Genomic DNA, 57671 nt, shown 5'->3' with positions numbered 1-57671 from the left:
ATGGATGAATTGGAACGCGGTGTCACGTTTTTACAGGGCGAAGGGGCTTACTCAAGAGTATCGAAACAAATCATTTATATGGTGGTCAGCGGACGGGAGATTTCTGAAGTCAAGCGCATTGTTCATGACTTTGATCCGCAAGCGTTTGTTTCTGTCATCAATGTCCATGAAGTCGAAGGCGAAGGCTTTACCTACTTAAGACCTAAGTCACGGTTCTTACAGCGCAAAGCAGCGGTCTCTAAAACAAAATAAAGACTAAAAAAGCAGTCCCGGTTAAAGGACTGCTTTTTTATTTGTCAGCGGCTTTCTTCTTTTTGTTGGAGCAAGTGCCGATTTACTTCATCGGAAAGTTCTAAGAAGGCATCACGATCCCCATTTTCCAATGCTAGATCGATCTGCCGATACAAGGTATCAATTTTGGTTTTTGCTTCTTCTTTTTCAAGGTACTGGGTAACATGTTGGGTCATTTCTTGATCCAAGTGGTCGTTCCAACGTTCATAAGGATTGTCTTCTAAAACTGCTAAATAAAAGGATTGCGACCAAGAATCTGGAAAGAGACATTCAAGATACAAGGGTTGTTTCCAATTCATGCGAATCTCGTGAAAAATCTGATCAATGTCATAAAAGGTCTGTCCTTCGATACTCAAGACAAAGGGTTCGCCTCCAACTTCCGTACTGCGGACACTTAAGCCCCGTTTGGCTGCGGCTGCCCCTTCTACAAAATGAACATTGGCCAAGATCGCTTCATGGTTCGCCAGATAGTTTAACACCCAAGAGACTTCTCGGCGGCTGAAGGAAACGGTCGAAACTAACCAATTAAGAAACTTTTTCTTTTCTTGTACATTGATGTTCATTTCTCTCACCTATCTTTCTAATAAGTCCTCCACGATCGACTGTACTTCTAAATCACCTGGTTCGTGTGCCAAATAATGTTGTAGCAAATGAAGAGCTTCAGGTAAACGCCCTTCTTCACGTAAGAAAATGCCGTATTCCTTCATAAACGCCGGTTCATGGTGCAAATCAGCATTGGCTTCTTCGTAATATTTTGCTGCTTTGTCAAAATCTTCTAACGCATTGAAGGCTTGCGCTAGATTCCATAAAGCGTGAGGCTGTTCATTGTCTTCCATTCGCTCGATCGCCAAGATCGCTTCTTGCCAACGCGCTTCATTCAAGTATAAATTACTTAAAGTCAGTAATGTATCCTCTTCTTTTTCACCAGTTTCCAGTGCTTTAAGTAAAAATGACTCGGCTGCTTCACTGTCATGAAGTCGGTAAGCATTCTCGGCAGCAAAATGATAGAAATCCACTTGATATGGATCTTCATGAATCCCTTCTTCGATCACACGTTGCGCTTCTTCCAGCTGTTCTTCTTCTTGCAATGCTTCAGCCAAATAAAGATACAAGGCCCGGTATTGGGGATTCATGACCCGCAACTGCTGCAAGTAGCGAATCGCTTGTTCATTTTCCTTCAGCTGCAAATAGACTAAAGCCGTTTGAAAGAGACGCTCGTCCGTCTGTTCGTCTTCTAAGCTTGCTTCAAAATATTCCAACGCCTCTTCAAACTTACCTGCCATACTCAATGAAGTTCCGGTCCGTTCAACGATCGAAATCCCCGAAATATCCGTAATATCTTCTTCCAGCAATCCTTGATAAAGGTCAACAGCTTCTTGATAGCGATCCGTTGAAAAAGCTAACTCAGCTAAGGCAAAACGAATCAAGGGTTCCTCTGGCACAAGGCTTTGCGCTTCTTTTAGTTTGGCTTCACTAACTTCAGGGATACCGATCAATTGGTAAAGATCCGCACTCAATAACAAGGCTTGCAGATAAGCTTCACTCGTTGGTGGTATTTGATCGATATAGGTGAAGGCTGTTTCAATCTGGTCTTCTTCCATCGCAATTTCCGCTAAAGGAAGCAGCAAAGCTTCATTTTCAGGATGCCGCTGCTGCAAGGTTTCAAATAACGTTTTCGCCTCTTCTAAAAAACCGATCTGCAGTAATTCATCGCCTAAAGCGCCAAGTGTCTCATCATCATCTTTTTGCAGTGCTTCGTTAAAATTCAATTGTGCTTCAGCCAACTCTTCTGCGGCTAGTGCTTTTAACATTTTTTCACTATAAGTTTCCATTTAGACCCCTCGAATCTCATTGATTAATCGCTGATAAGTCTCCATCGTTTGGACAAGATCTTTCTCCTCGATTTCCGTTCTGCCCCCTATTGTACCAACTTTTGCCAAAAATAACAGTTTTTTTTCTTTTTGCTGCAATTCTAGTACACGGCTGAAATATTCGCTTAAGGAAAAAGACTCGGGCAATTCGATAGGAAAGCCTAATCGTGCAAGCCATTGGCAAAATACTGGCAGATCGACAGTCAACTGCTGCTGCTGGACTGTCCAAATAAAATGAAACAAAAAGCCAAAGAACAATTTCATCGCATCAGACAGCAAGTGACCATTTTCTGTTTGATAAGCAGCATCGGCAAAGAGTTGCCCAAACTCCTCTAATTCGCGTCCCGACTGCTGATACAATTGGATCAGCTGATTGGTATAAGCTGCCAACGAGTGTCTCATCAATGCCTGATGACTGGGGTACGTTCGATAAAGTTCCTTTAAAAAATCGCTATCGGCAAGCACGCCACCACGGATCAGGGTCAAAAAGTCGACAAGTTTCCCATCGATTTGCTTTTCGGCAATCGTCTGATCGAAAATAACAAATTGTGGTGCATTAGGATTTTCCAGCATCGGGATATCTGGCTTTTTCACAACGATCGCTGTTTCTTTGACACTTTTGGCTAAGGCCCGCAAGGAAACAGGAATCAACCAAAGCTGTGTCGATAGGACCGAAGTCGCATGGATAAAACTGCTCAGTGCCAATACACCTTCATTCCCAAACCCGACGATCAACAAGGACTCTTGCTTTGAAAAGCGACCGAAGAAATCCATTGCGGCCTTAAATTCACTAAAGTTGTTGCAATACATTTGGTTGGTACAAATATACCAATTGACCTCGCGCGGCAAAAACAGGCGGGTTACTTTTTCTGAAAAGCGGTCATAATAACGCTGATTCGTCAAAATGATCACCTGCTGCGGCTCGATCGACTGTCCTTTCATGACCGATGCCAATGTTTCCCCGTAAGAAATCTGGGTTTCTTGCTCATTTCTGTAAAAAACAGCTTCCATCGGCTCACTCCTTTGTTGCTACTACTTACTATTATAGCAAGAAGCCGCTGAAACACCTACTAAATCGCTAACCATTAGGAAGTATTTTCGCCGATTTGTCCCATGATTCTATGCCAAAAAGCAAAAAACATGGTTTCCTATATAACAAAGGAAACCATGTTTTTTTTCTAAACCAAAAGCGAGTAAAGTGATTGATTTTGCTGAAGGTTGATGTAGCCTTGATCAAACTGTTCAATTCGTGACAGTAATGCGGGTAGATCGTTTTTTTGTTTCAACAAGATTCCCAGCATTACTGGTCCTGTTCCACGATTGATTTTTTTCGTATATTCAAACCTCGTGATATCATCATCAGGCCCTAATACATGGCTAACAAATTCCTTCAACGCACCGGGACGTTGTGGGAAATTGACGATAAAATAATGTTTCAATCCTTGATAAATCAGTGATTTCTCTTCGATCTCTGCCATGCGGGAACTATCATTGTTACCACCACTCACAATACAGACGACCGTCTTGCCTTTGATTTGCTCTTTGATCTCATCCAGGGCTGCCACGCTCAAGGCACCAGCTGGTTCAGCGACGATCGCTTGTTTGCTGTATAATTCTAGAATCGTTTGGCAGATTGCACCTTCTTCCACCGTTACCAATTGATCCACATAGCGTTTGGCATGGGCATAGGTCTGAGCTCCGACTTGTTTGACTGCCGCACCATCGACAAAGGTTTCAATATGCTCTAAAGCCACCGGTCCTTGGTGATCAAAGGCTGCTTGCATCGAGGCGGCCCCTACAGGTTCTGCTCCAACAACTTTTATATTTGGCTGCTTTTCTTTCAAATAGGCTGCGGTCCCGCTGATCAAACCACCGCCACCAATGGCAGCCACCACCAAATCGATCGATACTTGTTTTTTTTCAGCATCCGCCAACATTTCCACGGCTACTGTTCCTTGTCCTGCGATAATATTGGGATCATCAAAAGGAGCAATGAAAGCCATTTGCTTTTCTTTTGCAAATTGTTTGGCAGCCTGCGCCGCCGCATCAAAGGTATCTCCCACCAATTCGATTTTGACGTAGTCGCCGCCGAAAAAGAGAACTTGCGCGATTTTTTGTTGCGGCGTCGTTGTTGGCATGAAAATGACCGCATGGATCTGCTGTTCTTGGCAGGTATAAGCAACGCCTTGGGCATGATTTCCGGCACTGGCACAGACGACGCCACGACTGGTCTGCACAGGATCTGCCTGGGTGATCGCATAGTAGGCACCTCGTAATTTGAAGGAGCGGACTTTTTGCAAGTCCTCTCGCTTCAACAAAACCGTCGCTTGGTATTTTTCAGATAAAAAGCGATCATACTGCAGCGGTGTATGACTAACTGCTCCCCGCAGTCGTTCATATGCTTGTTCGATTGCAGAAACTGTCACCAACAAACGCGCCACCTCTAATCTTTCGCAACAAACGGCATCATTTTCCGTAACTCGCTGCCGACTTTTTCAATTTGATGGTTGCCGTTTTCTTCACGCATTTTATAGAATTCAGGGAAGCCATTTTGATTGTCTTCAATGAATCCTTTCGCAAATTGACCATTTTGGATATCTGTCAATACGGCTTTCATGTTTTCTTTGGCTTGTGCGGTGATCACCCGAGCACCGGAAACGTAGTCGCCATACTCTGCCGTATTCGAGATCGAATGGCGCATTTTTTTGAATCCTCCTTCATAAATCAAGTCAACGATCAGTTTCAATTCATGACAAACTTCAAAATACGCCAATTCCGGTTGGTACCCGGCTTCTACCAATGTTTCAAAGCCAGCTTCGATCATGCTGGTCAAACCGCCACAAAGTACGGCTTGTTCCCCGAAAAGATCGGTCTCGGTCTCTTCTTTAAAGGTCGTTTCCAAAACGCCGACCCGTGTGGCACCAATGCCTTTTGCATAAGATAAAGCTGTCGCTTGTGCGTTGCCAGTCGCATCTTGATAGACTGCAAATAAGGCTGGCACCGCAAACCCTTCGGTAAAGGTTCGACGCACCAAGTGGCCCGGTCCTTTAGGCGCAACTAGGAACACATCCACCTCTTCTGGCGGCGCGATCACATCAAAATGAATATTAAAACCATGCGCAAATGCTAATGCATTGCCGGCAGAAAGATTCGGTTCGATCTCATTTTTATACAACGATCCTTGGATCTCATCGGGTGCCAAGATCATGACTACGTCCGATTTTTGAGTGGCTTCGGCTACTGGAAAGACTTCAAATCCGTCGTTTCTTGCAGCTTCTGCTGACTTTCCTTCACGAATGCCGATAAAGACTTCATGACCTGTGTCCCGTAAATTTTGCGCATGAGCGTGCCCTTGAGAGCCGTAGCCGACGATCGCAATCTTCTTGTCTCCTAGATTATCTGTAACTTCCTCGTTGTAATATACTTTTACCATACTTGTTTCCTCCGAATTCTTTCTTTATTTTAAGCAATTCAAAATTGCACTTACCCTCTTGTAAAGCCAGTGACACCCGTTCGTGCCAACTGTTTGATCCCGTAGGGACGCAAAACTTCGATGCATGCTTCTACCTTTTTCGTATCACCGGCAACTTGCACAACGATCGTTTTCAGTGCGACATCGACAATGTGCGCTCGAAACGGATCAATCACTGCTTGGATCTCCGAGCGGCTAGTGGTTGGTGCATTGACTTTGATCAGCACCAGCTCTCGTTCGATATGAGGAACTTCTGTAATATCAGAAACCTTCAAGACATCTATTTGTTTATTTAAATGCTTGGTCACTTGTTCTGTTTCTGCCAAATCGTTCACGTTGACAATGATCGTCATTCGTGAAAACTCTGGCCGTTCCGTTGTGCCGACAGAAATACTCTCGATATTGACCTGCCGGCGGTTTAAGACACTCGTGATGCGGCTCAAAACACCTGCTTCATTATGGACGATTGCTGCTAATACCCGTTTCATCCCCTTAGACCCCCATCATTTCATGATTGGCTTTCCCCGGTGGGATCATCGGCAACACATGCTCTGAGGGCGAGACCATTACTTCGATCAGTTGCGGCCCCGTATGTGCAAAAGCTTCCGCTAGCATAGCAGAAAGCTGAGTGGGTTCATCGATCCGACAGCCTTCGATGCCATAAGCTTGTGCTAGTTTAACAAAATCAGGTTGCTGTGCAAAAACAGAGGCAGAGCGTCGTTTGCCATGAAATGTTTCTTGCCATTGGCGGACCATTCCTAACGAACGATTATTCAACAAAACAAATTTGACATTCAAGCCATACTCATTCAAAATAGCAAATTCCTGGTTTGTCATTTGGAACCCGCCATCGCCAACAAACACCACGACCATTTTTTCTGGATGAGCAAATTGGACGCCAATTCCCGCAGGGATACCATAGCCCATCGTGCCTAGTCCGCCACTGGTGATCAACTGCTTAGGAAAGCGAAACGGATAATACTGCGCGACCCACATTTGATGCTGCCCAACATCGGTGATGACGTAAGCCTCTCCTTTGGTCAAACGCCCTACTTCTTCGATGACTTTTTGCGGTTTGATTTCTTGTGCTTGAGTGCGATCATAGCGATAAGGTTTTTCCGTCTTCCGTGTTTGGCATAGATCCGACCAGGCAGACCACGTTCCTCTAGTTGGCGGATACCGTAGCATCTGTTGCAAAGCAGCCTTGGCATCGCCGACGATTGGGATCTTTGTCTCTACAATCTTGCCAATCTCCACCGGGTCGATGTCGATATGAGCAACGATGGCCTGCTTGCCGAACTGACTGCCGGCAGTCGCTAAGCGATCATCGAAGCGAGAGCCGATATTGATAATCAAATCGGCTTCTGATAAAGCCATGTTCGCCGCATACGTTCCATGCATACCGCCCATGCCCAAGAAAAATTGATGATCATTTGGCAGTAAGCCTAAGCCGAGCAACGTTGTGACTGTCGGCAACTTGTACTTGGCAATAAATGCATTTAATTCAGCCGCAGCTTCAGCCGCGATCACGCCTGCACCAGCCAGTACCACTGGTCGCTGTGCTTTTTCTAAAACGTGCATCAATTTTTCAATTTGCAGACGGGAAGGCTCTGCATTCGGTTGATAACTTTTCCTTGTGATCGGCAATGAGCAGGTTTCAGCGGTTTCTTGCAATGTAATATCTTTCGGAAGGTCGATCACAACAGGTCCCTTACGCCCAGTTGAAGCGATGTGAAAGGCTTCAGCGATCACTTTCGGTAAGTCATCCACACAACGGACTTGGTAATTGTGTTTCGTGATCGGCAACGTGATACCTAGAATATCCGCTTCTTGAAAAGCGTCTTTGCCAATTCCTGGTACGGCCACTTGCCCCGTGATAACCACCAACGGTACGGAATCGCTCATAGCATCGGCAATGCCAGTAACGACATTCGTAGCACCTGGACCACTTGTCACTAAAACGACCCCAACATGGCCAGTAGCTTTGGCATAGCCTTCAGCGGCGTGGATCGCGCCTTGCTCGTGACGCGTCAAAATATTCGGAATCGCTGCATCATATAATTGGTCATATAACGGTAAGACGGCGCCACCCGGGTAGCCAAAGATCATTTCGACGCCTTGCTCTTGCAAGCTGTCCACTAACACTTGCGCGCCAGTCCTTAGATGCGATGCTTGATAGTCGATGTTTTCCATTGCTACTCCTCCTCATCAGGTACTCGCATAATCCCGCCCGTATTCGCAGAGGTCACTAAAGCGGTATAACGTGCAAGCCATCCTTTTTTTACTTTTGAACGAAACTTCGGTCGTTCTTGCGCACGCTTGGCAAGCTCTTCTTCTGAAACTTGCAGATTTAGCGTTCGATTTGGCAAATCAATAATGATCTCATCGCCATCGTTGACTAGTCCTAATGGACCACCGGCTGCAGCTTCCGGAGAAATATGGCCAACTGCGATCCCCCGCGTCGCTCCTGAAAAGCGGCCGTCTGTAATCAAGGCGACATCTTTGCCTAACCCACGACCAACGATACTTGAGGTAGGCGCCAGCATTTCCGGCATTCCCGGCCCCCCTTTCGGGCCTTCATAGCGGATCACTACAACATGTCCTTTTTGTACGGTATGATTGTCGATTGCTGCGACTGCTTCATCATGAGAATCAAAACAGATCGCTTTCCCTTTGAACACTTGGACACTTGGATCGACCCCGCCAACTTTGATGACACTGCCTTCTGGGGCGATGTTTCCGTACAAGATCGATAGACCGCCAACTGGACTATACGGGTTTTCTTTCGGATGGATGACTTCTTCGTTGTGGATCTTCGCTTCAGCGACATTTTCTCGTAACGTCTTACCGGTAACAGTCGGTCGATCGGGATGAATCGCTCCTTCGATATCACATAGCTCCCGAATGATTGCTGAAACCCCACCGGCTTCATGGACATCATGCATCGAATAGGCTGATGATGGCGCGATTTTTGAGAGATAAGGCACTCTTTTAGCGATTTCATTGACCCGTCTTAAGTCATAATCGATCTCTGCTTCATTGGCGATCGCTAAGGTATGCAGCACTGTGTTGGTGGAACCCCCCATCGCCATGTCTAAAGCGAAGGCATCATCGATAGCTTCTTTGGTCACGATGTCTCGAGGTTTCACTTGTTTTTCAACAAGATCCATCAACTTAAAGGCGGCTTGTCTAACTAGTTCTCGTCGTTCTTCAGACACGGCGAGGATCGTACCATTGCCTGGCATTGCCAATCCTAAGATTTCTAAGAGGCAATTCATCGAATTGGCAGTAAACATCCCTGCGCAGGAGCCGCAAGTCGGACAGGCATTTTGTTCCATAAACTCAAAATCTTCTTTTGTCATATTACCCGTCTTGTACGTCCCAACGGCTTCAAACATGGAAGATAAGGTTATTTGATGTCCCCGAGGATCAATGCCGGCTTTCATAGGACCGCCGGAACAAAAAATTCCTGGTACGTTGGTCCGCATGGCTGCTAAGATCATGCCAGGAGTGATCTTGTCACAATTTGGGATATAAAATACGCCGTCAAACCAGTGGGCATTGATGACGGTTTCTGCAGAATCAGCGATCAATTCTCGGCTAGGTAGCGAATATCGCATACCGATATGTCCCATCGCAATGCCATCATCTACGCCGATTGTATTGAACTCGAAAGGGATGCCGCCAGCTTCACGAATCGCTTCTTTTGCGATATCTGCTAACTCCCGTAAATGCACATGCCCAGGCACGATATCGATATAGGAATTACATATCGCAATAAATGGCTTGTTCATATCATGGATATTTTTAACTTGTCCTGTGGCATAGAGCAGACTCCTAGCTGGCGCTGCATCGATCCCTTTTTTAATTTGATCACTTCTCACACTCATCATCTCCTGCATTTTGGAATAAAAAAAAGCATCCCGGTTATAAAAAACTGGGATGCTTTGCCAGAATCCCATTTTACTTACGCAAATAGGACTCAAACAAACGGATAATTTTTGCTTCCGTGTTCTAAGTCCTGGTATCAATAATAATGACTAATAAATATTGATTAAAATTACGCATAGAAAATGGCTCCTTCATTAGAAATAGTAACGTTCTTGTAATTGTTTACCAATATACCCTTTGCAAAATCACTTGTCAACGAATTTTCTGAATTTTTTTTTCAATAATGACAATTCCAAGGAACCCTTTCTCACATCAGATGTCATTTAATCGCTTGCTTCTTTTGATAAGAATGACTTTTAAATCACCTTTATTCTTGCTTGAGAATTAAAGTGTGCCAGCAACCCTTGTTTTTTTTAGACCAAAAGAAAAACAAAAAATATTTTTGAATTTTCTGACAATAATAACCGTTTCTTTTCCCATTCGATCCGCCTGCATAGTGGCAGTTCCTAGTTAGACAAAAGAAAAAACCCTTGATTACTCAAGGGTTTCTACAAGACTCAATTATTTCACTGCGTCTTTAAGAGCTTTACCTGGTTTGAATGCAGGTACTTTGCTAGCAGGGATCTTGATTTCTTCACCAGTTTGTGGGTTGCGTCCTTTGCGTTCTGCACGAGAACGAACTTCAAAGTTACCAAAGCCGATCAATTGAACTTTTTCACCGTTAGCTAAAGCGTCTTGAATTGTTGAGAATACAGCGTCTACTGCTGCAGTTGCGTCTTTCTTAGTTAAGTCAGTAGCTGCTGCAACTTTTTCGATTAATTCTGCTTTATTTGCCATGGATGGTTTCACCTCCTGATATTTTTTTTGATGTCATGCATCAACAAAAATCTTGAGTGGTCCAAGGTTTTTGTCAAATATTGATTACCATCAATATTCTGATATAACGTTATCATAAGAACCTTGTAATATCAAGGATTTTAACGTTTTTAGGGGGTTTTTTTTTGGTTTTTTCCCATTTTTCTAGAAAAGGACAGATTTCTTTGTAAAAAGAAACAAAGTATGATAAAATCTCTATTTTCTTCTGCGTGGAATGATCCGAATCGGCGTTCCTTCAAAAGTGAATGCCTTGCGGATTTGATTTTCTAAGAAACGCGCATAAGAGAAATGCATCAGTTCTTCTTCGTTGACAAAAATAACAAAAGTTGGCGGTTTGACAGCCACTTGCGTCGCATAAAAAATCTTCAAACGTTTGCCTTTGTCTGTTGGTGTTGGGTTGATCGCCACCGCATCCATAATGACGTCATTCAACAACGCAGATGGAATACGCATGTTTTGATTCATGCTGACTTCTTCGATCAACTGCGGCAACTTATTCAAGCGCTGTTTCGTCACTGCGGAAACGAAAATGATTGGTGCATAATCCAAATATTGGAATTCATCTCTGATTTCTTCTTCAAAATCACGCATCGTATTCGTTTCTTTTTTCAATGTATCCCATTTATTGACAACGATAATGATTCCACGGCCTGCTTCATGGGCATAGCCAGCGATCCGTTTGTCTTGCTCGCGAATTCCTTCTTCGGCGTTCAAGACCATCAAGACGACGTCTGAACGTTCAATGGCCCGCATTGCTCGCATGACACTGTATTTTTCAGTAGATTCGTAGACCTTCCCTTTTTTACGCATGCCGGCGGTATCGATCATGGTAAATTCTTGACCGCTTTCGCTAGTAAAATGGGTATCGATCGCATCACGAGTCGTTCCTTCGATATCTGAAACAATTACTCGCTCTTCTCCAAGAATCGCATTGATCAAGGAGGATTTCCCGACGTTTGGTCGACCGATCAAACTAAACTTGATAATGGAATCGTCTTCTTCTTCCGCTTCATTGGTAAAGTGTTTGACTGCTTCATCTAGGACATCACCGATCCCTAATCCATGACTTCCTGAGATTGGGTATGGATCGCCCAGACCTAAACCATAAAATTCATAGATATCGTTGCGCATCTCGGGATTATCAACTTTGTTGACCGCTAAAATCACGGGTTTGTTGCTTTTGTATAACAAACGAGCCACAAGCTCGTCAGCATCTGTTACTCCTTCACGAGCACTCGTAATAAAAACAATGACATCTGCTTCATCGATGGCGATTTCTGCTTGATGCTTGATTTGATCCATAAACGGCTCATCACTTAAATCGATCCCACCAGTATCGATTACGCTAAACTCACGGCCTAGCCATTCACCAGTGGCATAAATACGATCTCTGGTCACTCCTGGAGTATCCTCAACGATCGAAATTCGTTCTCCAGCTATCCGGTTGAAAATGGTCGATTTCCCCACATTCGGACGTCCAACGATCGCTATTGTTGGATTTGACATTTTTTACCCTCCATTTAAAAAAGCAGTCCTTGTACGCTGCTTCTTGTATTCAATCTTACTTAGTTTACCTAAAGCCATGGAAAGTTGCAAGCTTTCTCGGCAAACAAAAAATCAGCTTATAACAAATTCAAACATCGAATCGTTATAAGCTGATGGCATACAATTACTCTTCGTCGCTGTCTTTTAAGGCATTGCCTAAGATATCACCCATGGTAAACCCAGTTGATTCTTCTGGCAATTGATAATCATCCTCTGAAACTTCTTGTGTTTCATTGGTGTTTTCGGCTTTTTCTAATGCTTTAATACTTAATGCGATTCGGTGTTCTGAAGGGTTCACTTCGAGCACTTTCACTTGCACTTCATCGCCTTCTTGTAAGACTTCATGTGGTGTCGCAATGTGTTTATGGGAGATTTGTGAAATATGGATCAGCCCTTCAACACCTGGGAAGACTTCCACAAACGCACCGAAGCTTGTCAAACGTTTAACAGTCCCAGTTAAGACACTGCCAACAGCCGCTTGTTCTTCAATATTGGTCCAAGGTCCAGGCAATGTGTCTTTGATTGAAAGAGACACACGTTCTTTGTCTGCATCAACAGATAAGATACGGACGTTGACGGTATCTCCAACAGACAAAACGTCACTCGGTTTGCCAACATGCCCATGTGAAATTTCAGAGACATGGACAAGTCCATCGATGCCGCCTAGGTCCACGAAGGCACCAAAGTCAGTCAAACGAGCTACTTTCCCTTCTACTTCTTGTCCTTCATATAAATCAGCTAGTAAAGCTTCTTTTTGTTTTGCTTTTTCTGCTTCAACAACAGCTTTATGAGAAAGGATCAAGCGGTTTTCAGAAGGCTCGATCTCAACGATTTTAAAGGTCAATGTTTTCCCTTTGTAATCTTCAAAATCCGCAACAAAATGATCTTCGACCATTGATGCTGGAACAAACCCACGAACCCCTACGTCAACCACTAATCCGCCTTTAACGACGTTGGTGACTGGTGCTTCGATGATTTTTCCTTCTTGGAAATCTTTTTCGATATCTTCCCAAACTTTTTTCGCATCTAAGCGACGTTTAGAAAGGAGATAGCTGCCATTTTCTTTGTCTTTCCCAATTGCTGAAATCACAACTAATTCTAAGACATCCCCTACTTTGACTGCTTCGTTGATGTCTTCAACAGGTAAAGTCGATAATTCTTTTGCAGGAACAACGCCTTCGACACCGGCGCCTTCGATCCCTACGATCGCTTGTTTATCCTCAATGGCCAATACCTCGCCTTTAACGATATCTCCAACTTTTACTTCTTGGAAATTGTCTAAAGCGGCTTCCATTGATTCATTTCCACTCTCAACCTGATTATTTTCAAATTCTGTCATCTCTCATGTCCTCCTAACCAACAATTCTGCAATAATTGCACTACATCTTTTAGTTTAAAATAGAATGAAAAAAAAATAAAGCGATTTCTCTTATTTTCCTAAAAAACTACGGTTTTTTCGTTGAAAAAGTCTTTTCACGTCTGTTTTCTTGCTTGCTTTCATCTTTTTCGTAGGAAAAATAAAAAAACAATGGGGAACACCCATTGTTTTCGCTAGTCGATCTTTTCTTGGATCGTTTTTTTGATCGCTTCTACGACTTGCTCGATTGTTAAACCGGAGGTGTCAATTCGAACGGCATCTGTTGCTTGTTTCAAAGGGGAGACTTCCCGATGAGAATCCAAGTAATCTCTTTGCTGAATCTCTTCTTTTAAAGTTTCATAATCGGTACCGATCCCTTTTTGCTGATTTTCTTTGAAACGGCGCTGCGCCCGTTCTTCCACACTTGCTACCAGAAAAATCTTGACTTCTGCTTGTGGTAAAACCGCCGTACCAATATCGCGGCCATCCATCACGACACCGCCATCTTTAGCGATCATCTGCTGTTGTTGGACTAGTTTTTCGCGGATCGCAGGGTATGCCGATACCTTCGAAACTGCGTTGGTTACTTCTGGCTGACGGATCGCTTCTGTGACTTGCTCTCCTCCTGCAAAGACCTCTTGACCGTGTTCAGTCGGTTCAAAAGTGATGGGGTATTGATCGATCAAAGCAGCGATCGCCGCTTCATCCTCTAATGAACAGCCGCTTTTTAAGGCCAAATACGTGATGCTGCGGTACATGGCCCCGGTATCTGTATAAATAAACCCTAAATCATTGGCGATGATTTTTGCCACGGTACTTTTCCCAGATGACGCCGGACCATCAATAGCGATGTTGATTTTTTTCATTTTTCTTACTCCTCGTTTCCCAACGATGTGTATTCCTTCATCGTTTCTGCTTATCGTTCACCTTGGCTTCTTCCTACCAAGAAAAAAAACCGCCAAAGCGGTTTTTTATTTAATTCGTAATGTGTCGCCAGGGTATAGCATGTAGTTGTTTGGATCAATCCCATTTAATTGATATAGGGTTTCAACTGAGATGCCTGTACGGGCTGCCACTTGTTCAGGACCTTCACCTGCTTGCACCGTCGTGTATTCCTCGGTACCAGTCGCTCCTTGCCCTTGATTATTTTGCGTAGTGTCTTGCCCTGCATTGTTTTCTTGTTGAGCCGGCTCACTACTACTTGATGGCGTCGTTGAAGCTGGTGCAGAACTGCTACTGCTTGATGAAGAACTTGATTCACTTGTTGACGAACTCGTTTCACTTGTCGATTCAGCAGTTGATGATTCCGTTGTTGATGACTCGGTTGTCGAAGATTCTGTCGTACTTTCTACTGTACTGCTTGAACTTGCTGCGGTCGGGGCATCACTGTTATGATTCAATACCCAAATACCGGCACCAACCGGAATTGCCACGATCAAGAAAAGCAAAACTAAAACGATCGTCAAAAAGAGTGAATTCCCACGCTTTTGTTTTCTTTGTTGGGATCTTGATGCAGAATCATCGTATTCTGTATCATAGATTGGTTGTTCCCACGGTTCTTGATTTTCTGAATTGTAGTCATTGTCTTTCTTGCTCACTCGTATTCCCTCCTAGTTTCCTTCCGATGTATTATACCATAGGTAAATAAAAACTGTCCTGCAAAATACGATTCAATTTATATCTTTAAAAATTTTTATTAAACGTTCTTGCCAATGAAGGATGACTTTTTTTTCTAAAAGCTCTTCTTCCACTGCCAATTCGATCCCGTCATTGTCGCAACAATAAGGATTTGCTGATGCTTCTTCCCCAAAGTGCGCCAATAAAAACTGGCGACGACAGCCGGTAAAATGAATATAAGCCAACATTTTTTGTAATTGTTCTTGCTTTTGCTGTTCGTTTTGTTTTAGCGTTTCCAGCCAAAACGCAGCCCCCAACTCCTTCATCTTCTTCTGCCATTTTTCTTGCAGCGGTGTCAAAGGTCCTTTCATCTTTTCCTGAGCCATTCGTTCTAAAGCACGGCGTTCTTCTTTGTTTTCTCGCTGAAAGAAGTAGTGAATCTGCTCATCGTGTTCCTGATAAAGCAAGATCGCACTGCTTTGTTTGCCATCGCGGCCTGCTCGACCGATTTCCTGACTGTAGTTTTCCAGCGAATCAGGCAAGTCATAATGGATTACAAAACGAATATCTTCTTTATTGATCCCCATCCCAAACGCATTGGTTGCGACGAGCAATTTTAGTTTATTCTGAGAAAACTGCTGCTGCAACGTTTTTCTTTGATCGCTCGCTAGACCACCATGATAATAGCCTACCGAATAGCGCTGACGCAGTTTGTTATAGACTTCTTCGACTTTGCTTCTTGTGGAACAATAGATGATCCCAGCCCCGCCTAAGCGGCTGAGATAGTCTGCCAATGCCGCATCTTTGTCTGACGTTTTCTCTACGAACAAGCCGATATTGCTGCGGTTCATCGAATAACGGTAGACATTGGCGTTCTTTGCTAACAACACTTGCCGAATATCTGCTTCGACTTGCGCCGTGGCAGTAGCCGTCAATGCTAATGTGACGGGTGCCTTCAACCGTTTTTTTACTTCACCAAGCTGCAAGTACTCTGGTCGAAAATCAATGCCCCATTGGGAAACACAATGAGCTTCATCCACCACGAGCATAGCGATCTTAGCTCGTTCGAGTTGTTGCAAAATGGCTTCTTGCACGATCATTTCTGGACTTAAAAACAAAAATTTGTACTGCGATAAATGCTGCATCACATAGTGACGATCGGCAAGGTCCAGTTGACTATTAAACGCAATCGCGCGTTTTTCCCCTTGCTTTTGTAGGCCATAGACTTGATCTTCCATTAAAGAAACAAGCGGTGAGATAATGATTACGATGCCATCTATGAGGTACCCTGGCAGCTGATAACAGAGACTTTTGCCATTCCCGGTAGGCAAAATCGCCAACGTATCTTGCTGCGCTAAAACACTTTCGATGACTTCTTTTTGTCCTTGACGAAATGTTTTGAAGCCAAAGTACTGATTCAGTGCGTTTTCTAACATCGAATCCCCCGTTTCTGAGCAATCTGTAACAAACGGATCGTCAAAAAATCAGTCGTAAGAAGCTCCTGTAATTCTTGATAGCTGTTTTTCCAAGAAGTTTCTGGCAGCTTATTCAGCAATGATGTATCAAAGCGCTGATACGGAAATGTCGGATCAAGCAGTGCCCACTCAATCAAATGATCATTAACAGTTCCTCGTTTGATCCTTCTTTTTTCCATAATCTGCTCGACAGAATCGCCTCGCAAAAACAATGCTCGGCTTTCCACCATGCTTTGGTTTAAATTTCTCTTCAGAAAAGGCGACAATCCTCGAAACAGGATCGTCTGGGGCGTTTTTTCGATCAAGGTTAAAAATTGATGGATCGAAGCTCCTACATAAAGAGTGGCCCAAGGCTTACTTTGAACATTTTCTGGTAAAAGCTGAAAAAACGCCTGCCCTAGAATATCTGGACCCGATAAGGTGCCCGCTAAAAAATCTGCCATTTCTGCGGGAAGCTGGTCAAAAATTGCTGATAGCTCTTGATACAGGCACTTTTTGATGTCAGGATTGTGACGGATCAGCTGACGGACAGGTTCTGTATAGAGTGGCGTGTTTTCAACGGGAATATACTGATTGGTCACGCCTTGATACGCAGCTGCTTGAACCAGCAGCCGAACAAAACGCCAAGCCTCCTCCGTCGTTCGTCCATAACGAAAGTAATTCGCATAACGCAACAATCGTTCACCTGGCTGCTGGCTGTTTCTAGCGGTCGTTTTGAGCAGCAGACCATCTGAATCTCGACTTAGAGCCCCTCGTTGGATCAAGTTAGCGAGCGTCTGTTGATACGCTTTCTCATTCAACTGGGGCAACGATTGAAAGAGACCTAAGCGATCATAAAATAAGGCATAACTCAAGACAGAGCTAGTACGCTTACCAATGAGAATTTGATAAAGTGTTGATGGGCGCAGCTTGTCAGTATCAGAAAACAGCGCTAAAATAAAAGAATCCATATCTTCCTCCCAGAAAGGACTAAAAAATGTCACAACGCTGTAAAATTGTTCCTGAGCGCTGCATTGCTTGTGGACTATGTGCGATCTATGCTCCCGAGATCTTCGATTATGATGAAGATGGGATCGTTTTATTTGCCCAAGAACCGAGTGCACGGCAACAGTTTATCATAGAAGAACAACAAGAAAAAGTCAAAACTGCTTATCGCAAATGCCCCACCAGAGCGATCCTTATAGAAAAATAAAAAAGTCGACCTGCCATTAACAGACCTTTCGTCTGCCACAGCAAGTCGGCTCATTTTTTATTTTCCTATAGCAGAATGATGGGGCTGCTTACGAGCCAACCATGGGAGCAGTTTGGCATGTAGTGCTAAAAAGACGGCACTGACGATCGCTCCTTTAACCAAATTGAAGGGTAAAATCCCGATCGCCACATATTGCGGCAAAGACATCCCTAAAAATTGATCGGCTGTGACCCCGAAAAAGCGTAGATAAAGCGGTGTGATCACAAATAGGTTCGCCACACTCATAAAAATCGTTACCGACAAGATACCGCTGATGACACCAACCATTTTGTTTTTGGTGTGGATACCTTTGCGGAAAAAGTAGTACATTGGCAAAGTAAAGGCACATGATGCTAAAAAGCTTGCCGTATCTCCCACCATATCAGCAGGTGAAAAACCAGATAAGAACAAATGCAGGACCGAACGAATGAAGGCAGTCACTACCCCACTCCAAGGACCAAATAAAAACATCATGATCATCACGGGAATATCACTAAAATCGATCTTTAAAAAGCTGAATGCCGGAAAAATTGGAAAAGCGATAAATTGCAAAATTGTTCCCATAGCAGCACACATGGCGATCGTCACCATTTTTCTTGTTTTGTTGTTCATCAGTATAAATCCTCCTAAGTTCAGGATTCCTCTTCAAACGAACCTATTAAATTTCCTCGGCTTTCTTGTCGGCGCCAGACAAAAAATGCCCTCTTTTTTCCACAGGGAAAAAAGAGGGCATTCGAAATAGCCATAAGCAAATCAAATACGCTCTATCTTCTTTATCCAGACTGTACTGTCGGTATCGGAATTTCACCGATTCAGCTATTTCCGAAGAAATAGGTCGTGGACTATAACCACCGGTCGGGAATTGCACCCTGCCCCTGAAGACGAACCTTTATTCTATTTATTACATGTTCTATTATACACAAAATCTAAAAATTAACAATAGTTACGTTTTCAGATACTTTTCAACTATTTTGCACTGTTTTTCAGCTGGCTGACTTCTTTCTTCGACAACTCTCGGTATTCCCCTGGACGAAGACCTTTTAAATCTAACGGACCATAGTTTTCCCGTTTTAGTTTTTGCACAGGCAAACCAACTGCTTTTAGCATGTTTTTGACTTGATGATTGCGACCTTCGTGGATTGTCAATTGCACAATACTAGATTGTGCCGTTTGGTCTGTCGATAAGATTTCAAAGCGAGCAGGCGCGGTCTTACGCCCTTCGATCCGAATTCCTTTGGTCAATGGGAGCAGTTGCTTTTTATCCGCAATGCCTTTGACCTTGGCAACATACACTTTTTCGACTTCGTGTTTTGGATGCATCAGTGTCTGTGATAATTCCCCATCATTTGTCAGTAGCAGCAAACCGGAGGTATCATAGTCCAAGCGGCCGACTGGATACACCCGTTCAGGGACTTCAGCAAAATAATCCAAAACGACTTTGCGTTTTTTATCATCTGTTACAGCTGAGATCACGCCACGAGGTTTATAGAACAGATAATAGACATGTTGTTCTTGTTCGATCGGAACGCCGTCCACTTCAACGACGTCTTTTGAACCGACTTGGACCCCTAATTCTTTGATTACTTGTCCATTGACTCGCACACGGCCTTCGGTTATCAATCCTTCAGCTTTTCTTCTTGAGGTGATGCCGGCATGGGCAATCACTTTTTGCAAACGTTCCATCTTCATTCTCCTTCTGTTTCTGCTTGTTTGTAGCGGTCGTAAAAAAGATCAAACGGTGCATCTTCTTCAAGTTCATCTTCCATTGATTGGATGTCAGGCAATTCAGCCAAACTTTTTAAGCCAAAATAATCCATAAAGTATTCCGTCGTACCGTATAGGATCGCTCGTCCTGGTCCGTCCACGCGTCCCTTTTCTTCAATCAGCCGCTTTGCCACCAGTTTTTGGACCGAACCGCTGGATTGAACGCCGCGAATCTCTTCTACTTCCATCCGAGTGATCGGTTGCTTATAAGCAATGATCGACAAAGTTTCCAAAGCGGCTTGCGACAATGAACTCCCCATCGGTGATTCGGCGTATTTCTTCAATAAAGGGGCAAATTGCTTTTTAGTGGTTAAAATAAAATGATTGCCAACTTCTAGAATATGCAACGCGGTATGTTCATTTTCTTCATATTGCTGATTTAGTTCCTGCAAATGCTGATAGACACTGGCAGTATTACTTTTGACTAAATAACTCAGTTCTTCAAGTCCGATCCCCTCATCACCGACGACGAATAAGATCGCTTCTAATTCACTATATTTACTCATCTTCTTTACCTGTTGGATAGAGCAGAATCGACGCATAATTGTCTGATTGCTCTACTCGAATCGTTCCTTTTTTCATTAATTCTAACAATGCCATAAAGGTTACCACAACTTCTGTTTTATTGTAAGAAGTAAAAAACGAATCAAAGCTGCGGCCTTTTTTAGCACTCACATGTTGCATCTCCAACTGAATCGCCGCCATCTTTTCATCGATGGTGCTTTCATCAGGAGAAATCTTGGTTTCTAGTACTTGGCGATTTTTCTTTTTCTCGATCATTTTTTGAAAAGCCAAAAAGAGATCGATCGTGTTGAATTGATTGGCTCTTAATTGATCTTCTTCCTCTTTGTATTCATCGACATCCATCGGATCTTTCGTGTAATACAAACTGCGCTCTTCCGCTTTTTCTGAAAGCTGTTCGGCTGCGTACTTAAATTTTCGGTATTCTAGCAGTTGTGCCACCAGCATATCCCGCGGATCTTCTTCGTACTCTTCGACTTCAGCAATCAACTCTTGTTTAGGCAACAGCATCTGGCTTTTGATCGCCATCAAAGTCGCCGCCATGACTAAATACTCTCCAGCGACTTCTAATTCTAAATTTTTCATGGCATGGATGTACTGCATGTATTGTTCGGTGATGGTAGCAACTGGAATATCATAAACATCGATCTCCAGTTTTTTGATCAAATGAAGCAGCAAATCCAACGGTCCTTCAAAGACAGCTAATTTTATTTTGATTTCTTCCATTCCATCCTCGATTTCTAGGCGCGCGGAAAGTGCTGCTTGTACACTTCCGTCATCCGTTTCTTCGTTATATGCGTGTAAATCTGAGTGGTCGAGATGTCTGCGTGCCCTAGCAACTCTTGAACCGTTCGTAGATCTGCCCCGTTTTCTAATAGATGGGTCGCAAAACTATGGCGCAGCGTATGGGGAGTCACATTCTTGGTGATCCCAGCTTGTCGAACCAAGGCTTTTAAATTTTTCCAGATCCCTTGACGAGACAGTTGCGTACCATGGTTGTTTACAAACAGATGGCTTTCATCCGGCGTTTTTCTCGTCAAATACGGACGCGCATCGCTGAGATAGGTTTCGATCCATTGAATCGCTAAGTCCCCTAATGGAACGATCCGTTCTTTGTCGCCTTTTCCGGTTGTTTGCAACAATCCCATACTTAAATGCAGATCGTTTAATTTTAACCCGATCAACTCACTGACGCGCAAGCCCGTCGCATACATCACTTCCAAAATCGCTCGGTCACGGATGCCCAAAACTGCTCGCGTATCCGGTGTTTCGATCAACCGCTCCACTTCTTGTAAACTCAAGGTATCAGGCAGCTTCTGCTGTTTTTTTGGTGAATCAATATGCTGCATTGGATCATGATCGGTAAACCGTTCTTGACGCAAAAATTGATGGAACCTTCGCAAACTGGAAACCATCCGAATCACGGTTGCCGAGGATTTTCCCGCTTCTTGCAGACTTTGCAAAAAAGACAAAACGATCACTCGGTCGATCTGCTGCCACTGAGTGACTTGTTTTTTTTGTAAAAACGCAAGATACTGTTGCAGATCTCGCTGGTAGCTGGCACGGGTATTTTGGGATAGCCCGCGCTCAATGGTCAAATAATGAAGATAATCAATGATTTGTTCGTTCATGGGCTTCCTCTACTTTCAGCTTTTTTATCATATCAAATTCTGGCTCGTTAAGATAGTAGCTTGCCAATAAAAAAGAGGCATCTACCCGTATCTTTTGCCCAAGGAAACACCCGAATCATAGCAGATTTTTCGGTTTCTTTCAAATCGGAAAAAAGAGCACTCTTCCTATTGGAAACCATCTGACTATCATTCGGGTGATAACAAACGTTTATTTAAGATCGCCAAAGTACAATCACTCGGCTTTGCTTTGGCACTTTTGACAGACACCATGAAAGGTCAACCGATGATCCTTTACTAAAAAATGGTACTTTTGTTCAACGATCTCTTCGACACTGCCCAGCAGATCCTCTTCGACTTCTTCAATATTGCCGCATTCCAAACACAACAAGTGATGATGAAAGTGTTTGGCACCTTCTTTACGTAGATCATAGCGAGCGACACCGTCATTAAAGCTGACTTTATCGACAATTTTCAGATCCGTTAAGATCTCCAATGTTCGATAGACGGTTGCCAAGCCAATCTCAGAATTTTTTTTTCGCACAAAAAAGAAAATCTCTTCTGCGGATAAATGGTCTTTCTCATTTTCTAATAAGACCAACAACGTCGCTTCTCGCTGAGGAGTTAATTTAAACCCCGACTCGTGCAATTGTTTCTTGGTCTTTTTTAACGCTGCTGTTGTGTTCATAGTTGCCTCCGTATGCCGTTAATTTATAACGATTCTAATCTGAGTGAAAATCACTCAAGACAAACATTGTAATCATTATAAATTAGAACGATAAAAGAAACAAGTATTCTCAATTAGGTTTTTTGATAAGAATCGTAAAGCCGTCTTTTTGCTCAATCAAACGCTGTTTCATCAAGGTTCCTAATGCCCGTTTAAATTGGCCTTTACTAATACCAAATGTTTGCAAAATCTCTTCTGGGGCTGATTTGTCCGTGAAAGGAATTTTGTTCTCAGGCGCTCGTTCTAAAAAGGTTAGAACCATGGCGGCATCATTTGAGATCGCCTCGTGGGCTCTTGGTTTCAATGAAAGGTTCAAGACACCATCTGGACGAATCCCAATCACTCGCCCTTTGACCACTTCCCCAAGGCGCGGCTCTTGATACCGTTCTGATGGATGGACGAAGCCAATATAAAAATCATCCGTCAGCAAGTAAGTACCCGCTAACTTCAAACGGTACACGCTACCTGTAACATCTAGATTCTTCATTTGCTCCGTACCATTTTTGCTCAATGCCTTAAAAATTTTCTCATCTGCTAATGAAGCCCAAATACGCTCTTTGTCATCGACCCGCAAGCTGACCATCAAACGGTCGCCTTTTTTGGGCCAAAGTTCCCGCATTGTTGGCAATTCATCTAATGAAACCACCATATCTTTGTCTTTCAAACCGATATCGACGAAAACGCCTAAGTCGCGACGGCTTCCTGTGACTGTACCAAAGGCATAATGCCCTTTGCGGCTTTTCGGAATATTCGTAGTGAGCACATTTTCTTGCTTTTGATTTTGATAGCCAAACCCTTCGACGGCTTCACCTAAATGATGTTCGCCTTCTTCCTTGGCTAGTCGGAAGGTAACCCCGCCTTTTTGAACAAAATAATTCTGTTCGTTTTCATCAATGATCAATCCGCTGAATACGGATGCTAATAAGTCTTTCATCTATTCTCTCCTTTTTCTTTAAAACTGCTCGTTCCTATAAAAAGAAACGCAACAGCGCCATAGCAATAACGCCTGTGATAACGATTTTCATCAAATCTTTGGTATAATACCCCACCAATAATGCCGGGATACAGGCAATGGTTTCTTTAACTTTCAAAATGGGGAATTGGCCTTCTCGAAAGATCAGCAAATTTTGCACCAACAATGCCGCCAAAATACACAACGGTAAATAACTCAAAAAAAAGGTGAAAGTTTCCGGGAAGACGAGCTTCTTAGAAAATAAAAAAGGAACGATCCGCGGAAGCCAAGTAACCAATCCACATACTAGCATCAGTATAACAAAATTAGTCATGGTGTGTCACCGTCCCAACCAAACATCCTGCCAGTGTCGCCGCAATTACCGCAATCTCTGCGGTCGAAAAACGCATAAATAAAATCAAGGTCACCACAACTGTCCCTAGTATCAAGAGCGTTTGCTGGGTTTTCTTCTTAAGCGGTCGCTCTACTTGAAATAAAAAAAGACCAACAAACATAGCTACTAAGGCAAAATCTAAGCCTAACGCTTCTGGATCTGGAATAAATGAACCCAATAAACCACCCAAAAACGTCGCAAAAATCCAACTCAAATAAGCCATTACGTTCAACCCGTGGGTCCATTTCGCTGTGACTGGTTTGTCTTGTTGCAGTGCCGTCGTCAAAACGCCATAGGATTCATCAGTCAAAAGTGTCCCGATACCAATGGCAGAAAGCAACGGTGTCTTTTTAAAATAGGAAGCTACTGACAAACTCATTAAAAAGTGTCGTAAATTCACTAAAAAAACTGTTGCGACGATTGTCATGAAAGGTGCTTGAATCGCTAGTAAGGCGCAAATGATAAATTGAGCACTGCCAGCATAGACAATAATAGACATTAAAATAATTTCTAGAATAGACAACCCAACGCCTTTTCCCACAACCCCCATTGCAAAACCAATGCCCAGGTACCCAAGAATCGTTGGTACACAAGCAATGACCCCGTCTTCAAACCGATCATATCTCTCAATTTTCTGCACAAAAACCCCTCCTTGTTTGAACGATTATCTCTCATCATATCGAAAACAAGGAGGGGAAACAAGTATTTTTCACATGTGCATGTAATAACTCTGAAAATTTTCTAGTGACTCAGGAGACTTAGCGAACGGTGTGATCGTTCCCATTGCCTCTGAAATAGCCAGTTTTGGCGTTTACCGTAAATAAGTATAGCGGGAACGCTGAATCATCCGTTCCTTTAAGCAAGCTGCCTTGGGCATTTGTCGCATAAAAATTGTAATAGCCTTCACCATTGACGATTCGTACACGTTCAAAAGTATAGCCGCCTTCTACCACATAACCGCGAGCAATCGCTGTGGCGATGATTTTTTCTTGGACACCATCTGCCCACACCCAGGCGCTATTGTTTACATCATTCAAATCACTTTGGCGGGCTGGAATAATTGGCTGATTGTTGGTATTTGTTGGTGTATTCGGCGAAAGCACATACTCTTCTTCAGAAGTACTTTGCGCGGGCGTCGCAGCGCTTGTAGATCCGCTGCTCGAAGCGGAAGCGTTGTTCTCGGAAGCCGCCGCTTGTGCTGCTTCTTGGGCAGCTTGTTGTTGCGCCGCTGCTTGTTGGGTAGCTGTTTCACGCTTCGTCAAGGCAGTATCGACTTTACGTAGTTCCGTCGTAAGACTTTCAACCAGTGAATCGATTGGCAAAGCTTGGATTTTTTTCATCAAGGCATTGTAGTTCTCACGAGTGACACTCGCCGGTGCTTCACCGTCACCACTTAAAGCCACCATGCTCTTCACTGCATTTTGAACTTCCTCGATCGCGCTGAACTCTTTTTGTCCCATGTCGATGGCTTGATTGATCAACTCATCAAAGGCATCCCCGTTCTCACGCTTCGCCATTGTGACAGCAGCAGCTTCTTTCAACGAGACTTCTTCCAACTGATCCTCCACAACTGCAGGACTGCTGAAATAGCTATTGATCTCTGTCAAAGCTGCTAATTTGTCAGCAATTGTCTCTGCTTCTTGTGACAAGATCTCGTATCGTTCGTGGTCTTGAAAATCTGCCAACTGATTCGTCACAGCCGTCAGCTGTTCTGCTGTTTTGTCGCTTTTAATGAACACTCGCTCATCATTTGTATAAAAATCATTCAACTCATTTTCGATCTGATCTAACGTACGGTTCTCTTGCGCCAGTTGCGTTTGTCGGGCAGTTTCTTGTTGCTGCTGTTGATAGTAATAAGCCCAACCACCACCCGCTGCCACTAACAAACAAGCCGCTGTAATATAGAGTGCTTTGCGAGGGCTCTTCTTGCTTTCACTGGAAGAAGACGTTTCTTCTTCAGCAGTCGCCTTTTGTGGCGTTTCATCCGCTGCGGTGATTGGTTCAGGAATTGGATCGATGACTGGTTCTGGCTGCTTCTCAGCTTCTTCAATAACTGGCTCCGTCACCACTTCCTCCTCGCTTGACGGCAGAGGTTCCTCGCTGGCTTGCATCTGACTTTCCTCTTCAGCAGAGGAAAGATCAATGGCGGTTTCTTCTGCTTCTAGAGCAGCTGCTGCCTTTGCTTCTTCATCAAGTTTGTGCTGTCGGATATAAGCGGCCAAAATCTCAGAGTCATGCTGTTCATCCGTACTCAGTGCATCGGTCTCATTAACTTCTTCACTGGCTGAAATTGTGTGTTCTTCTGTAGACTCAGAGTTTTCCACTGTTTTTGGTTCTTGTTTAGACTCTGATTCAAGTGGTGTTTTTTGCTCATCAGAAAAAGCCTCTTGCTGTGCAAGGTCGATCGTTTCTTCATTCGAGGATGGCCGATCGCCTAAGTGCTCCTCCATTTTTCCAATCGGAACATTTTTAAAGTCAGACCAGCGAATATCATCGTTTTTGTTTTGTAGCTCTTCTGGCGTAACGGAAGAGTCAGATGATGGTTCCTGTTCATTCTCCTTTGCTTGGTTCCATTGAAACCCGCAATTGGGACAAACGGGTGTTTCTTCTATTGCTTGAAATCCACATTCAGGACATGTCTTCTTCATTGATTCAAACTGACTCCTTTTGTTTTTTGCATTTCCTTCTATGAAGCAGTACCCTACCAGATCAAACGCTTGACGCGCCCACTGCTTCCTATTTCAAAGACCGACAAATAATGGGTCTTTTTTCGCATTTCTTTTTTATTACTCAATTGTGCAGATGCACAAAATTAAATTTATCACATTCTAGGCAATTAGCCAACACTTGCTTGGTTACGTTTTTATTAAGTTCTTTACTTATCCTATGGAGAGATGACAAAACCTGAACAAAAAAGACTTTCCAAAGGGGACCTTTGGAAAGTCAATAAACCTTAATTATTCTAAGAAATCTTTCAATTGTTTTGAACGAGATGGGTGGCGTAGTTTCCGTAACGCTTTTGCTTCAATCTGACGAATCCGTTCTCTGGTTACCCCAAAGACTTTGCCGACTTCTTCTAAGGTCCGAGTACGGCCATCATCGATTCCGAAACGCAAGCGTAGCACATTTTCTTCACGGTCAGTTAACGTATCCAATACATCTTCTAATTGCTCTTTCAAAAGCTCATAAGCCGCATGCTCTGCCGGACTTGTAGCATCTTGGTCCTCAATAAAATCACCTAGATGAGAATCATCTTCTTCACCGATTGGTGTTTCTAATGAAACGGGCTCTTGAGCGATCTTCAAGATTTCACGAACTTTTTCCGTTGGCAAATCCATTTCTGCGCCGATTTCTTCTGGTGTCGGTTCGCGTCCTAAGTCTTGCAATAATTGCCGTTGGATACGAATCAATTTGTTGATGGTTTCCACCATATGCACTGGGATCCGAATGGTTCGAGCTTGGTCAGCGATGGCACGAGTGATCGCTTGACGGATCCACCAGGTCGCATAGGTCGAGAATTTAAACCCTTTGCGATAATCAAATTTCTCAACGGCTTTCATCAAGCCCATGTTTCCTTCTTGGATCAAATCAAGAAATTGCATTCCCCGACCCACATAACGTTTGGCGATGCTGACTACCAAACGTAAGTTGGCTTCTGCCAAACGCTGTTTCGCTTCTTGGTCGCCTTCTTCGATTTTCAGAGCGAGAGCCACTTCTTCTTCTGCGGTCAAAAGCGGTACCCGACCGATCTCTTTCAAGTACATCCGCACAGGGTCATTGATTTTCACACCAGTCGGTGCAGACAAATCTTCTTGAGGTTGGGTTTCTTGTCGTTTTTCATTACTCTTTAAACTATGGACTGAAGGCTCTCCATTTTCATCCACGACACTGATGCCGGAATCCTCCAGTTTTTGAATTAGTTTGTCCATTGCATCAGCATCCAAAGTATAAGGCGTTGCTAAACGATTGGTAATGTCATCGTAAACAACTTGCCCCTTTGTTTTGTTTTCTCGGATGTATTCGGCAACTGCTTTGTCATACGTTTTTTTTGTTTCTTCTGCCATGAAAGAAAGCCCCTTTCAGTTCGCTATTTAGCTTGTTTCAACCGTTTGGTCAAATCAATGATTTCGATTGCAAGTTCAAGTTCTAATTGCTGGTTTCCTATTTGTCTTGCTTCTTGCTGCTGGATTCGTTTTTGATTGATTTCTTCAGCAATGCCCGACTTTTGAAAGACCTGCAGAATGTCCTGAAATTCTTGTTCAGTCCCTTCCTCAGAAGCTTTAAGATCTGCAATATCGATCACCATTTTTTTCATTGAATCTTCTTTTAAAAAATCTAAGAACTTTGCTAAAACAAAGTGTTCTTCTGTTTCCATATACGCATCAAACAGCAGATACAGTTGTTGATAACGATCATGGATAAAGGATATACCACTCGCTCGGAAGCGATGGTTTAACGTACTGTCATGAAACAAACGGTACAATAATAATTCTTGCGCTTTTTCCACCTGTGTTTTGGGCTGCTGCCGTGTAGGCGGCGTAAAGACCACAGGGGTGTCTGTTGGCGGCGGTGGCGCTACATCTTGCATCGTCCGTTGCTCTTGCCGGTTTTGCTTAAGCTGCTGCTGCAAGGTCTCACGACTCAAATTGAACTCTGTAGACAACTGAGTCAAATAGCGGTCTTGCTCCAACAAAGAATCCACACGCTGCAATTCATTTAAAACAACTTGGACATAGTCCAGTTGCTCCTTCTCATTGGCTAAATTGCGATTCATCCGATGATAATCCATCTTGAAGGCAAAAACGGTTTCTTTGCCGTGGACAGCTAGTTTATAAAAAGCTTCTGTCCCATATTTGCGCAAATACTCATCTGGGTCCATCCGTTCCGGCACTCGCACCACAGATAATTTCAAACGGCTATTGTTTTGCAGAAGCTCGATCCCGCGGTTTGTCGCTTCAACCCCTGCACTATCTCCATCGTAACAAAGAATCACTTCTTGTGCCACTCGCTCGATATGGGCGATCTGCTGATTGGTCAAACTGGTCCCCATTGAGGCGATCCCATTTTCGATTCCTGCCTGCCAAGCGGCAATCACGTCCATAAATCCTTCAAATAAATACACTTGGCCATCTTTGCGCATCGCACGGCGTGCTTTGTCAAAGTTGAACAGAACCTCGCGCTTGTTGAAAAGGATCGTTTCTGGACTATTTAAATATTTCGGCTGGTCTTGATCACCAACTTTTTCGCTTGCTAGCCAACGACCAGAAAAACCAATTGTTTTTCCTTGAGGATTACGGATCGGAAACATGATTCGTTGGTAAAAGCGGTCTGCCAATGAGCCATCGTTTCGTTGAACAAAGAGCCCTGTATCAGGAAAAAATTCAGCTTTGGCTTGTTCATTCAAAAAGACTTTCTCCAAAAACGAGCGTTCATTCGGCGCAAAACCAATATTGAATTCTTCGATCAATGCCATCGTCAATCCGCGATCCAATAAATAATCAAGCGCTTCTTGGCCAGCAGCCGTATTCACCAACATGTGATGATAGACCTCGGCGGCTTTTTCATGCAGCGCAATCAATTGACTCGTTTGTGAGGTCGCTTCATTGATGCCTTCTGATTGCTGGTATTGCGGATCAAGAGGAATATCGTTCATTTCTGCTACTTTGACGACTGCTTCAGGAAAACTGATGCCTTCAAGCTCTTGCAAAAAACCGTAAACATTGCCCCCACGACCGCAACCAAAACAATGAAAAATTTGTTTGTCTTCTGCAACGGAAAAAGAAGGTGATTTCTCATTATGGAAGGGACACAAACCAAAATAATTCTTTCCAGATTTCTTTAACTGGACATACTGTCCCACGATATCAACAATATTGCTGCGTTCGCGAATATCGTCAATGATCGTTTGAGGAATTCGTGCCATCCACTCACCTCCATTTGGTAAGTATTCATCGTTTATTAGGTAAAAAAACGCACTAATAGGTATCAGTGCGAAGAATAATTAGACGGAATCACTCATAATGATTTTACCATATTCTATTTGTATTTCAAGCTTTTTTACTTCAGTTATTTTGTGACAATCAGGAAAAGAACCCTGCCGTAACATCGATTTTCCATCGGTTCAATTTTATTAGATCCGCATAGAACATATTGCCGCCATTGTGATACAAATGACCGCCATTATAAAAGACCGATTGGATGCCCCAATAACGATAGGTCTGTTCTGTATCATTGCCTAATAACGGGGATAAAACCTCTCTGGAATATGTTTCTGCTAATTCTAAGGTGTTCACGCCACCCCGTTCAGCGACATAATCAATATAATCTGTACCAAAATTATAAGCCTGGACTGCGGTCCAAAGATCACAGTTCATTTGCTCTGCTTTTTCGATCAACTCGGCTAAATAAGAAACCCCTTGTTCGATGCTTTGTTCTGGCGTATCAAATTGGTTTTGTTTTCCATATACACTTTCAGAACTTTGCATCGGATCATTGCCTTGTCCTTTTGACTCCGTCAGCATGATACTCATTGCTAAAGACTGATATTCAGAGATGTCGTGGGCTTGTGTCTGCTGTGCGATTTCCGCTTCATACGCATAGACAGCTTTCAATGCCGTGTAGTTTCGATAGCCCCAAACCCCTGCTCCAATCAGCAGCAGCAAGAGCGCAAACTTCAGTACAAATCCTAGGAAACGTCGAATTTTTCTCATCAAATACATCCCATCTTTTCTAAGTCAGAATCTATCGTACTATGAAATGAACAGGCTGACTAGAATTTTTTCTCTCCTAAAAAATCCTTAATAAAATCACAAGATTATTTAGAAAAAAACAAGCAATCCTAAGCTGATGGAGGGATTGTTGCTGGTTTGACATGAAAAAGGAAACAGTGCTCCTTCAGATAATGGAAGCACTGTTTCACTGTTTTTTATTTTTCGATCGTGGTCACGATACCAGAACCAACTGTTCGTCCACCTTCACGAATGGAGAAAGTCGTTCCATTTTCCACAGCGATTGGATGGATCAATTCCACATCGATCGTTACGTTGTCACCAGGCATAACCATTTCCGTTCCTTCTGGTAAAACGATATTCCCAGTTACGTCCGTTGTACGGAAGTAAAATTGTGGGCGATAGTTATTAAAGAATGGGGTATGGCGACCGCCTTCTTCCTTTGTCAACACATAGACTTCTGCTTGGAATTTCGTATGTGGTGTGATGGAACCTGGTTTTGCTAACACTTGGCCCCGTTCAATTTCATCCCGGGTGATTCCCCGTAATAATACCCCTACGTTATCACCAGCTTCCCCAAAGTCCATCGTCTTACGGAACATTTCTACTCCTGTCACGACTGCTTTTTGTGTTTCAGGTTTGATTCCGACGATTTCTACTTCATCACCGACTTTTACTGTTCCGCGATCGATCCGACCGGAAGCAACGGTTCCCCGTCCAGTAATTGAAAAGACATCTTCGATCGGCAATAATAATGGTTTATCAGTGTCTCGTTCAGGTGTTGGGATATATTCATCTACCGTATCCATCAGCGTTAAGATCGCTGCTTCAGCCTCTGGGTCACCTTCCAAGGCTTTTAAGGCAGAGCCTTTGATCACAGGAATGTCATCACCTGGAAAATCATATTCAGTCAGCAATTCTCTGACTTCCATTTCAACTAAATCGATCAACTCATCATCATCGACAAGGTCTGTTTTATTTAAAAAGACGATCAAATGTTTCACACCCACTTGACGAGAAAGCAAAATATGTTCACGGGTTTGCGGCATTGGGCCATCTGTCGCTGATACGACCAAGATTGCGCCGTCCATTTGGGCAGCCCCTGTAATCATATTTTTCACGTAATCCGCGTGTCCTGGTGCATCGATATGGGCATAGTGCCGTTTTTCTGTTTCGTATTCTACATGGGCAGTATTGATGGTGATACCACGTTCGCGTTCCTCAGGAGCCGCGTCGATACTTGCGTAATCTTGCGGATTGGCAAGTCCTTTTTTCCCAAGAACTGTGGTAATAGCAGCAGTCAAGGTTGTTTTCCCATGGTCGACGTGTCCTATCGTTCCGATATTAACATGGGGTTTGCTACGATCATAATGTTGTTTTGCCATATTGTTTCCCTCCTAGAGAAAGTTGAGTCGTTCTTTGACTCGAATCATATTTTGCGATTTACGCTTCCAAATTCATAAGTATCAACTTATTTTTTGTAAGTTTAAATCTACTCTTATTATAGGTCAAAATTAGTCAAAGTCAAGTGAGATGTCTCGTCTGCTAATCCCTAAGAATTTCTTTGCTTTTTTCGATCTATTGGACGTAGGACAATTTTTATGAATAATAGAAGATGAGGTGAGAAATGTGAAAAAAATCATTGCAGCGCTGGTTTTTGCAGCAATTTTCCTTGGTGGCTGTTTTGCTACTTATCATTATTACTATGGTGGAAGTGACTACTATACAGTCATCAGGGATGCCGGCGAGCACGACACGGAAATTAGTGATAACGGAGTTGCCGAAGATGTCTACCGTTACACACAAGACGCTTACAGTTCCTCTGGAGAAGTCAAAACGGTCAAAATGAATGAGCACCGTTCCGCGCCTTTAAGAGAAGGTGCCTATTTGAAATTATTGGTCAATCCTAATAAAGGTGTTCTGAGCTGGGAAGAAGTTTCTGAAGAAGACGTTCCCAAAGCCGCCCTTGAGAAACTGACCGATCAATAATTGCTGATATTGATCAAAGATATCCAGAAAAAAAGCAGAGACTCCTCATTACTTAAAGAGGAATCTCTGCTTTTTTGTGCTCGTTCTATGTTGTTAGCTCCGCATCATCCACACATAAGACCTTTGTCCTACATCCGATTAATTACTTCTTCTACATTTTTGATCGTTACGGAAATCGTTCCGTCTGGATTATTGATAAATTCGATCAAATTTGGATCTCGGTAAACATCCAAAGGAACGATCAATTCGATCCCGTTAGATAATTTTAGTTTTTGTTTCCCGAATTTTTTCTCTGAGATCTCACGGACATCCCGCATCATTGGTGCCTGATTGACAAATCCTTTTTCAGCCACTTCTTCTTGAAAAGAAAGCTGAGCGGTAATATTGTCTTTAAAGACTTTTTGCGCCACTTCACTGACATCAATGTGTCCTGACTCTTCGATCGTGTCGTAAACCGCTTCTTTTAAATCGGCAACAACGTTATAGGTAGGTGTTTCAAATTTCTGACCAATTTTTTCCGCTACTTTTTTGATGACTTTGACGTTTTCTTCTAACGAGGGAATCGGTTCGGCATCAATGACTTTCGTTGAAAAGTAGGCATATTTTTCACCTGAAAAGCTATATTTCTTTTCAATCAGTTCAAAGTCTAAGCTCTCCACATCAATTGTGATCCCTTCATCGGCCTTTTGAGTTTTACCTGCTAGTAAGGCACGATGCAAAATTAAATTGTTTTCGATCCCAGCTTCCCCATTATCAATAAAGTGCGTATAGCCGTCTTGATAGTTGACCTTCAAAAATGCCAACTGCATTCTTGTATCAAATTCATACAAGACCACAAAGGCATCCGCACTTGGTGCATCTTCACTTTCCTTGTACGCTTCATACCACCGTTGGACGATCGCTTCACTGGCTGCGACAAAGTCTTCGGGTGCTTGTTTGACCAGTTGAGCGATCATTGATGTTTCGAGTAAACGCCCTGTTTTGGTTTGCGGTGTTGCAAGTTTCTGTATTTTTTTCGTCAAATAATCGCGGATGTATTCCGTGGTCAAATCGAGTTCAACTTGAGAAAAAACCGGATCACCAGTTTGACGGTCAATAATGTGTAATATCGCATGTTTCAAATAAATATCCATTAGTTACGCTCCTTATCCATTTGTCTAGTGTACAAAAAAAATAGGCGAACTGACAAGAGCCAAACGTCATTTTTCTTATTGGCCACTTCCTTTTTGAAAGATGCATTCATTGGAAAATCCGTCCTCGTCTGCTAAACTAAAGGTATCACAGAAAACGGAGGAATGAACATGAACAGCTATACGTTATCAAACAATGTAACCATCCCTGAGTTAGGTTTTGGCACATGGCAAACACCAGACGGCGACGTTGCCGTAGCATCAGTCAAAAAAGCACTGGAAGTAGGTTACCGCCATATTGATACAGCCCAAGGCTATAAAAATGAAGCCAGTGTTGGTCAAGCGATCAAAGAAAGCGGCATTCCCCGCGAAGAACTCTTTTTGACTACAAAATTGTGGAATGCGAACCATTCCTATGATCTTGTGATGTCTTCTTTTGAAGAGTCCTTAGAGAAACTACAAACAGACTATATCGATCTTTTCTTAATCCATTGGCCAAACCCAGTAGCCTTTCGCGACACCTGGCAAACAGCGAATGCAGAAACATGGCGCGCTTTTGAAGAATTGTATCAAGCAGGCAAAATCAAAGCGATCGGGGTCAGCAACTTCTTGCCTCATCATTTTGAAGAATTGAAAAAAACAGCGACCATCTTCCCAATGGTCAATCAGATTTTCCTTGCACCTGGCGAGTTACAAGAAGAAGTGGTGACTTATTGCCAAGAACACGATGTATTGCTTGAAGCATACAGCCCATTAGGTACCGGAAAGATATTTGATGTACCAGAAATGAAAGCATTAGCTGAAAAGCATCAAAAATCAATCGCTCAAGTTGCATTACGCTGGTCTTTACAACATGGTTTCTTGCCATTACCAAAATCAGTCACACCAAGTCGGATCGAAGAAAACATCCATGTCTTTGATTTTGAGCTATCTGAAGAAGACATGAATACGATCGATCAATTAGATGGCGTCGTTGGGAAAGCGACCAATCCAGATACGACAGGGTTTTAATTTTACTCTCTATAAGGAGAAGCCTATGAAGACAACTGATTTGATTCACCTCTCCCCTGCTGTTCAAAAAGCCTTACATGCTGATTTTGTTTTTCTTGTATGGCCAGGCAAAGTCCAACATTTTCCGGCGCGTCAATGGTCGTCTAGCGACTATCAGCAGATGCTGGCTGAGAAACTCACTGGGGAAGTACGCTTTTTTCTTTGGGAAAACTACTTAGTCGCCACTGGAGACAAGGAGCTTTTGATCCTAATGCCTAAGTACCATCAAATCAATGATCTAGTAGAAACGCCAACGCCGCTTCTTTAGCAGCGCTGGCGTTTTTTCAGGAAATATATAATTTTTTTTGTATTTTTTCATGAGAATGACTGTTCTTTTCTGCAAATTTTCCTTATAATCGATAGTGATCGAGAGGAGAAGATTATGAAAAAGAAACAATTAGCAAAATTGAAACAACAATTCCGCCCGTCTTATGAAACAGCTCGACAACAGTTGTTTACAGCGATCGAGCGCAAAACAGCAGATAAGTTCGACCTTCCGACAACTGTTTATATCAATCCTAAAAATCAAGAGGAATTATTGATTGAATTGTTGAAGGAAACACCCAAAGAACAAAAAATCGCTGTTCCTTTAGATGAGAACTTCAAAATCGTCGTGAAACGAATTCAACGCTTAGAAGCTGGCTTACTTGATCGTTTCAGCGACAACTTAGTCGATGAGATCGCTGCTTACTGGTTACCGACCAATCCGCAAGAAAGTGCGGCACCTACATCCGCTCCTGCGAAAGAACCAGCAGAAGTGAAGGAAGAAACGGCACCAACTAGACCTGCATCAACTAAAACTAAAGAAGTGGAAAAATCAACGGCTGATGATTCTGACGAATCCATGACTTTTTCAGCATTTGCCGAAAAAATCGCAGCATTCCCTAAATTTTCTGCAAAACAATCTTCAGGAGAAACGACCGTGATCGAAGCTTCCCCGAAAGAAGATCGTGTTCTAGCAACAATTTCTGAAACAGAAAGTGATACTTTTACCATCGAAACCGCTCTAGAACGCAAATACAAAGTAAAACTAGAAGTCATTCCATTGATCGAGGCGTATGCCCACACGGCGATTTCTAAACGATAAACAAAAGGTTCTCTAGGAATTTCCCTAGAGAACCTTTTTTAGTTGCGTATTTCTGTTAAAAATTTACGGGCTTGCTCTTGGTTCATTTGACTCGCCGCTCGCAGCTTAGCTGCCAGCTGATCGATCTCAGTTCCTTTTGCCCCAACTGAAATAGCTAATGAACGGGCTTGCATGCTCATATGGCCTTGCTGAATTCCTTCTGAAACCAATGCCCGCAAAGCTGCCAGATTCTGAGCCAACCCGACACTTGCCGCCAGCGAAGCTAACTCACTCGCCGTTTCAACACCGGTCAAAGCCAACGCCGCTTGGGCTTTTGGCAATACTTTTGTGGCACCCCCGACTGTGGCGATCGCCAACGGAAGTGTGATACTACCAATCAAACGGCCTTCTACTATTTTCCAAGAAGTCAGCCCTTGCATGCGACCATTACGGGCAGCATAGCCATGACAAGCTGCCGAAACGGCACGAGTGTCATTTCCGGTAGCCAAAATCAGCGCTTCAACGCCATTCATGATCCCTTTGTTATGGGTGGCGGCACGATATGGATCAATCTTGGCAAAATCAGCTGCATGAACGATTTTTTCGGCAACTTGTCTACCCTTTCCGATCTTGCTCAGTTTGTCAAAAGGCACGGAGCAAGTGGCTGTTACTAACGATTCCGTGGCAAGATTACTTAAAATACTAAAGAGAATTTCTTCTTCTGGGAACCACTTCCGAAAGAGGTCGGCCACTCCTTCTAAAATCGAATTGATGATGTTGGCGCCCATGGCATCTTTGACATCAACCAACAAATCGATTGAGACATAGGCTGTTGCTAATTCAGATTCTGTTGGCGAGAAGTTCCGACTAATCACTCGTCGTAAGCCCCCGCCGCGTTTTACGATCGAGGGATACGCCGCGTTCGCCACTGCAAAAATCGCCGCTTGCTCTGTGTTGACTTTTGCCAAAATGGCATCCGGGTCCTGAACAGTCATAAAGACGATCTGGCCTCGAAGCAAACGTTCTTGACTGGTCGTTGTAATGGGCCCAGCCATTTTTGCTCCATTGCTCATCGCTGCAATCACAGAAGGTTCTTCTGTGGCTAACGGGACATTGTATCTCTTGCCATTCACTTGCAGATTCAACCCCACACCTAAGGGAATCTCCACTTCACTGATCTGGTTTTCGATCAAGTGATTGGCGGTTTCCTTGTCTAATGCCATTTCTTGAAAAACCAAGGATTCGGCTGCTGTGATCGCCCCTTGTGCTTCAAGAAAGGTTAGTCGTTCGTTAGGCGTAAGGGCGTAAAACTTTTTTTTTTCTGTTTTTTCTGATGCCGACTCTTCATGAAAATCGGCTTGACTTGCTGCCGCCGAAGGATTTTCTAACAGCATCGCTAGCCCTAACCCGCCACCGACACATAAAGAGGCGATCCCATAACGTTCTTGTGTGTCTTTTAGCTGATAAGCGACGGTCGTTGCGATCCGAGCACCGGTTGCTCCAATCGCATGGCCAAGGGAAATGCCCCCACCGTAACGGTTGACTTTCTTGGGATCCAAACCAAGTTCACGTTCTACTACGATCGAGGAAGCTGCAAAGGCTTCATTGATTTCAAAAATACCGATATCTTCAATCGACAGTGCTTGCTTTTTCAGCAAAGTATCGATTGCTTTGATTGGTGAGATTCCCATGATCTCTGGGGCAAAGCCAACTTCAACGATCTCTTTGATCACTGCCAGATAAGGAATCTGATGCTCCTCACAATAGCTTTTTGAGGCGATCAAGACCATGGCAGCCCCATCATTGATGGTTGAGGCATTCCCAGCAGTCACCGTACCGTCCTTTTTGAAAACCGTTTTTAGTTCAGCTAATTTTTCGACTGTCGTAGCGGCGCGAATGCCTTCATCCTGGGAAACGGTAGCAGACTTTTCGGTCACGGGTACGATCTCTTGCTCAAATTTCTTTTCCGCTTGTGCTTTGGCAGCCTTCATTTGGGAGTGGTAGGCAAATTCATCTTGTTCTTGTCGAGTGATGCCATATCTTTCTGCAACAGTTTCAGCCGTTAAGCCCATCGGTTTGCTGCTAAAAGCGTCTGTTAAGCCATCATGCATCATTGTCGATACTGGATTTGAATACTGATCATCCGCCTTGTTATAATAACTGAATAGTGGCGCATTCGTCATACTTTCGATCCCACCAGTCAAGACGACTGATGCCTTGTTTAACTGAATTTGCTCCATGCCCATTAGAATCGCTTTCATTCCCGAACCGCAAACTTCGTTGATCGTTGAGGCTGGAATATCTGAAGAAAGCCCACTTTGCAGGGAAACTTGGCGACTTGGATTTTGCCCACTGCCTGCTTGCAGGACATTTCCGATAATCACTTGTGCGATATGTTCTTTTGCTTGTTGGTTTCTTGCCAACAAGGCTTTCGCAGCAATTGTTCCTAATTCTACTGCTGAATATTCTTTTAATGACCCATGGTATTTGCCAATTGGCGTTCTTAGTGCGTCGATAATGACAACTTCTTCCACGTACGTCACCTCCTCTTGAAATATATCATTAAATCCTCCAAAAAAGAATACCCCACATCAGCTTGCTGTGCCCTTTTCTACTTTCTTTAATAAAGTTTAAATTCTAATCAATTCTTTTTCATTTTTTTCAAAAAATATGATACCTTAGAACGTGTAGCCTACTAAGTACGTAGAACATAAAGGAGCGACGGAATGAACGTTGGTATTGATAAAATAAATTTTTATGTCCCCCCCTATTTTATAGATATGGTTGATCTAGCTCACGCCCGAGAGGTCGACCCAAATAAATTTACGATCGGGATCGGTCAAGATCAAATGGCGGTCAATAAAAAAACGCAAGATATCGTCACCTTTGCCATGCATGCGGCAAAAGATATCCTCACAAAAGAAGATTTACAAGCAATTGATATGGTGATCGTCGGCACAGAATCCGGCATCGATGAATCAAAGGCTTCGGCAGTGGTTTTGCATCGCCTATTGGGTATTCAACCATTTGCCCGCTCCTTTGAAATCAAAGAAGCGTGTTATGGCGCAACAGCAGGCTTACAGTTTGCTAAAGCCCACGTACAAGCCAATCCAAAAAGCAAAGTTTTGGTGGTGGCTTCAGACATCGCCCGGTATGGCTTAGCTTCCGGTGGAGAGCCCACTCAAGGCGTAGGTGCAGTTGCTATGCTGATCTCTGCAGATCCAGCGATTTTGCAGTTGGATAACGATAATTTGATGTTGACGCAAGACATTTATGATTTTTGGCGTCCCGTTGGTCATCAATATCCAATGGTAGATGGCCACTTGTCAAATGCCGTCTATATCGATTCCTTTAAACAAGTTTGGCAAGCCCATTGCGAAAAAACGCAACGCACAGCAAAAGATTACGCTGCATTGAGTTTCCATATTCCTTATACAAAAATGGGAAAAAAAGCCTTATTGGCTGTTTTTGCCGAAGAAGAAGAAACGCAACAAGAACGCCTGATGGCTCGCTATGAAGAATCGATCGTTTACAGTCGTCGTACCGGCAACTTGTATACGGGTTCATTGTACCTAGGCTTGATCTCTTTATTGGAAAATTCCTCCAGCTTGCAAGCCAATGATCGGATAGGACTGTTTAGTTACGGCTCAGGAGCGGTTGCTGAATTTTTCAGCGGCGTATTGGTACCCGGTTATGAAAAACAGTTAGCACAAGCTGCTCACCAAACGTTACTTGATGCCCGTCAAAAACTAACGATTGCTGAATACGAAGCAATGTTCAATGAGACCATCGATATTGATCAAGATCAATCCTTTGAGGATGATCTGCTTTACAGTATTCGTGAAATCAAAAATACCATTCGTTATTATAAAGAAGAAAACGAGTGATGTTAAGAAAAACTTTGTTTATTTTCAAGCAAGAAAGCTTGATGAAACAAAGTTTTTTTCTTTCTTTTTAATTTGTTGAAACAAAGCATCTTTTTCAAACTTTTTCTGATTGTTATTCAAAAATTTTCAGATAATTCAGGAAAAACATTTGACAGTCCGCTTTTTTTTGTCTATACTAAAAACAATTCAAGTATGGAGGAACTTTTTTATGTTAAAAACGACCGTGTCCCCACAACTGAATATCTTTTACTTTAGCTACTTTAGATAGTTTGTATTCATAACACATTATGGATGCAAACCGCAAAACGAGTTTTGTTTGTATCTATGATGGCTAAAGCATTTTAACTTGAACTTGCAGCCATGTAGAAAATCTTCTAAATGGTTGCCAATATACGTTTACGCTTGGTATAGGATCGAATCCATTTAGACGATTGTCTGAATGGATTTTTTTGTTCAGGTAAACCCCAATTAAAAAAGAAACGTTTATAGGAGGAGTTACAATGAAAATGAAAAAATGGATCACAACTGGATTATTAACGGCTTCACTACTGGCACTGGCAGCTTGTGGGGAATCAAACAATGCTTCTGAGGGAAACGACGGATCAAAAACAGTCGGTGTCTTGCAACTCGTGGAACATGGCTCCTTGAATGCCGCCTACGAAGGATTTAAAGAAGGCTTAGCAGAAGCGGGCTACACAGAAGGTGAAAACCTGACGATCGAATACCAAAATGCGCAAAACAGTCAAGACAACTTAAAGAGTATGAGCGAACGCCTAGTGAATGCCAACCCTGATCTTTTATTGGGCATCGCTACCCCTGCTGCTGTTTCGTTAGCAAATGAAACCACTGATACCCCAATCGTGGTTACCGCAGTTACTGACTTAGTTGGGGCAAAATTAGCCGACTCAAATGAAGAACCCGGTCGCAACATCACCGGTACGTCAGACATGGTACCCATTGAGCAGCAGATCAATTTGCTGTTAAGCATCGTCCCTGACGCCAAGACGATCGGCATTATGTATAATGCAGGTGAAGCTAACTCGAAAATTCAAGCAGACTTGGCAGAAGAAGCCTTAAAAGCTGCTGGAGTCGACGTTAAAGTATTGACCGCCAATACCACCAATGATGTGCAGCAAGTGACCACTAGCCTGGCAAAAGATGTCGATGGCATTTATATTCCAACAGATAATACCTTTGCCTCTGCTGCTGCAATCGTCGGTGAAGTGGCGAAAGAAACCAAAACACCGATCGTCGCAGGTTCCGTGGAACAAGTCGATGATGGAGCTCTAGCAACTTATGGTATTGACTATAAATCACTAGGCATTCAAACAGGAAAACTAGCAGCAAAAATTTTAGATGGCGATGCAGAACCAGCTACCACACCCGTTGAAACAGCGGAGAATTTAGAGTTAGTCGTCAATGAAGAAATGGCTGCAGCTTTAGGGATTGATCCTGCCAGCATCACTGCCCCAGAATAACCATACTATTTTAGATTTGAGGAAATCATATGAATTTAGTCGACACGTTCTTACTATTACTACAATCTGCCACCTCTCAAGGGATCCTTTGGGCATTGCTGGCAATCGGAGTATTTTTGACCTTCCGTATTCTGGATATCGCTGATTTAACTGCAGAAGGAAGTTTTCCATTAGGTGCAGGGATCGCTGCAATCAGTATTACGAATGGCGTCTCCCCCATACTAGCCAGTTTGATGGGCTTTGGCGGTGGCATGTTAGCCGGCTTGGTATCCGGACTACTGCATACAAAACTAAAGATCCCAGCCTTGTTGGCCGGGATCATCACGATGACTGGGCTTTATTCCATCACAAATCGTGTGATGGGTGCTCCCAACATTGCCTTGTTAGGACAAGACACGGTCTTCACCCAATTTCAAGCAATGGGTCTGACCAAAAACAATGCCGTGATTCTTGCGGGCTTTCTCTTCGCAGCTATCGTCATTTTGTGCTTGTTCCTCTTTTTCCGTACAGAGATCGGCTTAGCATTGCGCGCAACAGGCGATAATTTAGCTATGAGTGAAGCCAACGGCATCAACACCGATAATATGAAGATCATCGGTTACATGATCTCTAATGGCTGTATCGCCCTTTCAGGTGCTCTTTTAGCCCAAAACAACGGTTTTGCTGACCTAAACTCCGGAATCGGTACGATCGTGATTGGCTTAGCATCGATCATTATTGCAGAAGTTTTATTTGCCAATAAATCTTTGCTTTTGCGGTTGATCACCATCGTGATTGGAGCGATCGTTTATCGCTTTATCCTGGCCGTCGTTTTCGAGTTCAATGTCGAAGCCAATGATATCAAACTGGCATCCGCAATCGTCTTAGTCATCTGCCTCTCGTTACCGCAGCTTCGTTCAAAACTAGGACTTAAAAAGATGCTGCCAAAAACCAAAGGAGGCCAATCCTAATGACTTCAGTCTTAACAATCGAAAATCTACACCAAACCTTTGAAAAAGGGACGATCAATGAGAACCATGTCTTGCGAGGCATTGACCTGACGATGAATGCCGGAGATTTTATCACGATCATCGGTGGCAATGGTGCCGGAAAATCGACCCTTTTAAACAGTATTGCAGGAACGATCCCAACAGAACAAGGAAAAATCACCTTAGATGGGAAAGACATCACCCGTTTATCCGTTACGAAACGCTCAAAGGATATTAGCCGAGTCTTTCAAGATCCACGTATGGGGACAGCGGTTCGTTTGACTGTTGAAGAAAACTTAGCACTTGCTTACAAACGGGGCCAAGTCCGAGGGTTTGCGACAGGCGTCAAAGCAAAAAATCGCGCGTTTTTCCAAGAAAAATTAGCCAGTCTAAACTTAGGCTTAGAAAATCGTCTTTCTGCCGAGATCGGTTTGTTATCAGGCGGACAGCGTCAAGCGATTACCCTCTTGATGGCAACATTGCAACAACCTAAATTGATTTTATTAGATGAACATACCGCTGCCCTAGATCCAAAAACCTCGTTGACTGTCATGGCATTGACCGATCAATTGATTCGTTCACAGCAGTTGACGGCCTTCATGGTTACTCATGATATGGAAGATGCCATTCGCTATGGCAATCGCCTGATCATGCTTCATCAAGGCAAGATCGTCGTGGATATTGCCGGTGAGCAAAAGCAACATTTAACAGTCCCTGAATTGATGGAAATGTTCCATCAAAATAGTGGTGCTGAATTAAAAGATGACCAACTGCTCTTACGCTCTTAACAAGCAAAAAGACACGTAGAAAGGAACCCCCTTCTACGTGCCTTTTTTGATTCTTCCAAATGATTGGCAAAATCCTTACTTTGCTTCATTTTCCGCAATGATATCTGTGACCTTCATCAAGCGGGTCAATGTTGCTCGTTCGTCTTCTGCCAGATTGCTTTCGATGTATTGAATGGTTTCCGTCAGCTTGGGAATCGTCATATACTCTAACGCATTGACTCTTCGCCTCGTCCGCTCGATCTCATTGGCCATCAGTTGACAGGTTTTCTCGATTTCGGCCAACTGAAGCATCACTGGCAGCATCTGATCAAGATGAGACAACGAGAGATCCAGCTCACTGGTGGTACTTACAAAACCGTAGGAAAAGTCATCATCGGAGCTCTCTTCTTCGTAAACAGGATTTAACACTGGCACATCCATATTCATGATGGTCCGACTTTGTACATCTAGGGTCACTTTATTTAAAGGGATCATAAATGCTTCTTGCAAAACGACATCGGGAATACTACTAGAAGCCAGCACATACTCTTCCATCCCTGCTTGCAGCGCAGTTTCCATTTTTTTACGAAGCTCCTGGTTTTTCTTTACTAGCTGAATGAATTGGCGCACCAGCTCATCTTGCTTGTCTTTCAATAATTTGTGACCACGGGTTGCCGTCGTCAGCCGTTTTTTCAAACGACTTAGTTCCATCCGAGTTGGATTGACATTTAAGATCGCCATTAAGAACTCACATCCTCGTCCGTTGGGTAATAGGCGTCGATAAATTCTTCTTTGATACGGCTCAACTCTTGTTTTGGCAAGGTAGCTAATAGCTTCCAGCCTAAATCTAACGTTTCTTCAATCGTCCGGTTGGTTTCAAATCCCTGGTTGACATACTCTTTTTCGAAAAGATCTGCAAAACGCGCGTACTTTTTATCAAGATCAGACAAGGCAGACTCTCCTAAAACGATCGATAACTCTTTGGCAGCTTTCCCATCGGAATAGGCGGCATAAATTTGATTCATCGTTGCCGCATGATCTGCACGGGTCTTACCTTCTCCCGTTCCTTTGTCCTTCAACCGAGAAAGACTTGGCAAAATATCCACTGGCGGATTGATATTGCGTTTGTAAAGGTCCCGCGACAAAATGATTTGTCCTTCTGTGATATAGCCAGTCAAATCAGGAATCGGGTGGGTTTTATCGCCATCTGGCATCGTTAAGATCGGAATCTGTGTGACCGATCCTTCTTTGCCCATCAAACGTCCTGCCCGTTCATACAGTGTAGCTAAGTTGGTGTATAGATACCCTGGGTAGCCGCGACGTCCCGGAACTTCTCGGCGGGCAGCGGAGATTTCTCGCAATGCTTCGCAGTAGTTCGTCATATCGGTCATGATCACTAAGACGTGCATGCCTTTTTCAAAAGCCAAATACTCTGCTGCAGTCAATGCCATCTTAGGAGTAGCGATCCGTTCGATTGCTGGATCGTTGGCAAGGTTCATAAACAAAACAGATCGATCTAATGCACCGGTTTTGCGGAATTCATCCACGAAAAATTCAGCTTCTTCAAACGGAATCCCAATTGCTGCGAAGACGATCGCAAAATTGCCTTCTTGGCTGGGTACTGTTGCTTGTCGTGCGATTTGAGCAGCGATCTCTTTATGAGGCAAACCAGAAGCAGAAAAGATTGGTAATTTTTGTCCACGAACTAATGTATTTAAATGATCGATCGTTGAGATCCCAGTTTGGATAAATTCATCCGGGAAGTCCCGTGCCATCGGATTGATGGCTTCACCGTTTACATCGATGCGTTTTTCGGGCAAGATTCTCGGGCCATTATCTTTTGGTTTTCCTAAACCGTCAAAAACCCGACCCATCATATCTAGAGAAACCCCTAAAGTTAAACCAGTTCCTAGAAACCTTGCTTTGCTTTCTTCAGCACTCAAATTACTTGTACCCTCAAATACTTGGACAACAGCATTGTCATCACTGACTTCCAGTACTTGTCCTTGACGGATCTCGCCTGTGTCCATGCGGACCTCAACGAGTTCGTCGAATTTAACGCCTCGAACATTTTCGACCACCATTAAAGGGCCGGCAATTTCGGAAACTGTACGATATTCTTTTAACATCAATGAACACCTCCAGTTTCAATGATTCGTTGTAACTTTTCTTTGATGTCATGCTTGATCGTATCCAAGCGGGTCAATTCTTCTTCAGGAATGTATTTGCTGCGGGCGATGCGCTCACGCAGATCAACCGTTCCTTTTGTGATCTCATCTAAGTAAGCACCTAGCTGCAGTGCACGTTGGGCTTGTTCATTAAAGTAAAGAATATTCTCCAACATTTTGAACTGCTTATTGCGAGATGTATACGTGTCAACATCATCAAAGGCGTTTTGCTGCAAGTAATCTTGTCTCAAAGAACGGGCTGTCATCATTGTCAAACGGTCTCTTTGAGAAAGAGAATCCATCCCTACCAATTGAACGATTTCTTCTAAACGGCTTTCTTCTTGGAGAATCGCCATTGATTCATTGACTAGCTCCGACCAGCGATCGCCTAATAATTGATCTAAATAAGAATTGATTTGATCTTCGTAAAGGGAATAGGAATTCATCCAGTTGATGGAAGGAAAATGCCGTTTTTGCGCCAGCATACTATCCAATGCCCAGAAGACTTTCACGATTCGTAAGGTATTTTGGGTGACCGGTTCTGAGATGTCTCCACCAGCAGGTGAAACCGCACCAATTGCGGTAATGCTTCCTTCCCGAGGCTGTGTGCCTAATGAATGGAAACGCCCTGCTCGCTCATAGTATTCCGCAATTCGACTTCCAAGGTACGCCGGATAGCCTTCATCTCCTGGGATCTCTTGCAATCGTCCACTCATTTCCCGCAGCGCTTCTGCCCAACGTGATGTTGAGTCTGCCATGATAGCAACACTATAGCCCATGTCGCGGTAATATTCTGCAATCGTGATTCCTGTATAGATTGAGGCTTCCCGAGCAGCAACTGGCATATTCGACGTATTGGCGATCAAGACCGTTCGTTCCATGATGGACTTGCCGGTATTTGGGTCGATCAGTTCAGGAAATTCATTCATAACATCCCGCATTTCATTGCCTCGCTCGCCACAGCCGACATAGACAACGATATCCACATCCGACCATTTAGCAATTTGGTGCTGAACAACCGTTTTTCCGGCACCAAATGGTCCGGGAACGGCAGCTGAGCCGCCTTTTGCCACTGGAAAATAGGTGTCGATGACGCGCTGACCAGTGACCAGCGGTTCGCCTGGATTTAATTTAGCAGTAACGGGACGTGGTTGACGAACCGGCCATTTCTGAACCATCGTCAAGTTTTTTTCACCCTCAATGGTTTCTAAGACACAGATCACTTCAGTAATAGCAAAATTCCCTACCATGATTTCTTTGACGGTTCCTTCATAGTTTGGTGGCACCATGATCTTATGCTCGATCACCGATGTTTCTTGTACTGAACCTAAAATGTCGCCACCTTGTACGGTATCACCGACTTGTACTTGAGGGACAAAGGTCCATTTCTTTTGGCGATTCAGTGGATCGATGGTAACCCCTCGTTCCAAAAAATCACTTTCTGTTTGCGACATAAACGTATCTAATGGTCGTTGGATCCCATCAAACATCTGAGTCAACAAACCTGGTGCTAGTTCGACAGACAATGGTGCGCCTGTCGTTTCCACGGGCTCGCCTGGTCCGATTCCCGCTGTTTCTTCGTATACTTGGATCGAAACCAGCCCTTTTTTGATCTCAATGATCTCACCGATAAGGCCCTTGTCACTGACTTTGCAGATTTCGTGGATTTTTGCGCCACTTAATCCTGAGGCGGTGACCAGTGGTCCCGATACTTTTTCAATTGTGCCAAATGCCACATTTATTCCTCCTAGCTGGCTGACTTGTCTGTTATGAATCTAATATATTCATTCCTACCGCTTTTTCCACATTTTGCTGAATTCGTGCCATGCCGATCCCTAAACTACCCGTACTACTTGGAATCGGAATGATCGCTGGTGTCGGTACTTCTTCATAGCGGCGAACGATCGGTTCTAATTGTTCGATCAGTCGCTCAGTCAAAAAGATTACCCCATAGGCTTCAGCCATTTCTTCTAGTTGTTGGGCGGCTTCATCCAAATCGCTGACTGGAAAGATGTCGATCCCTAGCCCTTTGAAAGGCAAGATCGAGTTCTTACCACCCATCATTGCTATTTTTTTATGCATAACTATCACGCACCCGACTTCTTAAAATCTCTTCCGGCACCTTATTGATTTTCCCAATCAGGAGAATACGCAAGTTCTTGCTTTCAATTTCCTTGGCGTACAAGTACCCTGCCAATGCTGAAGGGCCAAAAGGAACAATTTTATGTTCTTTGAGCTTCGCCATTAGAAAATTGTCTTTGCGTATATCAAAGGTATTCAAGGTCTTCTTCTCTACCAACTCTTCATAGCTGTGATTGATCAGTTCTTTATAAGGAGTCCCTTGCAAATATGCCACAAATGCCTCAAGGGAAGTCGTGATCTCAGCTAACAATTCTTTTGCAGGCAGGTTTCCATGATCGGCTAAAACTGCGCTGATAAAGCCGCGCTTGCGTTTCATCGCGTAACTGCGCAACGTTGTTGAAATGTTGAAAATATCGATTTGTCGACGAATCAAGCTTTGCAGCAGATCGTCGTCGTATTCTTTGCCAATCGTCCACAATTGTTCCCAATAGTGGTTATCAAAGATGATGTCGATCGATTGGACCTCATGGTAGTTCTCAATATAAGAGAAGACTTCTTCCACACAATCAACCATCTCTTTGGCAACAAGATTGCTTTTTCTGGTCTTGACCAGATCCTTAAGGACGGAAAGCGGCTGGGTACCAATTGGGACAAGATATTCAGAAAAATCTTCTTGCATGTACGCCGCTTTTACCAAGACTTTCAGATTTTGATAGTCATATTTCAAAGCAAAGAAATCAACGATCGCTTTTTCCGGTGTCAGCTGATACATCGTGTCGTATACCCGTTTCAACTCCGCCATCAACACATGTTCAAAGTCGTGTACACGATCATCCTCGTTGATGAAGTCACCATAAACCGTTTCTTGCAACATACCGTAGATTTCTTCTGCGCTAGCAGCCGAGAGCATCCGCTCATAGCGGCTGCGATCGAATAATTGCGATTCATACGTCCGAATTCTCGTATTTAAGGTATTGTATTTGATGTCATTCATCTGTTTGCACCTGCTTACTGTTCAAAAATCAATTGCAGTAACGTATTGCTTAACTCTTCTTTGTTGGCTTCTAGTAGCGCATCAAAAGTAAAATTCAACTCGATCGCTTCTTGTCGCAACAAAAAGCCACCCTTACGAGGGATCGTTTTATTTACCAGTTTCAGCTGAACATCTGGGGCAGATGCCTGCAATTTAGCGAGGAGCTCCTCATCCACTAAATGGCGGGTCTTCTCACCTAAAAGCAACTCAACCTCACCAGTTAACCTTGCATTCGCCAAGCCATTAGCGATAAACGCATAAAATGCTGCTTGATCCATCGTATTTAAACGGGTCAAAGCCTCAGTAAACAGCTCATCTAAGACCGACTGCTTTGCTGCCAAGACCTTGTTTCTTGATTGAATATGCACATCTGAGATTTCCAAATACATCGCCGCACGTTTTTCTTTTTCATAAAAAGCTAACCGTTCACTAAGTTCTTTTTCTAATTGCGTTCGCTTTAAGTTTTCTTGATTTTCACTTTCTTTTTTCGCTTCTTTGATTTGCAGCTGGTATTTCTTTTCCGCATCAGCGGTTATTTTGTCAGTTAAACGTGTAATATCAGACATTCACTTTTCCCTCCTCTTAATTCAAGACAAGCAAGAAGGAAATAACGAACCCTAAAATACAATACGTTTCCATCATCGCTACCAAGATAATCCCTTTGGTCACATGTTCTGGTTTTTTGGCTAAAATCTGCATCGCAGCACTTGCGGCACGTCCTTGCCATTTTCCGGCTACGATCGCTGTTAATGCGATTGGCAACGAAGCAATAAACAAGTACAATCCGCGATCGAATGAGAGCGAACCGCTGATCTGACCAAAGATCATAAAGGAAATTACGAATCCGTATAACCCCTGAGTACTAGATAGCAACTCTAAGATCAACGCTTGTCCGAATTTCTCTGGCTGCTCTGAGATCAAGCCTGACGCTGCTTCACTGGTCATCCCAACACCAATCGTTGATCCGATCCCGCCGCAAATCGTTGCGGTCGCTACACCTAAAGCTGCAAAAACAATTCCACCATTTTCGTAAAAGAAACTAATCCAATTTTCCATTATTGTCCTCCTGTAACTTCTCTTCTGAGATAATCTCTACATAGTTTTCATTTGATTTGAAGGGGTCAAAGGCACGTCCGCCCCCCGTAAAGAATTTTCCAAAATACTCTAAATACTGCAAACGGATACCATGAACATACGCACTAAGGTAACTTAAGAAAATATTTAGGCCATGCAATGCCACAAATAATAAGATACCAACCGTAAACCGGGCTGCTGGCGGCAGGTAGCTGATGATCAAGTTGAAGGCTGAGGCGATACTTCCGCCGGCAACCCCTAACGCCATCAGACGGGTGTAACTGATCAAGTCACCAACATAATTGGTCACATCCATCAATCCGTACAATCCAGAACCGATTTTTCCTGCTAAGGTTTTACCTTCTAAACTGCCTCCGATGGCCACTGCTAATAGACTGGCAGCGATCATTACGATCCCAATCATTTGTAACGGTGTGTCAGGGAAAAGCAGTATTCCTGCGGCAACAAAAGCCACACTGATCAAAAAGACGATCCATGAACCGGCTTGGAACATCGCAGCCAGTTTCTGGTCTTTTTTCTTCCATAGAATATAGAATTTCAGCGCCAAACCAAACATGATCTGGATGTACCCAAAGATCACGGATAAGACTAAGATCTGGTTGACATCATCCTGGGCAGACAACAGTTGGAATGAGAATTCAAATCCGAAGAAGTTGCCATAGATCAAGCCCCAAATAATCGTGGGGATCGAGCATAACTGAAAGAGGGTCAAGTTTTGTTCCAGCCCTTTGCTGAGGTGGAACAGCTTTTTCCCAAGAAACGTCGCCAGAAACAAAAGCAAACCATAGCCAAAATCGGCAACCATCATCCCGAATGCCACCATATAAAAAGGCGCCATAAATGGTGTCGGATCTAACTCGTCATATTGCGGCAAGCTGTACATCCGAACAAGTCCTTCAAAAGGTTTGATCCAACGTGCGTTTTCTAATAAAATCGGCACATTACTAATCTCTTTTTCCGTCACTTCTTGGTATTCGAGGTAATAGTTATCCGTGGTTCCTTTTTTGATGCGTTTTTCTAATTCGGCCGTTCCATCAACAGGAACCCAGCCAGAAAGCGAGACCGCATGAGTAGAACGTAAAAGCATCTTATTGCTTTTTAAGCGGGTGATTGCTCCATCTAAATACTCGGCAACGATCCGCAAAGTTTCTTGCTCGTTTGTCATTGCACGAAGAGAGGCTTTGATCTCTTTTTCTTCATCAATTAAACATTGGGATTTTTCTTTCATCGTTTGCAGATCTTCTTCTGGGATGCCCTCATAAGGGTAGATGTATTGCTCAAAGGCTACTTTTTTAAGAAGTGAAGTTACTTTTTCTTTTACATCTTTGTGGAAAAGGACCAGTAAGTAAGTGGTTGTTTGTGATTGATAAACAGTTTCCACATAGACGAGCGGCAGCTTCTCACTGTTCGTCGTAAAGTCAGCCATTTCAGAAGTGGGAATCGAACCTAGCAAGCCACCTGATTTTTTTAATTCCTTTAAAACCGCTGGACGCTCTTTAAAATACTTCCAAATCGACAGCTCTGCTTCTTGTGCTAATACATCGCGTTTTTCTTGATCGATCAAGCGAAGACGTTTGTCTTGTTTACGAAGGGTCTGGCATAATTCTTGCCAGGGATAGGTGTGGGCTGTTTCAGCCAATTCTTGAAGGGTATATTTTTTGATTGGTTGCCGCAGTTGTGCCAGCATTCCTTTTTTGGGTACATATTCTTCTAAAAAATTTAAGCTCCAGTTGACTTGACCAAACTGGTTCTCCATTTCTTCTTCAGACTGTTCCTCGCGAACCGGTGTCAAAACACCCGTCGTTTCTTCAGAATCGTAGTATTTCTCCGAAGAAAGCAGTTCTACGCCCTGAAAGTCTTGCAGCTGCTCTAAAACAGCTTCTTTCTGATCGTAAAAGGTCAACAGACTGAACTTTTGCATTTTTGCAATTGCCATTTATGTCACAACCTTATTTATTATTATTGCCAATGCTTCTTCCTTTAACTCATTAGGGATCGTTCGTAGTGTTTCCACTTCTGCTTTCGTTTTAGCCATGAGCGGTTCTTTTGACTGTGTTAACTCAGCTGCGATTTTTTGATTGATTGCTTCTTTTTGTTGGGCTTCTTTTTCTGCCAACTCTTTTTTAAACGCCTTCAACCGTTCTTCGCGTTCTTTTGCCAATTGTTTTTTTTCTGATTCCGCTTCTTGGTTTTTATTTTCAGCAAATTGCTCTGCTTCTTGTAATAATCGAATTGCATCTACTGCCATTTTCTCACCTGCTTTCCCTTTTTTTCCGCAAAAAAAACCACTACAAATCAAGCATATGGCATTCGCTGATCGTAGGGTGTCAAAAATCAATAAGTGGCAAATACCTTCACCTATTTCCGTTTTCTAATATAACCGTACCATAAATTTAGCGATAGAACAAGGTTCCTAGCGTTTTTTTATAGTCTTTACATATAAAAGTCACAAAAATTACACATTTTCACAAAAAGAAATCCTTTTCAATTTATAGGGGGTTAAATGATGACAAAAAAGAAAGATTAGAAACAGAATGCCGTTTCAAATCTTTCTTTTATTTTTCTCTCTTCTATTTCTTAACTTTCATAATTTCAAAGCAAAAATCCGTAATTAAAATAACAAAGATTCGTCCTACTCACGAATAAATGGCATACTCATACAGCGTGGACCTCCACGTCCGCGAACCAATTCACTTCCTGAGATCTCATTCAACTTGACGCCTGCCTCTTTTAACAACCCGTTGGTGATGGTATTGCGGTCATAGACCACGACTTCCCCTGGGGCGATCGCCAATGTATTGGAACCATCATTCCATTGTTCTCTGGCTGCTGCCGCTAAGTCGTCACCACCACAGTGAATCAAGTGTACTTCAGGCAAATCTAAATAACGGCAAAGAATGTTTTCCAACGTATCTTTTTCCTCATATACTCGCACACCGTCCTTGTGTTTAGTGATTGAATACAGCGAAAGTTCTCCCTCGATTTCTGGATGGATCGTGAACTTATCATGATCCACCATCGTAAAGACCGTATCTAAGTGCATAAATTTTCGTTCTTCACCAATATTAAATGCCAAGATATGTTCAAAACTCGGTTCTGTAGCAAAAATCGTTTCGGCAATTTTTTCGATAGAAGCAACCTCGGTTCGTTGAGAGATACCGATCGCCACGATTTTATCAGATAAAATCAGCTGATCGCCGCCTTCCATCCGCGTCGTTTCGTCCCGATGATACAAAAAGTTCGTCTCATTGCGGGAAAACATCGGGTGGTGCGTAAAAATTTGTTTTCCGTAGAGGGTTTCTCGTCTTCTCGTTGCAGAATACATTCGATTCAAGGAAACGCTATGACCAATCGTAGCAAACGGATCTCTCGTGAAATACAAGTTTGGCATGGGATCGATCAAAAAAGGATATTCCGTTTCAACGATCGCCGTTAACTTGCTAGCTCTTGGAATTTCTACCTCACTTTTTTTCAAGCCCGCCATCGTATGATCGATAAAGGAGCGATTATCTTTGATCGACAGGAAAAAATTGCGCACTTCGTTGCGAATCTCTTCATCAAGGATCGTTGTCTCATTTAAATAATCTTCTAAAAAAGCTTCTTTGGCACCGGTCGTCGACAATGTCTCTGCAGCAAGATCTTCCAAATAAAGGACTTCCACCCCTCTGTTTCTTAACGTCTCGGCAAAAAAATCATGCTCTTTTTGTGCTTGGTCTAGAAAAGGAATATCATCGAACAACAAGCGATCAAGATAATCCGGCATCAAGTTTTCCAATTCTGCTCCTGGACGATGCAACAGCACCCGCTTTAAGGGCGCAATCTCAGAAAAGATCTGTATTGGCTGGTTCATGGACTTTTCTCTCCTTCTTGGCAATTTTGTAGAATAACTTATGTCATTCTTTTTTTTGATTCCACATCACATAATTATTCATTTCTTCGACTCATCGTGTTTTTTCTACTCGTGATTCAAAGTTTTTTCGGATCATATAGTTATAAACATGCATTTTTTAAAAAAAGAAACCCCCGATAAAAAAACAACTAATAAAGAATATAAATTCTAGATACTTTAATTTACCGCCTTTTTCAATTGTATATTTTTGTTAAAAAAACAGCAAGGCAAAAGAACTGGCGGACTATAGCCCTAGTTGCGAAACCAGATTGAACTATCTTTGTTTTTTTGGATCATTTCATGATTTTCAAATGATACCGCTATCAAACAGATGAATATTTGATATGATTCAAGTATCTTGATACTAAAGAAACGTCTATAAAGGAGCGATTTGATGAAAACGCAACGTCAGCTTTACTATGGTGCCGACTACAATCCTGAACAATGGTCTAAAGAAGTCATTCTTGAAGATATGCGCTTAATGAAAGAAGCAGGTGTGAACTATGTAAGTATCAATATTTTTGGCTGGGTCAATCTGCAGCCAGATGAATCCACCTATGATTTTGACTTTCTGGACTGGTTGATGGATCTTTTATATGAAAACAATATCATGATCGACCTAGCCAATGGAACAGCTTCTCCTCCCGCTTGGCTTGTTCAAAAACACCCTGAGATGCTGCCTGTGACCATTCATGGCAATCGACTGGTTCATGGTGCGCGCCAGCACTACTGTCCGACTTCCCCTATCTATCGTCAATATGCCGCCGATTTGTCTGAAGCAGTCGCAAACCGTTATGCTAATCATCCAGGGCTGGTCATGTGGCATATCAATAATGAATATACCTGTCACATCCACGAGTGTTATTGCGATCATTGTCGGAAAAGATTTCAGACATGGTTAGCAGAGAAATATCTGACCATCGCTGGATTGAATGATGCTTGGTCAACGAAGTTTTGGAGTCAATCTTATGGCAGCTGGGAGGAAATTTTCTTACCAGAGGCAATGCCAACCTTCAAAAATCCTGCACAGCAATTAGACTACCGTCGGTTTCTTTCCGACATGAATCTGGAACTTTATCAAATTGAAAAGGCGGCGATCGCAAAATATTCCCATGACATTCCTTATATGACCAATCTTATGGGCTTACACAAATACGTAGATGGATTTAAATGGGCACCTGAAATAGATGTGGTCAGCTGGAATTCGTACCCGAATCCCTTTGAAAAAAACCCTTACCCGCAATTTCTTGCTAACGATTTAACCCGCAGTTTGAAGAAAAAGCCATTCTTGATCATGGAGCAAGCCACCAGCGCCGTTAATTGGCGACAAATCAACGGGGCCAAGACCCCCAACCAGCTGCGTCTTTGGAGTTATGAAGCGCTAGCTCATGGTGCTGATGGTATCATGTTCTTTCAATGGCGACAGTCTCGTGGCGGTGCGGAAAAATTTCATAGTGCGATGGTGCCTCACGGAGATCCTCAGTCAAGCCGTATCTTTCGTGAATGTGCACAATTAGGCAACGAATTTTCGCAACTATCCGAAATCGTTGGGACGCGCTTCTTGGCTGATGTCGCAGTTGTCTTCGACTGGGAAAATTGGTGGGCGCTGGAATTGGATGCCAAACCAAGAACCTTAAAATACATTCATCAGTTACGCAGCCTGTATGCCGCACTAAGGGCGTTAAATCTGAGCGTAGACTTTGTCCATCCTTCCGAATCAGTAGACGGCTATCCTTTAGTGATCGCCCCAAATCTCTATTCAGCACCCGAAGCATTCGGTAAGAAGATCCATGATTACGTGCGACAAGGCGGCATCTTCTTGACCAATTTCTTTAGTGGGATCGTCAATGAATATGACCAAGTCTATCTTGGAGACTATCCAGGCTTGTTTAGAGACACATTAGGGATCATTGTAGAAGAGTTTTACCCAATGAAAGCAGCTACCCATCATCAGATTGACTTTCAAGGTCGTCGGTACGACAATTCTCTATGGGAGGAAGTCATCCATCTAAAAGGTGCGAAAGCTTTGGCAACCTTCCATTCCGGTTATTTGACCGATAAGCCAGCCATTACCATGAACCGGATCGACGATGGGTATGCGTATTACGTGGGAACAGAATTGTCCCTTGAAGGTCTAACAACATTTTTAACGACCATTCTGGAAAATCACAATTTAACGACTCATGCCCAGCACTTCTTGGCTGCTCCTACTGAAGTCTCCGTTACCTGCCGCAAAGGTGCTGGCTATACACTCGTCTTTTTCTTAAACCATACCGAGCAGACAATCAAAGTGAAGCTGAAAGCCCCTGGAGCAGACCTTCTAACCAAAGAAATCAGACAGTTGGTAGTTCTGAAACCAAAAGAAGTCGCAGTTCTTAAGTATATTGATTAATCTAAGCAAAGAACCTCCATGAAGCGATCGCTTCATGGAGGTTCTTTTATTGAGGTTACTAGATTAGAAAGGTTCATTAGACAAACGATAGGCATTTTCTAAACAAGAGGCTATCTTTTGTCTTAGCTCTCCATCACTTTTTTCTGAATAGTGATACTCTGGATTAGTCCAATGAGATTTGTCATACAACCAAACAGGCATTTTTTTCGCTTCGCCGGTTTCCCATTCATAACGGGGAAAAAGATGTGCATGAAGAAAGTTATCGGTATTTCCCAATAGTTCATAATTGATTCTCAATGGAGAACAAGCCTGTATTATAGCATCTCCTAAAAGAGTCATATCAGTTAAGAAAACCTGTCGCTCATTTAAATCTAGATCATTTAAAGAAGCCACCTCTCTTTTAGGTAATAATACACAATATCCAGGAAGAAATTGGACATCGCCATAAACAGCAAAACTGCCAGACAATTCTTTGATCACCATTGGATTTGTCCCATCTATCGCTGATTTGATTCTATTCTCATACCATTTCAATTTGATCCCCCCTCTCTCCTGTTCCTTGCAGCTATTCATGTAAAAACTATACAAGATTAAGGAAAGGCTTTCAATAGTAACAAAACAAAAAAATCTTTGCTATATAAGTTGTCCTCCAAAATCGTATTTGTAGACTTTTATAAACAAAAAAATGTATCAATCTTATAAAAGACTGATACATCAATGATACCGGCGGCCGGGGTCGAACCGGCACGCCCTCAACGGGCACTGGATTTTGAGTCCAGCGCGTCTGCCAATTCCGCCACGCCGGCATGTTGAAAGGTTAGTATTTAGTACTAAGGCGGTAACCGGATTTGAACCGGTGATGAAGGTTTTGCAGACCTCTGCCTTACCACTTGGCTATACCGCCATTATACTATTGTTGCAATCTACAATCAAGTGAAGATTGTACTGGGGTAGCTGGATTCGAACCAACGCATGACGGAGTCAAAGTCCGTTGCCTTACCGCTTGGCTATACCCCAAAAATGAAAGGGCGAATGATGGGAATCGAACCCACGAATGCCGGAGCCACAATCCGGTGCGTTAACCACTTCGCCACACCCGCCGTAATAAGAAAATATTGAAATATATAATGGCAGGGGCAGCAGGAATTGAACCCACACTAACGGTTTTGGAGACCGCTGTTCTACCTTTAAACTATGCCCCTATAAATGGAGGAGAGTGGATTCGAACCACTGAACCCTAAGGAACGGATTTACAGTCCGTCGCGTTTAGCCACTTCGCTACTCCTCCATGGTGGCGCGGGACAGAATCGAACTGCCGACACATGGAGCTTCAATCCATTGCTCTACCAACTGAGCTACCGAGCCATATAAGAAAATATAAGTTTTACAAAAATAATGAAACGGTCTGGACGGGACTCGAACCCGCGACCTCCTGCGTGACAGGCAGGCATTCTAACCAACTGAACTACCAAACCGTAATGGGGGTTAACGGGATCGAACCGCTGACCCTCTGCTTGTAAGGCAGATGCTCTCCCAGCTGAGCTAAACCCCCGAAGGTTGTTCATTAAATTGTAATGATCCGTACGGGATTCGAACCCGTGTTACCGCCGTGAAAGGGCGGTGTCTTAACCACTTGACCAACGGACCTAAGTTTAAAACGGAGAGTAAGGGATTCGAACCCTTGAGACAGCGATAGCCATCTACATGATTTCCAATCATGCTCCTTCGGCCACTCGGACAACTCTCCAGCCTAAAAGAAGCTCATTACTCTTGCTTGTTTTCTCTTATTAGAGAACTCCGGCAGTAGGACTCGAACCTACGACATCATGATTAACAGTCATGCGCTACTACCAACTGAGCTATGCCGGAAAAATTGAAATGCGTGGCGACGTCCTACTCTCACAAAGGGAAACCCTTCACTACAATCGGCGCTAAGAAGCTTAACTTCTGTGTTCGGCATGGTTACAGGTGTATCCTTCTTGCTATCGCCACCACACTATTCAATTGAGTAAGTGTTGCTCACTCAAAACTGGATCGAAGAAATCAAAACGCTACGAGTTTACGTGCTTTTTTCTTTTTGGTTAAGTCCTCGATCGATTAGTATCAGTCCGCTCCAACCATCACTGGCCTTCCACTTCTGACCTATCTACCTGATCATCTCTCAGGGATCTTACTTTCTTAAAGAAATGGGAAATCTCATCTTGAGGTGGGCTTCACACTTAGATGCTTTCAGCGTTTATCCCTTCCCTACATAGCTACCCAGCGATGCCTCTGGCGAGACAACTGGTACACCAGCGGTAAGTCCATCCCGGTCCTCTCGTACTAAGGACAGCTCC

The 57671-nt window shown here is 43.3% G+C and carries 53 protein-coding genes, 12 tRNA genes, 2 rRNA genes and 1 riboswitch (2 of these 68 cut by a window edge); of the genes, 11 read left to right on the top strand and 56 right to left on the bottom strand.

Going from position 1 to position 57671, the window contains the following annotated elements; genetic code table 11:
- Positions 1-252: the final stretch of a YitT family protein gene (locus IGJ01_RS05725; protein ID WP_005237068.1), read on the top strand. The gene continues 654 nt to the left of window position 1, outside the view; the window shows 252 of its 906 coding nt (coding positions 655-906); its start codon lies beyond the left edge, outside the window; it ends in the stop codon at positions 250-252.
- Between the two features lie 44 nt (positions 253-296).
- Here IGJ01_RS05725 and IGJ01_RS05720 read toward each other — a convergent pair whose 3' ends face one another.
- The 15 genes from IGJ01_RS05720 to IGJ01_RS05650 form a co-directional block, all read right to left on the bottom strand.
- Positions 297-854 carry a YpiB family protein gene (locus tag IGJ01_RS05720; RefSeq protein WP_008381051.1) on the bottom strand — a complete coding sequence of 186 codons (558 nt, stop codon included), beginning with the start codon at positions 852-854 and terminating at the stop codon, positions 297-299.
- 9 nt (positions 855-863) lie between these two features.
- Complete coding sequence (locus IGJ01_RS05715) at positions 864-2123, bottom strand: tetratricopeptide repeat protein (RefSeq protein WP_315037515.1); 1260 nt, start codon at positions 2121-2123, stop codon at positions 864-866.
- Positions 2124-3173, bottom strand: a complete 1050-nt coding sequence (locus IGJ01_RS05710; protein WP_008381049.1) for a hypothetical protein — start codon at positions 3171-3173, stop codon at positions 2124-2126. It abuts the gene before it with no gap.
- Positions 3174-3340: 167 nt separating this feature from the next.
- Positions 3341-4603, bottom strand: coding sequence for a threonine ammonia-lyase IlvA (ilvA, locus tag IGJ01_RS05705; RefSeq protein ID WP_016621018.1), 1263 nt, complete (start codon positions 4601-4603; stop codon positions 3341-3343).
- Positions 4604-4605: 2 nt separating this feature from the next.
- On the bottom strand, positions 4606-5595 hold the full coding sequence (gene ilvC, locus IGJ01_RS05700) for a ketol-acid reductoisomerase (RefSeq protein WP_430601512.1): 990 nt from the start codon (positions 5593-5595) through the stop codon (positions 4606-4608).
- A gap of 50 nt (positions 5596-5645) precedes the next feature.
- Positions 5646-6122: an acetolactate synthase small subunit gene (gene ilvN / locus IGJ01_RS05695; RefSeq protein ID WP_005229349.1), complete on the bottom strand. Its 477-nt coding sequence runs from the start codon at positions 6120-6122 to the stop codon at positions 5646-5648.
- A gap of 4 nt (positions 6123-6126) precedes the next feature.
- On the bottom strand, positions 6127-7827 hold the full coding sequence (gene ilvB, locus IGJ01_RS05690) for a biosynthetic-type acetolactate synthase large subunit (protein ID WP_016621017.1): 1701 nt from the start codon (positions 7825-7827) through the stop codon (positions 6127-6129).
- A 2-nt stretch (positions 7828-7829) separates the two neighbouring features.
- Complete coding sequence (gene ilvD, locus IGJ01_RS05685) at positions 7830-9518, bottom strand: dihydroxy-acid dehydratase (RefSeq protein ID WP_008381045.1); 1689 nt, start codon at positions 9516-9518, stop codon at positions 7830-7832.
- Between the two features lie 568 nt (positions 9519-10086).
- Entirely contained in the window at positions 10087-10362 is a 276-nt protein-coding gene (locus IGJ01_RS05680; protein WP_003126821.1) for an HU family DNA-binding protein, read from the bottom strand.
- A 234-nt stretch (positions 10363-10596) separates the two neighbouring features.
- Positions 10597-11907 carry a ribosome biogenesis GTPase Der gene (der, locus tag IGJ01_RS05675; RefSeq protein ID WP_005237082.1) on the bottom strand — a complete coding sequence of 437 codons (1311 nt, stop codon included), beginning with the start codon at positions 11905-11907 and terminating at the stop codon, positions 10597-10599.
- A gap of 163 nt (positions 11908-12070) precedes the next feature.
- Positions 12071-13285 (bottom strand): 30S ribosomal protein S1, encoded by a 1215-nt coding sequence (rpsA, locus tag IGJ01_RS05670; protein WP_061053908.1) that lies wholly within the window; start codon positions 13283-13285, stop codon positions 12071-12073.
- 212 nt (positions 13286-13497) lie between these two features.
- Positions 13498-14169, bottom strand: a complete 672-nt coding sequence (cmk, locus tag IGJ01_RS05665) for a (d)CMP kinase (protein WP_005237085.1) — start codon at positions 14167-14169, stop codon at positions 13498-13500.
- Positions 14170-14274: 105 nt separating this feature from the next.
- A complete protein-coding gene (locus IGJ01_RS05660) occupies positions 14275-14901 on the bottom strand; it encodes an SAG1386/EF1546 family surface-associated protein (RefSeq protein ID WP_005237087.1) in 627 nt (208 codons plus the stop codon).
- A gap of 72 nt (positions 14902-14973) precedes the next feature.
- The gene (locus IGJ01_RS05655) at positions 14974-16356 is read right to left on the bottom strand and encodes a RecQ family ATP-dependent DNA helicase (protein ID WP_430601511.1); all 1383 of its coding nucleotides are present in this window, start codon (positions 16354-16356) and stop codon (positions 14974-14976) included.
- Positions 16350-17345: a helix-turn-helix domain-containing protein gene (locus tag IGJ01_RS05650; protein ID WP_194199410.1), complete on the bottom strand. Its 996-nt coding sequence runs from the start codon at positions 17343-17345 to the stop codon at positions 16350-16352. The genes IGJ01_RS05655 and IGJ01_RS05650 overlap by 7 nt, the downstream gene beginning before the upstream one ends.
- A gap of 26 nt (positions 17346-17371) precedes the next feature.
- Between IGJ01_RS05650 and IGJ01_RS05645 the strand changes: the two genes are divergently transcribed.
- Positions 17372-17587 (top strand): ferredoxin, encoded by a 216-nt coding sequence (locus IGJ01_RS05645; protein WP_005237096.1) that lies wholly within the window; start codon positions 17372-17374, stop codon positions 17585-17587.
- Between the two features lie 57 nt (positions 17588-17644).
- Here IGJ01_RS05645 and IGJ01_RS05640 read toward each other — a convergent pair whose 3' ends face one another.
- From IGJ01_RS05640 to tuf, 14 genes are all read right to left on the bottom strand, one after another.
- Positions 17645-18238, bottom strand: a complete 594-nt coding sequence (locus IGJ01_RS05640) for an ECF transporter S component (protein WP_016613081.1) — start codon at positions 18236-18238, stop codon at positions 17645-17647.
- A gap of 150 nt (positions 18239-18388) precedes the next feature.
- A riboswitch (FMN riboswitch) is annotated at positions 18389-18513 on the bottom strand.
- A gap of 79 nt (positions 18514-18592) precedes the next feature.
- A complete protein-coding gene (locus IGJ01_RS05635) occupies positions 18593-19309 on the bottom strand; it encodes a pseudouridine synthase (RefSeq protein WP_034872188.1) in 717 nt (238 codons plus the stop codon).
- A gap of 2 nt (positions 19310-19311) precedes the next feature.
- A complete protein-coding gene (gene scpB, locus IGJ01_RS05630; RefSeq protein ID WP_005229316.1) occupies positions 19312-19896 on the bottom strand; it encodes an SMC-Scp complex subunit ScpB in 585 nt (194 codons plus the stop codon).
- The gene (locus IGJ01_RS05625) at positions 19889-20638 is read right to left on the bottom strand and encodes a segregation/condensation protein A (protein WP_430601510.1); all 750 of its coding nucleotides are present in this window, start codon (positions 20636-20638) and stop codon (positions 19889-19891) included. Before IGJ01_RS05625 ends, scpB begins: the two co-directional genes overlap by 8 nt.
- A gap of 14 nt (positions 20639-20652) precedes the next feature.
- The gene (gene xerD / locus IGJ01_RS05620) at positions 20653-21543 is read right to left on the bottom strand and encodes a site-specific tyrosine recombinase XerD (protein ID WP_005237104.1); all 891 of its coding nucleotides are present in this window, start codon (positions 21541-21543) and stop codon (positions 20653-20655) included.
- 232 nt (positions 21544-21775) lie between these two features.
- Positions 21776-22228 (bottom strand): Fur family transcriptional regulator, encoded by a 453-nt coding sequence (locus IGJ01_RS05615; RefSeq protein ID WP_005237105.1) that lies wholly within the window; start codon positions 22226-22228, stop codon positions 21776-21778.
- Between the two features lie 109 nt (positions 22229-22337).
- Positions 22338-23201 (bottom strand): CvfB family protein, encoded by an 864-nt coding sequence (locus IGJ01_RS05610; protein ID WP_005237107.1) that lies wholly within the window; start codon positions 23199-23201, stop codon positions 22338-22340.
- Between the two features lie 34 nt (positions 23202-23235).
- Positions 23236-23553 carry an AzlD domain-containing protein gene (locus IGJ01_RS05605; RefSeq protein ID WP_194199409.1) on the bottom strand — a complete coding sequence of 106 codons (318 nt, stop codon included), beginning with the start codon at positions 23551-23553 and terminating at the stop codon, positions 23236-23238.
- On the bottom strand, positions 23546-24253 hold the full coding sequence (locus tag IGJ01_RS05600) for an AzlC family ABC transporter permease (RefSeq protein ID WP_005237112.1): 708 nt from the start codon (positions 24251-24253) through the stop codon (positions 23546-23548). The genes IGJ01_RS05605 and IGJ01_RS05600 overlap by 8 nt, the downstream gene beginning before the upstream one ends.
- Positions 24254-24371: 118 nt before the next feature.
- Positions 24372-26261 carry a cell division site-positioning protein MapZ family protein gene (locus IGJ01_RS05595; protein ID WP_194199408.1) on the bottom strand — a complete coding sequence of 630 codons (1890 nt, stop codon included), beginning with the start codon at positions 26259-26261 and terminating at the stop codon, positions 24372-24374.
- 309 nt (positions 26262-26570) lie between these two features.
- A complete protein-coding gene (rpoD, locus tag IGJ01_RS05590) occupies positions 26571-27677 on the bottom strand; it encodes an RNA polymerase sigma factor RpoD (protein WP_005229298.1) in 1107 nt (368 codons plus the stop codon).
- A 23-nt stretch (positions 27678-27700) separates the two neighbouring features.
- The gene (gene dnaG / locus IGJ01_RS05585) at positions 27701-29536 is read right to left on the bottom strand and encodes a DNA primase (protein WP_008381016.1); all 1836 of its coding nucleotides are present in this window, start codon (positions 29534-29536) and stop codon (positions 27701-27703) included.
- 157 nt (positions 29537-29693) lie between these two features.
- The gene (locus IGJ01_RS05580; protein WP_016621009.1) at positions 29694-30323 is read right to left on the bottom strand and encodes a lysozyme family protein; all 630 of its coding nucleotides are present in this window, start codon (positions 30321-30323) and stop codon (positions 29694-29696) included.
- 215 nt (positions 30324-30538) lie between these two features.
- Positions 30539-31726, bottom strand: a complete 1188-nt coding sequence (gene tuf, locus IGJ01_RS05575; protein WP_005237121.1) for an elongation factor Tu — start codon at positions 31724-31726, stop codon at positions 30539-30541.
- A gap of 244 nt (positions 31727-31970) precedes the next feature.
- On the opposite strand from tuf, the gene IGJ01_RS05570 reads away from it, so the two are divergent.
- Entirely contained in the window at positions 31971-32330 is a 360-nt protein-coding gene (locus IGJ01_RS05570; RefSeq protein ID WP_005237124.1) for a YxeA family protein, read from the top strand.
- Positions 32331-32458: 128 nt separating this feature from the next.
- Here IGJ01_RS05570 and IGJ01_RS05565 read toward each other — a convergent pair whose 3' ends face one another.
- The gene (locus tag IGJ01_RS05565) at positions 32459-33463 is read right to left on the bottom strand and encodes a nucleoid-associated protein (protein ID WP_005237126.1); all 1005 of its coding nucleotides are present in this window, start codon (positions 33461-33463) and stop codon (positions 32459-32461) included.
- Positions 33464-33625: 162 nt separating this feature from the next.
- Between IGJ01_RS05565 and IGJ01_RS05560 the strand changes: the two genes are divergently transcribed.
- From IGJ01_RS05560 to IGJ01_RS05550, 3 genes are all read left to right on the top strand, one after another.
- A complete protein-coding gene (locus tag IGJ01_RS05560) occupies positions 33626-34471 on the top strand; it encodes an aldo/keto reductase (protein WP_005237128.1) in 846 nt (281 codons plus the stop codon).
- A gap of 25 nt (positions 34472-34496) precedes the next feature.
- A complete protein-coding gene (locus IGJ01_RS05555; protein ID WP_005237130.1) occupies positions 34497-34778 on the top strand; it encodes a hypothetical protein in 282 nt (93 codons plus the stop codon).
- A gap of 114 nt (positions 34779-34892) precedes the next feature.
- Complete coding sequence (locus IGJ01_RS05550) at positions 34893-35597, top strand: hypothetical protein (protein ID WP_196044173.1); 705 nt, start codon at positions 34893-34895, stop codon at positions 35595-35597.
- A gap of 38 nt (positions 35598-35635) precedes the next feature.
- On the opposite strand, the gene IGJ01_RS05545 is transcribed toward IGJ01_RS05550, so the two are convergent.
- A complete protein-coding gene (locus tag IGJ01_RS05545) occupies positions 35636-38110 on the bottom strand; it encodes a hydroxymethylglutaryl-CoA reductase, degradative (protein ID WP_244733324.1) in 2475 nt (824 codons plus the stop codon).
- 192 nt (positions 38111-38302) lie between these two features.
- Between IGJ01_RS05545 and IGJ01_RS05540 the strand changes: the two genes are divergently transcribed.
- The 4 genes from IGJ01_RS05540 to IGJ01_RS05525 all read left to right on the top strand — a co-directional run bounded on the left by IGJ01_RS05540 (position 38303) and on the right by IGJ01_RS05525 (position 42697).
- Positions 38303-39463: a hydroxymethylglutaryl-CoA synthase gene (locus tag IGJ01_RS05540; RefSeq protein WP_016613067.1), complete on the top strand. Its 1161-nt coding sequence runs from the start codon at positions 38303-38305 to the stop codon at positions 39461-39463.
- Between the two features lie 500 nt (positions 39464-39963).
- Positions 39964-40941: an ABC transporter substrate-binding protein gene (locus tag IGJ01_RS05535; protein WP_005237146.1), complete on the top strand. Its 978-nt coding sequence runs from the start codon at positions 39964-39966 to the stop codon at positions 40939-40941.
- A gap of 29 nt (positions 40942-40970) precedes the next feature.
- Positions 40971-41891 (top strand): ABC transporter permease, encoded by a 921-nt coding sequence (locus IGJ01_RS05530; protein WP_005237148.1) that lies wholly within the window; start codon positions 40971-40973, stop codon positions 41889-41891.
- Positions 41891-42697, top strand: coding sequence for an ABC transporter ATP-binding protein (locus IGJ01_RS05525; protein WP_005237149.1), 807 nt, complete (start codon positions 41891-41893; stop codon positions 42695-42697). The genes IGJ01_RS05530 and IGJ01_RS05525 overlap by 1 nt, the downstream gene beginning before the upstream one ends.
- Positions 42698-42772: 75 nt before the next feature.
- Here the strand turns inward: IGJ01_RS05525 and IGJ01_RS05520 are convergent, their stop codons facing one another.
- From IGJ01_RS05520 to arcA, 10 genes are all read right to left on the bottom strand, one after another.
- The gene (locus IGJ01_RS05520; protein WP_005229243.1) at positions 42773-43417 is read right to left on the bottom strand and encodes a V-type ATP synthase subunit D; all 645 of its coding nucleotides are present in this window, start codon (positions 43415-43417) and stop codon (positions 42773-42775) included.
- Complete coding sequence (locus IGJ01_RS05515; protein ID WP_005237151.1) at positions 43417-44805, bottom strand: V-type ATP synthase subunit B; 1389 nt, start codon at positions 44803-44805, stop codon at positions 43417-43419. The genes IGJ01_RS05520 and IGJ01_RS05515 overlap by 1 nt, the downstream gene beginning before the upstream one ends.
- Positions 44805-46580 carry a V-type ATP synthase subunit A gene (locus tag IGJ01_RS05510; protein ID WP_008380990.1) on the bottom strand — a complete coding sequence of 592 codons (1776 nt, stop codon included), beginning with the start codon at positions 46578-46580 and terminating at the stop codon, positions 44805-44807. Before IGJ01_RS05510 ends, IGJ01_RS05515 begins: the two co-directional genes overlap by 1 nt.
- A 31-nt stretch (positions 46581-46611) precedes the next feature.
- Positions 46612-46926: a V-type ATP synthase subunit F gene (locus IGJ01_RS05505; protein ID WP_005229240.1), complete on the bottom strand. Its 315-nt coding sequence runs from the start codon at positions 46924-46926 to the stop codon at positions 46612-46614.
- Positions 46919-47920: a V-type ATP synthase subunit C gene (locus IGJ01_RS05500; protein ID WP_005237156.1), complete on the bottom strand. Its 1002-nt coding sequence runs from the start codon at positions 47918-47920 to the stop codon at positions 46919-46921. Before IGJ01_RS05500 ends, IGJ01_RS05505 begins: the two co-directional genes overlap by 8 nt.
- Positions 47921-47934: 14 nt before the next feature.
- Positions 47935-48525: a V-type ATP synthase subunit E gene (locus tag IGJ01_RS05495; protein WP_061053898.1), complete on the bottom strand. Its 591-nt coding sequence runs from the start codon at positions 48523-48525 to the stop codon at positions 47935-47937.
- A gap of 16 nt (positions 48526-48541) precedes the next feature.
- Positions 48542-49015 carry a V-type ATP synthase subunit K gene (locus IGJ01_RS05490; protein WP_005237160.1) on the bottom strand — a complete coding sequence of 158 codons (474 nt, stop codon included), beginning with the start codon at positions 49013-49015 and terminating at the stop codon, positions 48542-48544.
- Positions 48999-50990: a V-type ATP synthase subunit I gene (locus IGJ01_RS05485; RefSeq protein ID WP_244733322.1), complete on the bottom strand. Its 1992-nt coding sequence runs from the start codon at positions 50988-50990 to the stop codon at positions 48999-49001. The genes IGJ01_RS05490 and IGJ01_RS05485 overlap by 17 nt, the downstream gene beginning before the upstream one ends.
- Complete coding sequence (locus IGJ01_RS05480; RefSeq protein ID WP_244733320.1) at positions 50991-51302, bottom strand: hypothetical protein; 312 nt, start codon at positions 51300-51302, stop codon at positions 50991-50993.
- Between the two features lie 384 nt (positions 51303-51686).
- Complete coding sequence (gene arcA, locus IGJ01_RS05475; protein WP_244733318.1) at positions 51687-52904, bottom strand: arginine deiminase; 1218 nt, start codon at positions 52902-52904, stop codon at positions 51687-51689.
- A gap of 433 nt (positions 52905-53337) precedes the next feature.
- Between arcA and IGJ01_RS05470 the strand changes: the two genes are divergently transcribed.
- Entirely contained in the window at positions 53338-55335 is a 1998-nt protein-coding gene (locus tag IGJ01_RS05470; protein WP_429974801.1) for a beta-galactosidase, read from the top strand.
- A gap of 63 nt (positions 55336-55398) precedes the next feature.
- Here IGJ01_RS05470 and IGJ01_RS05465 read toward each other — a convergent pair whose 3' ends face one another.
- The 15 genes from IGJ01_RS05465 to IGJ01_RS05395 all read right to left on the bottom strand — a co-directional run.
- Complete coding sequence (locus IGJ01_RS05465) at positions 55399-55869, bottom strand: HIT family protein (protein ID WP_034872184.1); 471 nt, start codon at positions 55867-55869, stop codon at positions 55399-55401.
- Positions 55870-56056: 187 nt separating this feature from the next.
- Positions 56057-56141, bottom strand: a tRNA-Leu gene (locus IGJ01_RS05460).
- Between the two features lie 27 nt (positions 56142-56168).
- Positions 56169-56239: transfer RNA gene (locus tag IGJ01_RS05455), tRNA-Cys, on the bottom strand.
- A 41-nt stretch (positions 56240-56280) separates the two neighbouring features.
- Positions 56281-56352 (bottom strand) — tRNA-Gln (locus IGJ01_RS05450).
- Positions 56353-56362: 10 nt separating this feature from the next.
- Positions 56363-56435, bottom strand: a tRNA-His gene (locus tag IGJ01_RS05445).
- A 28-nt stretch (positions 56436-56463) separates the two neighbouring features.
- Positions 56464-56537 (bottom strand) — tRNA-Trp (locus IGJ01_RS05440).
- Between the two features lie 5 nt (positions 56538-56542).
- Positions 56543-56623: transfer RNA gene (locus IGJ01_RS05435), tRNA-Tyr, on the bottom strand.
- A 1-nt stretch (position 56624) separates the two neighbouring features.
- Positions 56625-56700 (bottom strand) — tRNA-Phe (locus IGJ01_RS05430).
- A gap of 36 nt (positions 56701-56736) precedes the next feature.
- Positions 56737-56810 (bottom strand) — tRNA-Asp (locus IGJ01_RS05425).
- 4 nt (positions 56811-56814) lie between these two features.
- Positions 56815-56887 (bottom strand) — tRNA-Val (locus IGJ01_RS05420).
- A 23-nt stretch (positions 56888-56910) separates the two neighbouring features.
- A tRNA-Glu gene (locus IGJ01_RS05415) sits at positions 56911-56982 on the bottom strand.
- Between the two features lie 11 nt (positions 56983-56993).
- A tRNA-Ser gene (locus IGJ01_RS05410) sits at positions 56994-57082 on the bottom strand.
- 48 nt (positions 57083-57130) lie between these two features.
- Positions 57131-57204 (bottom strand) — tRNA-Asn (locus IGJ01_RS05405).
- 11 nt (positions 57205-57215) lie between these two features.
- Positions 57216-57331: ribosomal RNA gene (rrf, locus tag IGJ01_RS05400) — 5S ribosomal RNA — on the bottom strand.
- An 81-nt stretch (positions 57332-57412) separates the two neighbouring features.
- Positions 57413-57671 (bottom strand): 23S ribosomal RNA (locus IGJ01_RS05395); it runs 2656 nt beyond the window's last position.

It is taken from the genome of Enterococcus sp. AZ089 (assembly GCF_050547225.1).
Lineage (GTDB): Bacteria > Bacillota > Bacilli > Lactobacillales > Enterococcaceae > Enterococcus_D > Enterococcus_D entomosocium.
This window is presented reverse-complemented; position numbering and strand designations above follow the sequence as displayed.

What these genes read in the sequence shown, in the direction of transcription:
- IGJ01_RS05720 (WP_008381051.1), bottom strand. Translation starts at nt 854, where the DNA reads ATGAACATCAATGTACAAGAAAAGAAAAAGTTTCTTAATTGGTTAGTT.
- IGJ01_RS05715 (WP_315037515.1), bottom strand. Translation starts at nt 2,123, where the DNA reads ATGGAAACTTATAGTGAAAAAATGTTAAAAGCACTAGCCGCAGAAGAG.
- IGJ01_RS05710 (WP_008381049.1), bottom strand. Translation starts at nt 3,173, where the DNA reads ATGGAAGCTGTTTTTTACAGAAATGAGCAAGAAACCCAGATTTCTTAC.
- ilvC (WP_430601512.1), bottom strand. Translation starts at nt 5,595, where the DNA reads ATGGTAAAAGTATATTACAACGAGGAAGTTACAGATAATCTAGGAGAC.
- ilvN (WP_005229349.1), bottom strand. Translation starts at nt 6,122, where the DNA reads ATGAAACGGGTATTAGCAGCAATCGTCCATAATGAAGCAGGTGTTTTG.
- ilvB (WP_016621017.1), bottom strand. Translation starts at nt 7,827, where the DNA reads ATGGAAAACATCGACTATCAAGCATCGCATCTAAGGACTGGCGCGCAA.
- IGJ01_RS05680 (WP_003126821.1), bottom strand. Translation starts at nt 10,362, where the DNA reads ATGGCAAATAAAGCAGAATTAATCGAAAAAGTTGCAGCAGCTACTGAC.
- der (WP_005237082.1), bottom strand. Translation starts at nt 11,907, where the DNA reads ATGTCAAATCCAACAATAGCGATCGTTGGACGTCCGAATGTGGGGAAA.
- rpsA (WP_061053908.1), bottom strand. Translation starts at nt 13,285, where the DNA reads ATGACAGAATTTGAAAATAATCAGGTTGAGAGTGGAAATGAATCAATG.
- cmk (WP_005237085.1), bottom strand. Translation starts at nt 14,169, where the DNA reads ATGAAAAAAATCAACATCGCTATTGATGGTCCGGCGTCATCTGGGAAA.
- IGJ01_RS05655 (WP_430601511.1), bottom strand. Translation starts at nt 16,356, where the DNA reads ATGTTAGAAAACGCACTGAATCAGTACTTTGGCTTCAAAACATTTCGT.
- IGJ01_RS05650 (WP_194199410.1), bottom strand. Translation starts at nt 17,345, where the DNA reads ATGGATTCTTTTATTTTAGCGCTGTTTTCTGATACTGACAAGCTGCGC.
- IGJ01_RS05645 (WP_005237096.1), top strand. Translation starts at nt 17,372, where the DNA reads ATGTCACAACGCTGTAAAATTGTTCCTGAGCGCTGCATTGCTTGTGGA.
- IGJ01_RS05640 (WP_016613081.1), bottom strand. Translation starts at nt 18,238, where the DNA reads ATGAACAACAAAACAAGAAAAATGGTGACGATCGCCATGTGTGCTGCT.
- IGJ01_RS05635 (WP_034872188.1), bottom strand. Translation starts at nt 19,309, where the DNA reads ATGGAACGTTTGCAAAAAGTGATTGCCCATGCCGGCATCACCTCAAGA.
- scpB (WP_005229316.1), bottom strand. Translation starts at nt 19,896, where the DNA reads ATGAGTAAATATAGTGAATTAGAAGCGATCTTATTCGTCGTCGGTGAT.
- IGJ01_RS05625 (WP_430601510.1), bottom strand. Translation starts at nt 20,638, where the DNA reads ATGGAAGAAATCAAAATAAAATTAGCTGTCTTTGAAGGACCGTTGGAT.
- xerD (WP_005237104.1), bottom strand. Translation starts at nt 21,543, where the DNA reads ATGAACGAACAAATCATTGATTATCTTCATTATTTGACCATTGAGCGC.
- IGJ01_RS05615 (WP_005237105.1), bottom strand. Translation starts at nt 22,228, where the DNA reads ATGAACACAACAGCAGCGTTAAAAAAGACCAAGAAACAATTGCACGAG.
- IGJ01_RS05610 (WP_005237107.1), bottom strand. Translation starts at nt 23,201, where the DNA reads ATGAAAGACTTATTAGCATCCGTATTCAGCGGATTGATCATTGATGAA.
- IGJ01_RS05605 (WP_194199409.1), bottom strand. Translation starts at nt 23,553, where the DNA reads ATGACTAATTTTGTTATACTGATGCTAGTATGTGGATTGGTTACTTGG.
- IGJ01_RS05595 (WP_194199408.1), bottom strand. Translation starts at nt 26,261, where the DNA reads ATGAAGAAGACATGTCCTGAATGTGGATTTCAAGCAATAGAAGAAACA.
- rpoD (WP_005229298.1), bottom strand. Translation starts at nt 27,677, where the DNA reads ATGGCAGAAGAAACAAAAAAAACGTATGACAAAGCAGTTGCCGAATAC.
- dnaG (WP_008381016.1), bottom strand. Translation starts at nt 29,536, where the DNA reads ATGGCACGAATTCCTCAAACGATCATTGACGATATTCGCGAACGCAGC.
- IGJ01_RS05580 (WP_016621009.1), bottom strand. Translation starts at nt 30,323, where the DNA reads ATGAGAAAAATTCGACGTTTCCTAGGATTTGTACTGAAGTTTGCGCTC.
- tuf (WP_005237121.1), bottom strand. Translation starts at nt 31,726, where the DNA reads ATGGCAAAACAACATTATGATCGTAGCAAACCCCATGTTAATATCGGA.
- IGJ01_RS05565 (WP_005237126.1), bottom strand. Translation starts at nt 33,463, where the DNA reads ATGGATATTTATTTGAAACATGCGATATTACACATTATTGACCGTCAA.
- IGJ01_RS05560 (WP_005237128.1), top strand. Translation starts at nt 33,626, where the DNA reads ATGAACATGAACAGCTATACGTTATCAAACAATGTAACCATCCCTGAG.
- IGJ01_RS05555 (WP_005237130.1), top strand. Translation starts at nt 34,497, where the DNA reads ATGAAGACAACTGATTTGATTCACCTCTCCCCTGCTGTTCAAAAAGCC.
- IGJ01_RS05550 (WP_196044173.1), top strand. Translation starts at nt 34,893, where the DNA reads ATGAAAAAGAAACAATTAGCAAAATTGAAACAACAATTCCGCCCGTCT.
- IGJ01_RS05540 (WP_016613067.1), top strand. Translation starts at nt 38,303, where the DNA reads ATGAACGTTGGTATTGATAAAATAAATTTTTATGTCCCCCCCTATTTT.
- IGJ01_RS05535 (WP_005237146.1), top strand. Translation starts at nt 39,964, where the DNA reads ATGAAAATGAAAAAATGGATCACAACTGGATTATTAACGGCTTCACTA.
- IGJ01_RS05530 (WP_005237148.1), top strand. Translation starts at nt 40,971, where the DNA reads ATGAATTTAGTCGACACGTTCTTACTATTACTACAATCTGCCACCTCT.
- IGJ01_RS05525 (WP_005237149.1), top strand. Translation starts at nt 41,891, where the DNA reads ATGACTTCAGTCTTAACAATCGAAAATCTACACCAAACCTTTGAAAAA.
- IGJ01_RS05520 (WP_005229243.1), bottom strand. Translation starts at nt 43,417, where the DNA reads ATGGCGATCTTAAATGTCAATCCAACTCGGATGGAACTAAGTCGTTTG.
- IGJ01_RS05515 (WP_005237151.1), bottom strand. Translation starts at nt 44,805, where the DNA reads ATGTTAAAAGAATATCGTACAGTTTCCGAAATTGCCGGCCCTTTAATG.
- IGJ01_RS05505 (WP_005229240.1), bottom strand. Translation starts at nt 46,926, where the DNA reads ATGCATAAAAAAATAGCAATGATGGGTGGTAAGAACTCGATCTTGCCT.
- IGJ01_RS05500 (WP_005237156.1), bottom strand. Translation starts at nt 47,920, where the DNA reads ATGAATGACATCAAATACAATACCTTAAATACGAGAATTCGGACGTAT.
- IGJ01_RS05495 (WP_061053898.1), bottom strand. Translation starts at nt 48,525, where the DNA reads ATGTCTGATATTACACGTTTAACTGACAAAATAACCGCTGATGCGGAA.
- IGJ01_RS05490 (WP_005237160.1), bottom strand. Translation starts at nt 49,015, where the DNA reads ATGGAAAATTGGATTAGTTTCTTTTACGAAAATGGTGGAATTGTTTTT.
- IGJ01_RS05485 (WP_244733322.1), bottom strand. Translation starts at nt 50,990, where the DNA reads ATGGCAATTGCAAAAATGCAAAAGTTCAGTCTGTTGACCTTTTACGAT.
- IGJ01_RS05480 (WP_244733320.1), bottom strand. Translation starts at nt 51,302, where the DNA reads ATGGCAGTAGATGCAATTCGATTATTACAAGAAGCAGAGCAATTTGCT.
- arcA (WP_244733318.1), bottom strand. Translation starts at nt 52,904, where the DNA reads ATGAACCAGCCAATACAGATCTTTTCTGAGATTGCGCCCTTAAAGCGG.
- IGJ01_RS05470 (WP_429974801.1), top strand. Translation starts at nt 53,338, where the DNA reads ATGAAAACGCAACGTCAGCTTTACTATGGTGCCGACTACAATCCTGAA.